We start from the raw sequence: 57,671 nt of genomic DNA on the forward strand, positions 1-57,671 counted from the left end.
CCGGTAGTAATCAGTACATCCGCGTCACGTCTGGAACAAACACCACCTTTGGCAATGTAACGGTTTAAGCGCAATTCTGTTTCCTGTCCCTCGTTTTTCTTGCGAAACTCGATTTGCTTTTTCTTGCTGTATACACTTCTGGATGCCTCCTCGTTATCAAACGATCTCTTGGGACGCTCGGAAAACCGTTCGCGACGATCTCCTCGATCATCCCGATTTCCCTGCTCCCGACGATCATCTCTCCGGTACGCGTCACGATTTCTGTCTTGGAATCGATTTTCTCTGTTTCTATCCTGCTCTTGCGGACGTCTTTCACGACGGTCTTCACGGTCTGAATTACGGTAATTATCACGATACTCTCTTCTCTCACGATTATCTCGGTTATCACGGTCATTGCGATATTCCCGTCTTTCACGATCATCTCGACTATCCCTGTTATCACGATACTCCCGTCTTTCCCGGTTATCACGGTTGTCCCGGCTATCCCGATCAAAAGATCTTCTCGGAGCACGGTTATTGTTATCCCGATTCTCGAAACGATTGCCTTCACGTGTTCCTCTTTCCCGGTTTCCATCCGTCTCCCGACGATAACGATTCCCGTTGTCGGAATCCCCGGATTGTTCTCTTTCTCTTTCCTTGTTCAAATCACGGATACCATTATATCCACGTTCACGGTCAGACCGCTCCGCGTTAAAACGGCTAGGTCTTCTGAATTCTCTTTCTCCACCCTCACGGTTTTCGAAATTCTGTGTTCTGCCCCGACGATTCTCATCACGATTCTCTGTCGGTCTAGTAATTCTAGGTCTTTTAGTTTCCCTACTCATGTTCTAAATCTCAATTTAATTTTTGATTTTATTTCAATCACGCGAGCCGATGCCCATTTCTAATTTTGAAACAGTGATCACCCTATTTATCTTTCATTTTCAATTTTACATTTTCAATTTTCAATTACTTCGGTGCCGCCCTATAAACGAAAAACGCCACCACAGAGAACAGGATATTCGGTATCCATACAGCTAATAACGGATTCATGTTTCCATTGGTTGCAAAAACTGTTGAAAATTGCATGAATAAAATGTACGAGAAACTGATTAATAAACCTAATCCCAAGTGGAATCCCATTCCTCCCCGTATTTTTCGGGAGGCTATACACACGCCGATTAACGTCAATATAAAAGTGGAAAAAGCACCCGAAAACATCTTGTACTTTTCGATCTGGTATTCCACCACGTTACTGCTTCCCCGCAATTTTTGACGGGCTATATACTCGTCCAACTCCGGCAATGTCAGACGTTCCTTGATTTTCTTCGGGTCTTCAGTAAATTCTTTTACACTGAAATTCAGTACGGTATCGATATCTTCTTTCCCGACAGTATAAGTTTCATTCGTCCCGTCAAATTCCCGTAAAACCCAATTTTTGATAGTCCATTTTTCTTTTTTATCATTCCACACGATAGAATTCGCGGACAATTTGCTGACCAGCGTGTCATCCTTGAACACCTCGTACGTGAAATTATCTCCCCGTTTGGCATATATACTGAACCCGCTCATGTAAATAAACTCACCGGGCGCCACCTGCTGGTGAATATCATTCTCCTTGAAATTATAAGGTTTCCAGATATATTTTTCAGAAAAATCAATCCGTTTTTTATTGGCATTGGGTATAATGAACGCGCTCAACAAGAGTGACAGACCGGCAATTACCCCCGCCGAAATCATGTACGGGCGCACCATACGCCGGAAACTGATTCCCGTACTCAGAATAGCGATAATCTCACTGTTGTACGCCATCTTCGAGGTGAAAAAGATCACGGATATAAACGTGAACAAGGCGGAGAACATATTAGCGAAATAAGGCACGAAATTCACGTAATAATCGAAAATAATCGCCTGCACCGGGGCTTCTTTTTCAAGGAATTTCTCCAAACGTTCCGAGAGGTCGAAAACAATCACAATACTCAAGATTAGCACCATCGAGAAAAAGAAGGTACCCAAGAATTTCCGGATAATATAGATGTCTATTTTTTTCATTTTCACATGTACCTCGCGGCACTACAATCTTCTTGTAACTTTTTTAATCGTTCTCGTTTTCCACTCTACAAAATCCCCTGCCTGTATATGTCGGCGTGCTTCCCGCACCAACCACAAATAAAACGACAAATTATGGATCGAGCAAATTTGTAAGCCTAAAATTTCATCCGCTTTTATTAAATGTCGCAAATAAGCTTTCGAGTAATCGGTATCCGCGAAACTCAACCCGGCGGGATCGATAGGACTGAAATCATTCTCCCATTTCTTGTTCTTTATATTGATAACCCCTTCTGTCGTGAACAACATCCCGTTCCTACCGTTACGCGTCGGCATCACGCAATCGAACATATCCACTCCAAGAGAAATCGCTTCCAGAATATTTTCCGGCGTTCCCACGCCCATGAGATAACGGGGCTTATCTTGCGGCAAAATCCGATTGACAACCTGAATTATCTCGTACATGGTTTCCGCCTCTTCCCCGACGGCCAATCCCCCGATAGCGTAACCTTCCCGTCCCAAAGCCACGGCATGCTCCGCAGCACGTTCCCGTAAATCTTTATACACGCAACCCTGCACGATAGGAAAAAGTGACTGGTGATACCCGTACAAGGGTTCCGTCGCGTCAAACTGCCGCACGCATCTTTCCAACCAACGCTGCGTGAGTTCCAACGACTTTTTCGCGTACCCGTAATCACTCTGTCCCGGGGGACATTCGTCAAACGCCATCACGATATCCGCCCCGATCTTTCGCTGGATATCCATCACGTTCTCCGGCGTGAATAAATGCTTCGAACCATCTATATGCGAACGAAATACAACTCCCTCTTCCGTGATTTTCCGGCAATCACCCAAAGAAAATACTTGAAAACCGCCACTATCCGTGAGGATCGGACCATCCCAAGAATTAAACTTGTGCAAGCCGCCGGCAGCTTCCAATATACCCGTGCCCGGACGCAGATACAAGTGATACGTGTTCCCCAGAATAATTTGGGCTTTAATATCTTCCTTCAATTCCCTTGCATGCACGGCCTTCACGGTTCCCACCGTGCCCACGGGCATAAAAATCGGAGTTTCGATATTCCCATGATCCGTGGTCAACACACCGCATCGTGCCTCACTATTCTTGTCTTTCGCTAAAAGGGTATATTTCATCTAATCATGATTTTGAGCCTGCAAAGATAGCACAACTAAACGAGAGTTGCAACACTAACTTTTTCGGTTCAAACGAATCATCTCCTGTAATCGCTTAAAACGGGCACAAACTTTTGACCACGTCCCCGCTTTGTCCCTAAAGCATAAACCGACATTATCCTTTATCGAGAATAGTGTCAGCGTGAAGGGTTGCTCTTTATACATTCGCACCCACACGTCATAAGTCAACATACAACACGCACGACATCTCCAAGCATTTTTACGCGGTTCGCGATAAATCATTTCCACGGCACAAGCATACCTCGAACCATCCGGGAGATCCACGAATAAAGAATCCGTATTGAAAACCGCGTTCGTTTCCACCGTAATCAATAATGTCACGGAATCCCTTGCATCCAAATAAGTATAATCATACAACAAAGACCCGCGACACAATTTCATATTCCCTTTCATCTCCGCCATTTTTTGAGGATACACGAAATAAAGCAATCCATCCGGATGTATTTTCTGCACGTAGAAACCTTTCAGATTCTGGGCTCCCAGCGGCAAAGCCATGAACAACACAAACACCAAAAACAATCTTCTCATAATTATTATATATATAAAAATAATCCGACCAAATTTACACCTAGTCGGATTAATACATGTTTCAATTAAATCTTCCGTTTACTCCCCGTAAACCATCACCTTATAAGTACTGAAAATTCCCAAAATACTCTTTTTCTGGCTGTCCACGTGGCTGATTTTCTTAATTCCGGCAGACTTGGCAGCGGCTTGAATAGAAGCATCTCCAGACAGATACACGCCCAAAATATTGTTCACGGAAGCAGTTCCGACTTTTGAGCCCAGCGGGTTGGATGTCACGTGTTCACCTGTTTGCACATCCATGTAAATAGCTCCCATTCCGGCTTGGCTTGACAAAGACGCACAGCTTGACATACCCGCTGCCACTACCACTAGTAACAATAATCTTTTAATTGATTTCATAGTTTCTATTTTTAAATTTTAAATATAAGGTTCTTGTAACAACGCTCTTTTTAATATTTTTTCAAAAATACAAGAAAATCATAGTTCCCCGTGCAATATAACGATGCGGGAATGACACGATTTTATTGCGAATCTTGCGACTGCATTTTCTCTTTCAACCGCTCGGACAAGTATGAAAAAAAGTCCCGTTTCAAAAGCAGGGAAACCCGAAATAACAGAGTCGTGTCAATACTTTCCTTTTGAAACAAACGATAAACGTTTGAACGGTCGCATGACAACTTACGAGCAAACCAACTAATGCTCCGCTCCTGTTTTTCCAATTCCTCCTTAATTAAATCTCCGATACTTTTCTCCATAATTGCGATTAAATTAAACTTATTCCTCTTCTATCACGGCAAATTCCTTCCATTTATTAGCTGCTTTATAAGCTTCAAGAGAACCTTTAGGCACAATCAATGTACACTCGGACGCATTCGCGAACGGTGAAAGCGATAAAACCAAAGGTTCTGCCCGATTACAACGCACGTACTTTATGTCCGGCATCCCGTAAAAAGCTTGATATCCCAATGAAACCAAGGTACTCGGGAGAATTATCGTATTCCCCATACTTTTACAAGCAAAGGCATAACTCTTTACCGTAGTCACCCCTTCCGGAATAGTCAAATTACCCGTGAAAGCGTCACAATAACTAAAAGCATTTTCCCCTATCACGCGTAACGAAGCAGGCAACACCAAAGCTCCGGACAAGGACTTACAACTCCAAAATGCGTTATCTCCAATCTCTTCCAAACCGGAAGGCAAAGTCAACGCCCCGTTGAATCCCCTGCAATCGGAAAACACAGCAGCCTCAATCACCTTTATACCATTCGGTACAATCAAATTACCCGTGAAACCTGAGCAAGATGAAAACGCCCCTTTCCCGATTCGTGTAAGCGTTGACGGAAGACTCAATTGTCCCGTGAAAGAACAAGCTCTAAAAGCCTCCATTCCAATAGTTTCCAAACCGTAAGGTAAAGTCAACGCTCCCTCGAAAGCACAATCGGCAAACGCCTTGTCACCAATCGATTTCACGTTAGAAGGAACAACCAGATTACCGGCTAATTGAATACAATGATCGAAAGCACTCTCCCCTATCTCTTCCAACGCCGCGGACAAAGTCACCCCGGTAATTTTCTTACAATAATTAAAAGCTTCCTTACCAATTATCCGTACCCCATCAGGAATAATTACATCCCCTGTTAACGATTCGCAACCATTAAAAGCTGACTCTCCAATTTCAACACAAGTGGCAGGCAACACCAATTTCCCGTCAAAATAATTTCCATAAAAAGCCCTACGGCTAATCACCTCTATTCCATCAGGCAAAATCAAATCGCCACGCAAACCGGTGCATTGCGCAAAAGCGTACTCGCCTACTTCCTTCAACCCGTCAGGCAATTCCAGTGTTCCGGTAAAATTATTACAAGACTGGAAAGCCGCGTACCCGATTTTCGTCACGCTTCCCGGAAGTTTCAATTCCCCTTTAAAACCGCAATCATAAAAAGCATTATCCCCAATTTCCTCCAGTCGGGATGGTAACACAATATACCGGAAAGCACTCTTCCCGTGAAAAGCCCGAGCGGGAATACTGGTATCCTCCACCTCTTTCATATCGATACTTGTCAACTTCGTCATGGAATACTTCATGGCATCATAATCATCCTGTCCCAATGTTCCGCTCAACTTCACCCCACAAGTAGTCGTCATACGCTCTTTTTTGACCAACGTCCTCAACATTCCCGGCGTCTTCAAATGGATATAAAGACTATCACCCACACCTTGGTACACGCTAATTACGCGAGATTCTCCTGAATTACGTTTCACGGTAATGAACCCTTTACGATAGCTTCCCGAGGTATTCGCATCAACAGTAAATCGCAAAGAATCTGTTTCCGCAATCGTCATATTCCTTATCCACGAATATTCAGCCGGAATATCCACAACAGAATTCCCTGTAGAAGAAACCTTCACGGAGAAAGCATCATTACCACCATTCACGCAAAACACCTCATCCCCAAGCTCATCTTCATCTCCGCCCAGCGTGAAACCGTACCCCTCCTGCTGGGGGAAAATACCTTCATCCGGAACAAAAGAGTCCCAATTCGGTAACGCCATCACTTCTGTCGGGAACACTCCCGTCAAGCGATTGCCGCACATCGACAGTCCATAGGTCGGATTTCCCAAAACATTATAAGTTGTTTGCAACTTTACCAAATTACCCAACTCTTTAGGTACTTCTCCCATTAGGTCATTATTGTGCATGCTCAGATGAACCAAATTCGACAGACTTCCTAATTCTACAGGAATATTCCCCTCAAAATCATTGTTATGCAAGTACAACAAAATCAATTCCGACAAATTTCCCAATCCTACCGGAAGTTTCCCCGTGAAATAATTGTTATCTAAATAAAGATATGTCAATTTAGTTAATTGCCCAATCTCCGCAGGAATTTCTCCAGTTAAGGTGTTTCTAGTCAAATTCAAAGTATGTAATTCCGTCAAATCACATAATTCTCGAGGAATTTCACCAGAAAGATTATTTCCGCTCAAATTTATCTCCTTTAATTTTTTCAATTTACCGATTTCCGCAGGAATTTCTCCCGTGACACCGCATCCCCAAGCAGATATACATTCCAATTCTGTCAATTCTCCCAATTTCGGTGATAAACATTTCACATTAAAATCACCACTAAAATCCAGTTCTATCACCCTTCCTGCTTCATTACACTTCACTCCTCCCCAAGTATCTATCGGACGGTCCGTACCCCAGTTCGCCGATATCCCTGCCACATGTCTGATATCCATCTCCTTCCAAATATCCATCAACACCTCTCGGTCTGAAACTCCTCCCTCTTGGGTAACCGTAAGAACAACTTTTCTCTCCATTCCCCGCTCTCCGACACTTACCACAATTTCACCCGAACGGGACGCCCCGCTATTGGCAGTTGTCGTCACGGCGAGGGTATTACCGCTAGCCTTAGCGCTACACCACCCGGCAATTTCCGAAGCTACTTTAAATGTCCAAGAATTTTGATTAGTGATTACCAGCACGTCTTGACTCTCGCCACCGCGAGCCATCTGCAATGTATCATGATTCAAAGCCAACGTCATTGCCGGTAATTGAATCACACGTACCTCCTTTTGTAAATTACCGGCTGTAAAATTAATCATACACTCGCGTGACACGGTAGGGTTATCATAAGCCTTCGTGTAAACGATTACCGAATTGGCCTCATCGATTACCTCACACCAACCAGAGCCTCCCGTCACGGTAGCCTCCCACTCGTCGGCATTTGTCGTCACCCGAAGTGTCGTGTATGATTCCGAGGCTTCAACCACAAGTGAATCCGCCGAAACCTCCAATGAAATAGCCGTTCCCAACTGTGCCAGCGAAAGATTGGCGAAAGCATTTCCCGTACCCGACGCAACGGTCAATTCGGATTTCCGGGCATTGCCTCCTGTATTTTTCTTCACGGAAATGACCACCTCGTCACCCTCGACACGAGCCTCGTACCAGTCTACCGACGGCAAATGAAGTTGCCAATCAGGTTGATTCGTCACCACCAAAACCCGACGCTCGCCACCATCCGCGGTCAATGACAACATATTCTCCGACAACAATACCGCAGGAGCTGTACCCAATTGCTCCACGATAACGATTCCGGAAGCCGTCACGTCTGTCTGAGCACTCGCGGAAGTCAAATTTATATATCCTCTTCTGGCATCTTTACCCGTGTTTGCTCCCCGCGGCTTGACACGCAATCTATCTCCTTCCCGGGTTACCTCGAACCAAGCATCATCACCCCCCACCACATTGTACGTCCACTCGTCTTGATTCGTGGTCACCGTCAACTCTTTCTCCCCGGCATTTTTCTGCGCGAAGTTCAAACGTGAATCTGAAATTCTTATCTGGGGTAACATTCCCAGCTGAAACACGGAAACCGTTTTCGTCAACTCCTTGCTTCCCTTTCCCACGGTCACGGATACTGTCGCCGAGCGTTCCCGGTTGAACGGGTTCTCGTCAACCGTGATACACAACGTCATTCCATCCGACGTCACGTGACACCACGTCGCCGCCTCTTCCGGCACATCCACCCGGTAAGTCTTGTAATTCGTCGTCACCATCACCGTGCGACTCTCCGCCTCCGCCTTGAACTCCACGCTGGGATTCGAGAAATCCAACGTGGCAATCGGTCCTACCTCGTCACCCTCCGGGTCAAACTTATCCGGGTAGCAACCCGTTTGCCAAAGCCCCAACCAAAGCAACAAGGCAAACGCTTTAAATATTCTTGCTTTCATCATAATCCTCTCTAAATTTTTAACTTAATACCCCTACCGTTTCTTCTTTTTCTGGAAATTAATCACGAAACCTATACCCGCGGTATAATCACACATGAAATCGTCACCGATCAAGGCGTTAGCCGTCCCCGACAGAACAATATGCCCCAACCGAAAACTCAATCCCAATTCGACCTCCGGACCTTCCTGAAAGTCACTCACGTAACGCTCACCACTCTTGCTCTCCCACTGGCGACCGTATTTACCGAAACCGCCTCCCAAATGAAGAAAACACCAGCGATAAAGCCCCATGCTCACGCCGGCAATATAACTCTCCCGGATATACCCCTTGTCCACCGAGCCTTTCGTGTCATACTCCTCGGTAATCTCCTCAATACGGAATCCCTCCTCTTTCACGTTCGATTTCTTGAAAGAACCGTAAAAACCGAAACGTTTCCCGAAACCTACACGCCCGCCGACAGATGCCGTACCCGAGTACAAATACTCCGCCGTCATACCCCAACGGTAAGGACTCTCGTCGGGAGGGAACACCGTGTAATACAACCGTTGCTTCGGCGACATCACCAACCGCAACTCCTCCCTCACGAAACCCTCGGCAGAGATATACAACGTCCGCTTCATCTCGTCCGTCAAATCAAACACGAAACGATACACGTGCAACCCGTCCTCGTTCAGGCTCTTCTCCGGCTGCTCCCCGAAAGTAGACTTAATATTCAAATCCTCCAGCGGCGAAAGAAACTCGACACAAGCCTTCCCTTCCTCGGGAAAGAACGAGGTTCGTGATTCTTGTTGCTGAATCACCAACTTTTTCTGCGCCTGTAATTGGGCAAACCCGACACAGCAAAACACCAATACCAATAAAAATTTCATACATCTCATATTCATAATTTTAAATCTCTATTTCACTACCATTCATGAAATAAAACGACTGTAACAAGTTCACTTGTCCGACAAAAAGCAAACACCCGCTCACTCCCCGTCATCGAAATCCGAAAGGGAGAAAATCTTATCGGCGGGCAAATCCGTACCGTCCTCGTACTTATCGGGTTGCCACGTGCGCACGTGAATCATCGGGTTCGTTTCATCCTTGAAATCCATCAACAGGAAAACGTACCCCACGTCATGGTAACGGTCGGACGTGAACCCCTGTTTCAACGTCACCCCGTAATAATGCTCCTTGGCGGGATGCTTCACCACCTTGATGTCGTCGAAAATGACACGGATCATCTTATTGCTATTGAACACGTTCCGCAAATTCGCCATATACTCCTGTTTCGTCTGGCGTTTATACTCGATGTCGTGATTCAAACGGAACGGGTTATCGCCGCCCTTCACCGACTTGACCACTTTTCCCGTGATGATCAAAGCATTGTCGCTAAACACCTGATCAAGAAACACAAGGTCTTTCCGGTTGTACGCCGTCCGGAAATTCTCCACGAAATCGAGGATCACCTGCCTGCGGCGCAGATCGGTCACCGTGATATTACTCCGAATCACCTTGCTATAAAGATGCATCCCGATAGCGAAATAAACCCCGGTAATCTCCCCCGAACGGGAGAAATTCACGACAGCCTCCTGATAGGTGTCGTCCCCGTACGCCTCGGGGTCCAAAGGCTCCATCACCAAGGGGATATTGCGCACCTGATAACCGGAAGGCGTCTGCAAACACTTCTCGATCACCTCCGTTTCCGCACACCGAAACGGGCTCGTCTTCCACAACGCCATCACGTCCGACACCGCACCGCCATCCAACCCGCATCCCACCAACTCCGGCTGCCTCCTCTCGAACTGTGCCATATTCACCTCGGTCAACAATTTCGTGAGCGACTGCTGCACCCGCTCTTTCACTACTTCATCCTGCATATCCGTCAGGAAAAAATCCGTACTGTACTGGGCTGAAACATTTCCCCCGAGCATACAGCACGCGCAGAGAAATAACCACCCGAAAAATAGCTTCTTTTTCATAGCATTTATCTGTTTTTTCACACCTTATCAATACAACTGGAACCACACCTTGCCTTGGTTCGGGTAATTCTCGAGTCGGTCGCCCTCCGTGCCTTTTGTCAGGTTGCGCCGGGTAGCCGTTCCCTTGCCCAAGATAGCTGTCACCTCCCCCGAACGGGAGAAAATCACCATGTAACACTGCTCCGGGGTAACCGCGGAACTCAATTTCCCGAACATCAATTTTCCCTTCTCCTTCTGCTCCACGAAATAACGCTGCAACTCCTCGATTTTCCGGAACGTCAATATCTTGTCGAGCATCGGGTTACCCGTACCCCGGGGTGCCTCCTCCTTCACGACCTCGCGCACCACCACCGTGTCACGACGAGTAACCACTACCGTGTCTTTCCGCACAACCGTGACAGTATCCGTCACCCGTTGCACTTCGACCGTCTTCACCGTATCGGGCACCACCTCTTCTTTAGCAACAGCCGTCACGTCCACCCGCTCCTCACTACCGGTTGTATCCTTATCCACGAGAATATCCTTCACCGGAGTGTCCGCCAGAGTATCTTTTTTCACCGGAAGCACCTCTACCGAATCCTTCTTCTCTATCGTCTCCCCGGTAGTTGCTTTTTGTCCCGCGAACTTTTCATTCACGTCCCCTTTATATATATAGGCAAACACCCGCTGCTTGTTCTCCCGCGTCAAAGCGATATGCTGCCACTTCTCCTTGATATGCGGAATAATCTCCTTGCCCACAGACAAATCCGACTGGACACCCAGTATCAGGTTCTGCAAAGCCAACTCCCGCGCATCATTCAGCTTATCCATCGTGACATCCGCATAATAATAATTACCACTCAACTTGATTTCTTTGATTTTCGCTTTCTCCTCTTGATATTGTTCTTGCGCTCCCGCCACGTGCAAGACAAACAAACAGAGGAAAAACAGATACAACCGTTTCATAATAACATATTTAATAATTCAACTTTTTCGCTTTCGATTTATATTCCTCGAACAAATCCAACACGTTGTGCGTGGGAACATACGTGTACAACCATCCCTTCAAGGAATAATCCCCCTTCAAAAATTTCTGCCGGTCGCACTCGTAATACAACACGTGATTGTAACCCAAATCGGAGTTCACCATAATAACGGTACCCGTGACCTTTTCCCGGGCAATCTCCTCCACACCAAAATAAGGCACACACTTTTCACCCTTACAAAAAGCTACCCAACTATTAACGGGCAATTCCAAATGATCGTAACGCTTACCGTAACGCCTATGTTCAACCTCCATAAATACCTCGTGTCTGATCCGCTCCCCTTCCAAAAAAAGATTTGCGAGAGAGGCTTCCGGGCAATCCTTATCAAACAAAAGAGTAACCACACTATCAAGAGCAACACGATAATAACGGTCGGAACACAACGCCGGAATGATATAATGTTCACCCCTCCGCCTGTAATACCCGCACCCGGGGACAGCCGTCAGCACAGACAAAGGGACTTGCTCCACCGCCGGGGTTTCCGGCATATACAGGAACAACTCTTTCTGGAAATCATCCTCCATCTCGATTTTATCCTTTCCCGCGATTAACCCGTACTGTTTCGGGAAGGTCATCTGCAAAGTGCCCGTTCCGGTGTCCCAGCCCACCTTGTAAGCAGTCGTATCGGCAACGAACACGAAATCCGTCCCCAGCTGGATCGCCGCCACGAACGAAACCAACGCCACGGGACTTTTCTCGAAAGGCACCCCGTTCAACACAAGCCCGACCTTATCATCATTCAAAAGCCGAAGAATCTCGTCCGGTTTATCTATCAAGAGTAAACGCAACAAATAACGCTCCACGAAATCATAGACCGGACGCAAATACTCCACCACCACACGTGTATCAAAAAGTTCCAGTCCGATACTCGAGATCAATCCCCCGAACCCCGCTTCCACGCGTACTCTTTTTCCCGGACATATAGCGTCGGCATCATATATTCCCGGCTTAATTGCCGATATACCGCAGGTTTCCAACATTTGTCCTATCTCTTCCAATTGCTTTGTCCGGTAAATCGTTTCCTCTTGCGCATACAAACAATTCACCTCCAAACACATGAACAAACAACAAATATACATCCATCGTTGCTCTATCATATTCCAATTCAAAACCACCTTTTTCACCTTCAACAATATTATTTTCAATCGATTAACGCACGATTAAATTCACAATTCCTCTATCAAAAAACGATCGTTTATTGATAATTCAATCTGCAACGAATGACGATTATCGACAAATTCACAAATACTTGATTATGAATTTCGAAAATAAAATAGCTATCGTTTACTAATAATGAAAAAAGTTTTATATTTGTACATGATTAAACGATCGTTTTATCACGTCACAAAATCAGCCTTACATCCAAAAAGATTTCAACCCTATTTTATAATCATCATTATTTCATCATGTTATTATCGATATATAACACATGTAACATTTTTTATTCAATTACAATTATTTTTCTATTATTCAACTATTAAAATAGACTTTGAATAGGAGTTGAATGGGAGTTGAATAGGAGATGGTACTAATCAAGTATAAATAATATACAAATATAATAACAATAATTTTACTTATTTTACGATTAATTCTTCTCGTTCCAGTCTAAAACATTCCAGCGTACTCCTTTTTTTAATCTTATATTTTTATCTTTGCCCAAATTAAAAATTAAAAATAATTGTCATGAGGATGATTTATAAGTTTATTGTATGTATGTTTATCGTGGGGTTCGCCCTCCCCGGAAGCGCGCAGAATCAGGGCAAAAAATTCACGTTAAATGATTTCTGCCTGAATTACACCTTCAGGACGCAAGGAATCACGGGACTCCGCTCGTTGAATGACGGGGAACATTACACGGTACTGGAAGACCGGGGGAAAAAGCTTGTCATGTACAGTTATAAAACCGGAAAGGCTGTCGAGACTCTTCTCGATTTGAACGACCCGAAATACGGTGACGTGAAAATGATTCAAGATTACGAGTTCAGCCCGGACGAAAGCCATATATTGATTTACACGAATATCCAACCTATCTACCGTCGTTCATTCACTGCCGACTATTACGTTTTTGATTTCAAGAACAGGGAGTTGAAACCTCTTTCAGAGGGCGGCAGCCAACGTCTGGCGACTTTCTCGCCCGTGGGAACAAAGATAGCGTTCGTGCGCGACAACAATATCTTCATTTCCGATCTGCGTTTCGGTTCAGAGATTCAGATTACTTTTGACGGGAAATTCAACGAGATTATCAATGGAGCTCCCGATTGGGTGTATGAAGAAGAGTTCGCTTTCAACAAAGCTTTCGAGTGGGCTCCCGACGGGTCCGCCTTGGCATTCATCAAATTCGACGAATCGAACGTGAAAATATTTCACATGAACATGTTTCAAGGACAATACCCCGCGCTAAAAGAGAATGCGACTTATCCTTCCAACTATTCCTATAAATACCCGAAAGCCGGAGAAGCGAACTCCGTCGTGAGCGTTCATGTATATGACATCAAAGACCGGGTTACCACCCCGATGAACATCGGGGAAGAAACAGACATCTACATTCCCAGAATCAAATGGACGAAAGACCCCAAGAGATTGGCAATCATGAAACTGAACCGTTTCCAGAACCGTCTGGAAATCCTCCTTGCCAACGCCCGCGTGGGAAGCACAACCGTTCTTTATCGCGAGGAAAACAAGTACTATATAGCGGAAGAAAATCTGGATAATCTGGTTTTCACCGAAGACGGGAAAAACTTTATCATGAGCAGCGAGAAAAACGGTTATTCACACCTTTATTTATATACCATGGGGGGCAAGGAAGTACAACCTATCACTTCCGGCAACTACGACGTAGCCGATTTCTACGGTTACGACTCGGTGAAGAAATTATATTATTACTCTTCACACGAGGAATCCCCTCTCGAGAAATACGTTTATTCCATCGACGCGAAGGGCAAGAAGAAGAAATTAACTCCCGCGAAAGGATGGAACGAGGCGGAATTCAGCAAATCGTTTAAATATTTCGTGAACGTGGTTTCCAACGCAGACATGCCTCCCCTATACACGCTTTACACGGCAAACGGGAAAGCCGTTCGCGTGCTAGAGGATAACGCCGCGTTAAAAGAAAAACTCGGGGAATACAATGTAGCCAAAAGGGAATATATCCAAATCCCGGCTGCCGATGGCAAAACCCTGTTGAACGCGTGGATGATGAAACCAACCGATTTTGACGCGTCCAAGGCTTACCCGGTATTAATTATCCAATATAGCGGTCCGAATTCACAACAGGTAAGAAATTCATGGGGCATGGATTGGGCGCAATACCTTGCACAAGAGGGGTATATCGTGACCTGTATCGACCCTCGCGGAACTGCCGCCCGGGGAGAGGAATTTCGCAAATGTACTTACATGCAACTCGGGAAAATCGAGAGTGATGATATGATTGCCGCGGGGAAATGGCTCGCGGAGCAACCGTACATTGATGCCCGCAAAGTAGGTATCTGGGGATGGAGTTACGGTGGGTTCATGTCTTCGCTGTGCCTGATGAAAGGGAACAATGTATTCTCGACCGCTATTGCCGTGGCACCGGTGACGCACTGGGGATTCTACGATTCCATTTACACGGAACGTTTCATGCGTCGCCCGCAAGACAACCCGTCCGGGTATAACGACAACTCCCCTATTAACTGGGTGAAGAACTTGAAAGGAAACTTGTTGTTATGCCACGGAACCGCCGACGACAACGTGCACGTGCAGAATGCGTACGAGTTGGCGGAAGCTCTCGTGCAGGCGAACAAACAATTCGACATGCAGATTTACACCAACCGGAATCACAGTATTTACGGTGGCGTGACCCGACTGCACCTTTACACGAAATTCGTTGACTATTTGAATCAACACTTGAAATAAAAAATGTATAAGTTGCGATTTAAATCGCAACTTATACATTTTTTTTATAACTTGCCAACGATAGAAATAATTCGGATTTCACACTTTCGGTCTTCACGAGAACGGGGTTGGAATCTTAAACCATAAAACTAAAAAATAAAACGTTATGAGTAAATGTATCTGTACGTTAGAACCTCAGGCTATCTGGGAAAACTTTTATAAACTGACTCAAGTTCCGCGTCCTTCCAACCACGAGGAAAAAGCGAGAGAATTCGTGATGAACTGGGCAAAGGAAAACGGAATCCACGCTGAAATGGACGAGGCTTTCAATATATTATTGAGCAAACCGGCTACCCCGGGTATGGAAAACCGTAAAGGAGTGATTCTTCAAGGACACTTGGATATGGTTCCTCAAAAGAATGAAGACAAGCAACATGATTTCACCAAGGACCCGATAGAGGCATACGTTGACGGGGATTGGGTAACGGCTGACGGGACCACGCTCGGCGCGGATAACGGTATCGGCGTTGCCGCCGGAATGGGTATCTTGTTGTCAAAGGACATTCCTCACGGACCGATTGAAGTATTGATTACCGCTACCGAGGAAACCGGTATGGACGGGGCAAACGGTATCCGCCCGAACTGGGTAAAAGGCGATATTTTGTTGAATCTCGATTCTGAAACCGAAGGAGAACTATACGTGGGTTGTGCCGGGGGTATCGACGGGGAAATCGAATTCACTTACACGCCGGAAGCCGTTCCCGCTGGAAGTAAAGCATTCCAATTAACTTTAAAAGGATTAAAGGGCGGACACTCCGGAATGGATATCAATTTAGGCAGAGGAAATGCCAATAAATTGTTCTTCCGCTTCTTGAAAGCTGTCAGCAAAGAGTTAGGACTCCGCCTCGCTTCGGTGTCGGGAGGTAACATGAGAAACGCTATCCCGCGTGAAGCATTCGGTATTGTCACCGTTCCGGCTGCCAATGTTGATAAATTCCTCGCCAAGGTGAAGGAGTACGAGGGTATCTTTAAAGCAGAATTAAGCGCTAAAGAACCGAACCTTATCCTCACGGCAGAAGAAAGCGCTATGCCGCAAAACGTGATGCCGGAACAAACGCAATACAATTTAATCAACGCTATCAAGGCTTGCCCGAACGGCGCGATGCGCATGATTGACTCTATGCCGGACACGGTGGAAACATCCAACAATTTAGCAATCGTGAAGGGCGGTGACGGTAAAATCGAGATTTACATGTTGATGCGTTCATCCGTGGAAACAGCCAAGACATCGCTCGCGCAAGTGGTTGACTCCGTGTTTGAACTCGCCGGAGCTTCCAAGATTAATTTTGTCGGAGAATACCCGGGATGGAAACCGAATCCGGATTCAGCTATCCGCAAAGAAATGGAAGAGGTTTACAATAAACTCTACGGGAAGACACCCGCTATCATGGCTATCCATGCCGGACTGGAATGCGGTATCCTCGGCTCGACTTATCCCAAGTGGGATATGATTTCTTTCGGACCGACCATCAGTTCCCCGCACTCTCCGGACGAGAAAGTAAACATCGAATCCGTTGGTAAATTCTGGGAATTCTTGAAAGCTACATTGGCTGCTATTCCGACGAAATAAAAAATATCATTGAAGAGGGTGTGTTGAAACACACCTCCTTCAATATTTATCCTTCTCTTTAGCTATCAAGAGGAAAGATGTAATTTTATGAAAAGTTAGAACCCGTAAACACCTATATTTTACAATACTTACAAACATTTCCGCTACAACCAATAGTTTACGAAACATGGTTCCTTTAGTTACGACTTCTGCCTCATCTTCAAGTCATTTACTCTATTTTGCAATATTTTAACGACAACGTATTATTTTCTTTATTATCTTTGTAGGGAAAATTCATATTATTAGAACATGACTTTAAAGAAATTGACGTTACCGGAACTCTTGAAAACAAGCTGTTCCAAGTTTTCAAAAAATTTGTCTTTAAATTTTGTCGCAAGCGGAAAAAGAACTTACCAAGATTTATATAACGAAGTTGTATCTATTGCCAATCATTTACTTCATTTGGGCGTAAAGAAAGGTGATAAGGTAGCCATATTAAGCGCGAATATGCCGAACTGGGGAATCACCCAATTTGCAATCGCGAACATCGGGGCTATTGCCGTACCTGTCTTGCCGGGATTCTGCGCCACGGAATTGCAGAATATTCTAGAACACGCGGAAGTAAAGGTAATCTTCGTTTCCCGCCTACTGGCAAAATGTCTTGAAGATGTGAAAACACCTTATCTAGAACATAAAATCCTGATCAATAACTTCGCCACGATGCCGGAAGGATGTTACCAACCGGAAGATTTGGACAAGTTAGTACCGGATATCGATTTGAATAACACGACTCCTCTCCCGGAAATTTCCATCGAGGAGGAAGACATCGCGTCGATCATCTATACTTCAGGAACAACCGGATTCTCGAAAGGTGTAGTACTGACACACAAAAACCTCGTGTGGGACGCACGCCAATGCTGTACTATCCAACACGTGAGTGAAGCCGATCGCTTCTTGAGTATATTGCCGATGGCACATACTTACGAGAACACGCTGGGACTTTTGCTACCGCTTATGTTCGGTGCTCAAGTTTTCTATCTCGACCGTGTACCGACACCGAAATTACTGGTTCCGGCGATGCAGAAAATACGTCCTACCGTTGTTTTGTCCGTGCCGTTGATTATCGAAAAGATATATAAATCGCAAGTTTTACCCAAATTCACGAGTTCAAAACTCATGAGTGCGATTTATAAGTTTGCACCGACTCGTAAACTTTTGAATCGTATGGCGGGCAAGAAACTGATGGAAACATTCGGGGGAGAATTGGTATTTTTCGGAATCGGTGGTTCCAAATTGGACGGTACCGTGGAGCAATTTCTGCGGGAAGCTAAATTCCCCTACGCTATCGGTTACGGTCTGACGGAAACCGCTCCCATGGCTGCCGGTTCGAATCCTTCGCAAACATTCCTGCAAGGAGTGGGTCCTATCATGGAAGGGGTTGACATCCGTATCGACAATCCGGACAAATCCGGACAAGGGGAAATCTGGATTAAAGGTCCCAACGTGATGCAAGGGTACTATAAACGCCCGGAACTCAATGCCGAGGTCTTCACCGAAGACGGTTGGTTTAAAACCGGTGACTTGGGTACATTGGACAAGAAAGGTCGTCTGGCTATCCGGGGAAGAATCAAAACGATGATATTAGGTGCGTCCGGTGAGAATATCTACCCGGAAGAAATAGAATCTATCATCAATAATTTCCGTTTCGTGAACGAGTCTTTGGTCGTTGAAAATAGCGGTAAACTTGTTGCCATGGTTCATTTCAACATGGAAGAACTGGAAAAACAATACCAGAAATTCAAAGATCAAGCCGGAGATTATAAAAAGAAGATCAACGATTATATCGAAGAACAAAAACAAGAACTTCGCGATTACGTGAATGCACGGGTAAATAATTTCTCAAAATTACAACTGGTAATGGTTCAACACGAACCGTTTGAAAAAACCCCGACTCACAAGATCAAGCGTTTTCTTTATAATAAAATGAATTAATCATTCTTTTTTATCTAGAATATTTACAAGAGAAAGAGGTTGCCTAGACAACCTCTTTTTCGATTCTATCCATTTCTTGTATTCATTTTTTCATTAAATCCGCCGTGAAATTTCCATTTAATTTCGGGTCGAAAAGATTAATCAACATATTGATTATCTCAGCATCTGTCTTTAAAATCATTCCGGTAGACACGCTGATTTTAGCGGGAATAATATCTTTCTCTGTATCCATAGGTCCCAATTCGATGGAAATTTGTTTAATTAATAACTTGAAATCCGTCAAATTATTGTTCTGAATCAACTCTTTAATTCCGTCAATCTCTGAAATAAACGGGAAGTCTGCCAAAGGCAAAGATACATCTTTAAGTATGGTGATCGTGTCTGTTCGGGGAATATCCAAACGGAATTCATCTTCTTCGATCTGAATCGTGAAAGAATCCGGTAATTCCAATTTTGTCAGCAGCGGGGAGATTACCCGAATCAAATTACTTTCCTCTCCTCCCTCTTTTTCTATCGTGAAAGAGAGCAGAGCCAACAATTCATTCAAGGTTCCCTCGGGCAATTCCGGTATAAAATCATCCAACGCGATCTCTTTACCGGAAAAATACAAGGCAAGTCCCCAGTTCTGACTCATCCATTCACCGCACCAACGTTCACGGGGGTCCACGTAAGCCGTGGTTTTGAAAGGTTCTCCTTTAACCCATTGCGTGTATTCCTCCCCTCGGACTCCCCGCACTTCCCAATTATAATCCGTTTCACGTTGCAAAGACTCCGTCCCGAACGAGGTACCTTCCAATTCCATGACTTCTCCCTCGTTAAATCTTATTTCATATTTATCGGCGTTTCCTTTCCAAAGTAAAATCGCGCTATTATACGTGTAGCTTGCTACCCTCAAATCCGAGGGGGCAACTAATGCCTCCGGGGTTTCAGTACCGGGATCAGGCACTTCCGGCTCATTCTCGTTATCATCACTACATCCGACAAAAAGAGATGTCAGAAAAAGTATTCCTAATATGTGTATCCATCTAGTCTTCATATCCAATATTTTTAAATTCAAAAGGTGTTCGAGAGGCAAACATCAAGAGTCTTTATACCTCTCGAACAATCTCTATTTCAATCATTCCGTTTTACCGGGAGGAGGAGCCAATATAACCCCATTCTGCTGTTCTCGAATTGACCAGTTAGGGTGACTCTCCATTTTAGACCACAAATTCAGCGGAATTGTCCCTGTCAATCTGTTGCCACTTAAATGTAAAACACTCGTCGAGAGAGAAAAACCACCTTCACTAATTTTCTCCGGAATAGCACCTTCAAAATTATTATCACGTAAATCAAGGTTGTTCAACTTGAAATTAGCAAAATCAACAGAAAGTTCTCCACTTAATTGATTATCTTGCAAATAAAGATCCTTCAAAGTGGTTACCTTAAATAAAGTAGACGGTATCTCTCCCACCAGCCTATTCGAATCCAGACACAAGTATGTCAATTTAGGCAACAACGCTAAAGTACTCGGTATTTCTCCCTCCAACTGATTATTAGTTAATTCTATCCTTGACAATCCCGTCATGTTCTTATTCCAATCCATCGGTATGGTCCCCGACAATGAGTTTCTGGATAATTTAACAGTAGCTAATGCTGTTAATTTGCCCAATGAAGGTATCGTCCCTTCCAAACGATTATCCGATACATCCAATGTTTTCAAGGCATACATATTACCGATCTCCGGGCATAAGCCTATCAATCGATTGTTACTCAAGTCAAGCTTAGTTACTTTTACCAAGTTGCCGACAGAAGAAGGAATAATTCCCGTTAATCGGTTATTTTTCAATTCAATGGAAGTAACTTCCCTCATTCCGCCGATCGTTGCGGGAATATTCCCTGTCAATTGATTGCTATTCAAATTTAACGTGGTAACATTTACCAAGTCCCCGATAGATTCCGGTATCGTCCCACTAATATTATTACCGCTCATGTTCAACGTGATCAATGATTTACATCCACCAATATCTTCCGGTATAAAATTGAAGTTATTTCCAGTGATGGTCAGTGTTTTAAGATTCACCAGACTTCCCAATGAAGTACACAGGTCGGAGAACGAACTATTGGTTATAGACAACGATTCCAAAGCCGTCAAATATCCCACTCCACCGGGAAGAGCACCTTGCACATTCTTGCAATTGGACAAAGAAAGCGTCTTCAACGACACCATGCGTTCGACAGGTTCTACTGACGTGAATCCAGTCGTAGAAAGACTCAGGTATTCCAATTTTATCAATTTTGCCCAGTTCTCCGACATCGGACCGGCAAAACCGGTTGTGATGGTCAATCTTTTCAAATTCTCGAGATCACCTATCACATCTAACGCATCATAGAAAGAGAAATTCAAGGTCAAATCTTCAAGGCTTTCCAAAGCCCCAAATTCTACCGGAAATTCTGTAAAATCACCTCTCAACGATAACTTTTTCAAGTTCGTCAACCTACTGATTTCCGGCGGTATCGGTCCGGAAACCCTACGCCCGGCAACAGAGTAACTACCACCGAAACTCAAGGTTTCCAGATAAGTAAGTTCTCCGATTTTAGGTGAAATCTGTCCGTTTCCATCCGCCGGGAATGTAAGTTCAATCACTTTACCGTCACGTGTTTTCACCCCATACCACTCTTCTATCGGTTTTTCCATAGACCAAGCTTTCTTAAAAACGTCAGGCCAATTCTCGAAATCCAAAGCTAATGCTATTTCATAGATGATTTTCCGCTCGTCAAGATCCGCTTCTATACCTCCGGCCTGAACGACGGTCAATGTATCAACAGTTTCGTGATTATCTATCCCTCGCACAAAAATTTTAGCCATACGCTGCGTTTTATCAATCGGGTTCTCTGTCAATTTGATCCGCATACTTCCCGATGCTAACCCGAAAGTCACGGGAGCAGGCTGAATCCAATTAGCATAGTTGGGAATAACAAGTTCATAACGCCCGTCAATATTATCCGAGATGTTCAACATGTAGGTTGCTTCTTCCCGCGGAGCTGTCAATACTCTGTCTACAACAAATTCGGAATCCTCGATCACAATAATCTCCCGATCTACCTGTAAAACTTTTATTTCCGCGTATAACGAGGGATTATTTCTATCCCTGACGGTAACCACGCAATTTCTGGTTTCTCCATCCATAAATTCATCTACTTGCAGCAACAAACGATCCACTCTGGGCGAACGTTGACGCCCGGGATCCAAACGCAGCCAGTCCACGTCTTGCGGAATCTCCACGTCATATGTTACGTTCGAACGTAAATCAATTTTCAATGTCTGTCCCTCTAGCGGCACAACATATTCTGACCGGGAAAGCACAATAACATCCCGCTGCACTTGATAAACATAAACGGTATCTCTCAACTTCTCGTCCTCGACACTCATAAAAATAATCTCTCCTACCCGGGCACTTTCATCCCGTGTCGCATCAATTTTAAAAGACATGGATTTATGTTCCAACCCACGAGCCAAACCACTACTTCTACCTTCCGGCAAAACCGTGATCCAAGAGGCGGATGCTGCCGGAATCTCTACTCGATAATTGATATTGGTCTGCAAATTGACGGTTATCTCGTCCCCTTCCATCCCGATATCATCGAACTTGTCTTTCGAAAGAATGATAGCATCCTTCTTTTTCTGGTACACGGTCAACGTGTACTTCTTTCCTCCCGCCGAAAGCGTGACATTCACACTACGATCGTCATATTCCGTGTTCGGTTCCAAGGTAAAGTTCACGATTGTCGTTCCGGCTTCCCCGTTTTTCGGTTCGTAAGAACACCAGCCATCTCCGCCTTCCAATGTCCACGGGATATCCGAAGTAATAATCGTTCGTTCGGTAAGCCTTCCCGATGGAATTATCAACTCTAAATCTGATATTTCCACCTTGTCGGAGATAAACTTTTTCAATGATTCTTCCTCATCGCTACAGCTATACCCCATGTAGGTTATCAACAATATTATCAGTAATCTTATCGTTTTCATAATCTTCATTGTTAATTAATTAATCCCTACCTTCTTTCGCGCTACATAGTCCCCAAACGGTACTATCGCCGTTTTTAACGATAAACGTCTGCTTCCCAAAGGCAAGCACTGTCAATCCTTCCGATGTCAGAAACAATGGCTCCAATATTTTCTCGTAAGAAAAACCAAACCAAGAATAATCGGTATTCGTCACCGCCCCGCCAATCTCGTATCTCGGAAATTCAGGTTTCGTGAACACGATACAATCACCGATTCCGTCATCCACAATCGTATGCGGGTATAAAGTTGCATAAGTGGCAATACCGGTTTCCCTACGCATATAGAGTTCCACCCCGGCGTAACCCGCCAGATTCCAGTAGAAACGAAATTCTTCTACTCCTCTATCTTTAGGAACCAACACGTCAAATCCACTTCCACACTCCACCAGATTAAAACCGTCATACTTTTTGGAAGCAGCGACAGCTCCCGGATAACGTACCAGACAATTCTGTTCTTTGTTTTCCGCTCTAAAAAAATGACCTTTCTCGTCTGCATCCACAATACTCATGACACCATTGGCATCAATCGTCACTTCCGAAAAAGTGATACCCGCGAAAGTGACCGGTTCATCAAAACGAATCCCCCGCGGAGTGGAAGACCACGGCAGGCGATACGCTTGTACCGAATTTCCTTCCGGACATACCATGTAAACCATACGCATTTTCTGGCTATACAGGAAGCAAGCCAGCTGATCGCCGATTTGCAAATAATGGTATAACGGCAGTTGCGGGTCAACAGCGAAACGCTGTACCATTTCCCGGTTATGCTCCATGTTATCCCAATCTTCAGCGGCAGCCCATTCCAATATCACTTTCCTTTTCTTTTTCTTCGAGAGAAATTCGATTTTCCGGTCACTGACATTCTGGATCAGGAACTCGTACTCCCCGCCGAAACCGAGTCCCGGTTTACCACCGATAACATCGGGTGTGGGATCCGCCAACTTATGCAATAAGGAATAGGTTCCGAAACTTAATATCGGTCCTTGAGAAGTATTAAAAGAATAGTTACTTTCCGTCACATCTTGATCTCCGTCCCATTGCATCGCTACACGATTGCCGTCATGGAACCTCATCAAAAAGGTAAAAGCCCCGTATTGGCTCGTGTCCGGGTAATATACCAATTTCCAGCCGTGGGGAGCTTCCTGCAACACGGCTTCACATTCTTCTATGTATTTCGTGATCCGGTGAGTTGATATATCATCAAAAACGTAGTCGTTATTTACCTCACACCCTGCGATGAAGGTCAACATCCCGATCAATACGTATATCATTATCTTACTCATAGCTAGTCGTCATTAGATTGTTCTTCTTCATTATCCTGTTTACCTTCCTTCAGAATCTTGGCAATTTCGTCCTGCACCAGTTTACGCAATTGGTGCATATCAATTCCCCAAACATTCTTCATGTACTGTAGCATGATGGTTTCTTTTTCTTTCAATTTTTTTCTTGCTTCCTCGGAATCCGGGTATAAAAACATCCCCTGCCAATTTTCTTCATCCATCATAATAAATTTTGCTACTGTCTCGGCAAAATCCTCGTTAGCATCCGCCGCCGCGTAATTGGACACGAAACCCAATTGATAAGGATCAGAGATTGCAGCCCAATTCGTCGTGTAATCCATCGCGCTGATTTCCTCGAAAGCCGGCGGATATTTTTCCAACTGGTGCAAGATATGCACGTACTCGTGATGGAACGTATTCGTGTTCCGTAACAACATACCTTCCTCGTAAGGATCGGAATTGTTGATCGAATAGACCGTAATCCGGTTACCCTGTTCCGCTTCACCCAAAAGATAAAGACCGTCCTCCAAGTATCCAGCCGAACCCACGAGCATCAACTGTTTCGGGGCTGTTTTATTGAAGAAAGAGATTCCCCCCAATTTAATATACGGCTCCATCCATACCCGACGAATCACATCGAGAAAGGGAATCACTCGGTCTTCAGAAGGCGGAACCAGATTCAGTTCCTGATTGGTCTCAAAGTCGCGCCATTTATAAATTACATCTATGTTATGAGATTGAGTAAAATTCTCCATGATCCAAACATCCGTTTCCGTCAACGGTTCTGGAGTCGTATCCAGAATTGTATCGGAAAAATCGTCATCATCCGAACAAGCTGCCAACAATCCGGTAAACAAGATTGTAAATATCCAATATTTTAAACGATTCATTTTCATAAGGATAAATTTAAGGTTAACGTTCATTGGGTATTACCCCCACCTTCTGTGCTTCCTGCGGGATTTGTAACGCACGCCGCTTATCGTAGCGCTCCAAAGCAATCTCCGTTCCCTCCCAATGCAACGTATGCACCACGGGCAAGTGGAAACGCTTGATATCAAACCAACGCATGCCCTCCTGCATAAATTCCTTGCGGCGCAGGTAGGCAATAGCCATCATCAGGTACAATTTGTTCTTATCGGCATCCAATTCCGCCTTATAGTGAGGTTCCGGACGCTGGTCATCCCATGAAGGTTCTTGGAAATAGGTTATAATTCTCTTCATGTTCAAACCATGCTTTACCGGATCGTAATCCGATGTTCTCATACTCAAGAAGCGATTAATCGTTTGCAAAGCACGTGTCGTATCCCCCAGCATCGTATACGCTTCCGCCCGATTCAACGCGACATCTTCCACCGTGAACATCGGCATATTCACGTAAGTGTTTCCCCAATTAGATGTTTCCGATATATTCTTAAAGTAAGCATAAAACTTTACCATCGATGATACTGAAGTTCCCGTACCTTCCTTCCGGTACACCCAACGCCCGCGTTGAAGATTGTTGGAAGAATTGGGATGAAATAAAGAATAAGCCATCGCCGGACTCAACACGTAACGCGAGTTCTTCGGGGGACAAGTCTGGTACAAATCATTCCAGTAAGTTTCCATACACACGGCAAGCAGGATGTTTGCCAAAGCGGGGTTCGTGTATTCTTTCATGTATTCCATGATAGTCATATTATTCAACACGCTATAATCCCGCATTTCCGTGGCAAAGTTCTCCGGTGCCGCCTGTAAAGTATGGTAAACCACCTTATCCCAATCCGTACCCTTGTAAGTATAGAATCGTGCAGCGAACGCGTGAGCCGCCCGCTTCGTGAAATGGAATTTAGGCATAGTATAACTTTTATCGTCTATCAAAGCCAGACCTCGGCGAAGATCCGATTCTATCATATCGTACACCTCTTCCATTGTATTGCGCGTATATTCTTTGATCGCCACGGTTTCCGGCTCCGTCACGTAAGGAATCCCCGGAGCCGTCGATGCCGTGGCAGGATCGTAATGTTCCGCCCACAAATTAACGAGCAGGAAATGCCCCAAAGCCCGGCATAACAAGGCTTCACCCCGCATTGCGTTATAGTTCTCCTGATCCGGTTTACTGTCAATCACCCGCAAAGCATAATTCGCTGCAGCGATTCCCTCGTACCATCCAGTCCACACGGCAAAAGGAGAATCCGCATCACTATCCGTCCCGTCCTTCCAATGGTACATCTCATCGTCGGTTACCGCGGTCGCACAACTATTGCTGAACCCTCTATCCGCCACGTTATCACTCATCATCTCGCAAATCACAAAATAACTGGAGCGCGGATAAGCATTCACTAATAATTCTTTTATATCACTTGGACTCTCAACTTTTGCCCGATCGTCCGGTTCCTCATTCAGGAAGTCGTCACACCCGCAGAATAGCAGTAGTCCCATCATGATAAATGTCAAATTACTTTTCTTCATAGCAAAATATTTAGTTAGAATCCAAATTTCAATGTAAACGTGTATTGCCTCGGCACGGGAAGCGCAACCCCACCGGAACGCACGAACTCGGGATCTTGCCCTTTCAGTTTTTTATCCGACAATAACAGGGCTACATTAGAAATCGCCGCTCTTACGGATAAATTATTCAGCTTTATTTTCTTCACGATATTCGACGGCACGTTGTAGGTCACGTAAATATCTTTCAAGCGAATGAAATCCCCTTTAGCCACGCGTACGTTAGAATAATTATAAGCATTGTACGCTCTTTCCAGATAAGGGTAATTCTGATTATCGCGCACGGTAGGGATAGCCGGAATATTGGTTATCTCTTCATCTCCGGGCAACATCCAGCGATCAGCAAATTCTCGTCCCATTCCCAACAAATCGGAATACCGGGCACTGAATGAAGGGTAAAGACGCAATTTACTTCCGAACTGGTAGGTGAAGAATATACCTACCTTGAAATTCTTGAAGTTAAACGTGTTGTCAAACCCACCAATCATTTTCGGGTCAACCGGTCCCTCGTAAATCAAGTAATCCGTTTTATTCACCTCTTCAAAATTAACCTCCCCGACAGTAGCCACCCCGTTCTCGTTCATCAACACGGGCATACCTTCACTATTCAATCCGACAAACGGTATGGAATAGAGTCCCCGCACAGGGTAATTCTCCTTCGGGTATCCCTCTACCGGCAACAAGTCTATCACCCGCGGGTTCGAGTACAAGTTGGTAATTTTATTCTTGTTGTAAGAGAAGGTCATATTTGTTTCCCACTTGAAACCACGGGTATTGATATTTTTCGTGTTCAACGTGAACTCAAACCCGTGAGAAGTCATATCCGCGTAGTTGGCAAACTTGAAACTCTTTCCCCCGATACCGGCAGACCGCATCAAACCGATCAAATCGAAACCGGAACGTTTGTACCAGTCAACGGTCAGACTGAAACGGTTATTGAATATACCCAAGTCCATACCGATGTTCAACTCGTATTGCTTTTCCCAAGTAATATCAGAGTTCTCCAGTTCCTCGATATAAATACCGTTCTCCCGGTAATCCACCGGACGATACTGTATCGCGTTTCTATATACCACTGCCGCATTAGTGGCGGGTCCCATGTTAGCCGTCAACCCGTATGTCGCGCGGAATGTCCATCTTGACAACCACTCGGTATGCCGCAGGAACCATTCACTCTTCAAATGCCATGCACCACTGACGTTCCACGTCGGCAGCCAACGGGAAGTTTTCGATTTACCCAATTTGTTGGAACCGTCATAACGTACCGTACCGTTCAACGTGTACCGCTCGTTGAAGGAATACCCCGCCGTGGCAAACAGAGCCACAAACCGATCGGTCATATTTTTGTAATCGAAATAAGAAAGTCCTTGTTCTATCGCTTTTTTCAATATCCTGTAATCCACGAAAGGAACATTTCCCCGGTCATATTGCATCCCGTAACCATAGTTCTCGGAAGCCGTACGTTTGGTACTTTTCAATTCCATTCCCACCAACACGCTCACGTTGTGGAAATCATTCAATAAATCGTTGTAACCCGCCATCCCGCGGAAATAATAGTTCAGCAGGGAGTTATCCGAACGGGTATAGAAACCACCTTTCGGTAACACGGAAACAGGTACCCCGGTAATATTATCCGGGTCCCGGTACAAATTACCGTTATATTCGCGTACCATCGTGTTATAATCCGCCCGGTAAGACTCCGCCATATTGGAATTTTCGTGAATCTGATGTTCCCGGCTACTCTTCACGTAACGCACGGAACCCATCAATTTCACGTTAAGCGGCCTCCACGGTTTCAACTCCACTTCCGCTTGAAACCGCGTATCCAACAACTCGATATCAATCTGGTTATTATCCAACTCGTTCAAGATGCTGAACGGGGCATAATTCATCACGTAATACTCGGGATTCCCATTGTCATCCCTCGGACGCAGCACCCGGCTTGTGTTTAAGGCATAACTGAACGGGTTGATATCAAACGCCCGCGAAATTGTTCCCGCTTGCGCATCCACTGCCCGGGAAAGAGTTCCCGGTGCTTTCTGCAAACGCATGGAGCCGTTTGTCAATATGTTTATATTAATCCACTTGGCAAGATCTATCGTTGTATTGATATTCGCCGTAAAACGCTTCACGTCATCCGTGGGCGACCACCCCGGGTCACCGAAATAACTCAAAGAAGCATAGAATCTAGCCTTTTCCAATCCCGTTGTCATGGACACGGAATGACTTTGCTGTATACTCGGGCGGAAAAGTGCCTTGAACCAATTCGTGTTCAACTTCTCGTATTTTTGCAAGAACTTTGCCCGTCCTTCCCGGGTATTCTCAACTTCAAAACCCGACTCGTCATAATAGTCACTCAAGGCATCGTACATTTTACGATAAACACCACCGTTAGCACCGTTCCGTATCCCCACGTAACTCAGCCAACCTTTACTTTCCAAATCAAGGTACACACCCATCTGTTGCTGGGAATTCATGATGTTGTACTCCCGATAGGAAGGCACTTGCCGCACGGAAAACTCTCCCGAATAATTCAACTTCATCTGTCCTACTTTACCCTTTTTAGTCGTGATTACAATCACGCCGTTCATGGCTCTCGCCCCGTAAAGAGCTGTTGCCGAAGCATCTTTCAATATCTGGAAGGTTTCGATATCATCCCCGTTCAGACCTGCCACGGCGGAACTGATCAAAGTAGTAGCGTCACCCGATGAAAGTTCGTCGGCACTAACCTCTACCACGTCTTCCAACACCACCCCGTCGATTACCCACAAAGGTCGCATTTCTCCGAAAATAGAAGAAGAACCTCGAATTTTCAATTTAGGAGCCGCACCGAAAGTACCCGACACGTTCTGTATGGCAACGCCGGCAGCTTTTCCTTGCAACATACGGGCGATGTCATTCGCCCCGTCCGATTCCAGCTGATCGGCTCTCACCACGGATGCCGCACCGGTAAAGAGTTTACGGTCAATCGTCTGGTAACCGGTCACAACGACCTCGTCAATAGATTGTACATCTTCCTGCAACACGACCTTTCTCAACGCCCTCGTGTCCGTGCTGCTTATTTCCCGGTTCTTGTAACCGACATAAGTAAATATCAAAGTATATTTCCCACCCGGAAGTGTCAATTTAAATTTTCCATCGGCATCCGAAACCGTACCCGCTTGTGTACCTTTAATCTTAATCGTCACACCGGGAAGCGAAGTACTAGCTTCATCAAAAACCTGACCTTGTATAATGACACTGGAATCCTTTTTCACGGTATCCCGCGTGAAAACGTTCCTTGCCGTCATCACGTTACTTATCTCCCGCTCCGCGAACAAATGCCCGTTCCACGCTACAAGAAAAAATAACAGCAAGTATATATTTCGTAATTTATTCTGAATCATATTCATAAACATTCTTTTTAAATCACATCGATTATTCTTTTGTCAACACGATCCAACGTTTGGAGTCTGCCAGATTCACAAAATAATACTGATTATTACCGGCCGGAACAATCGTGAATCCTGCCGGGTCGGTGAAGAACCGCCGAAATGTTTCGTAAGTAATCTGGGATTCCATGTTCGACCAAAATTTATCATTATTACTCATCATCCTTCCCGGAATAAGCGAGAAGCGCAACTGGTCATCACGCAAAACCTCCATCTCCATACCCAAATCCAATGAACAATTCGCTTCGGCAAACCCGTTTTCCGCCCCGAAGAAACTCAGCCACGGACCGACCATCGTGCCATTGTAATTCAACTGCCACACGATTCTAATTTGTTTCAAACCGGCAAGCACCGCCAACGGATACCCGTTTTTCAACTCCTCGCACATAAACGACATATTGGAAAGCATTTTCACGATTTCCGACATAATAGCCATACTGGGTTCAAGTTTACCAATTTTCGCCAAACCAACCAGATCACTACCGCTCTGCATATCCCTCACCGAATTGTAGAATTGGAAAGGCGGTTTATGGCTATATTTCAAACTACCGATAACACCCGGAGTATTCGATTCAAACAAATCCTTTGCCTCGTTATATTTCAATGCGCCCAACACGACCCCGTTTACTTTAATTTTCGGCTGGAAGGCAATTCCTTCTTTCGTCCCGAAAACAGCCGTACGAGCCGTCTTGATTTCTTTCGTTTCATCATCGGCATACGTGTAACTTGCGCTACGGGTATCCGGATCATAAATCAGATTAATAGCCGTCTGGTTCATCATCAATCCCCTGAAAAAAGGTGCGTCTTTCGGTGGTGCCATCCGTTCGATATTCTTACGGGAAGCCTCCATTAACTCGGTCCAATCGGTTTCCTCGGCGGGAGTAAATACAAGTTTATTGCTGTATTTCTTTCCCAGAAACACGATAGAATCCGCCGAAATACTCTGTATCACGAACTCAAATTCTCCCTGTAATCCTTTTCCTTGGGGTTTATTTTTCGGATCTGCCAGATAGTGCAGGCAGGAATAAGTGTCAAAACTCAACACCGGACCTTGGGAAGCGTTAAAACTATAAGTAGAAACCGTAGTTTCCTCCACGAAGTCGGTATACACTCTGACATTTTCCGAGTCCAGAAACTTCATCAACACATTATACCCCCCGTGGGTTTCCGGGTTAGGCACGTAAAGCATCCTCCAGCCGAACTCCGGTTTCACCAATTCTTGGGCACAATTATCAATCACTTTCTGAACCCGTACCACCGCATTCTCGTCAAATACCGTATCATTGTCCACGGTACAGGCAGTGAAGAATAGCCCCAGTATTATCCATGATAAATATATCTTTCTCATAATCTATGCTTTAATAGTTTCCTTGTACAACATCATCTATCGCCGTGTTTACAAGCTCCCGAAGCCTATCGATATCTATTCCCCACGACTCGTCAAGATAAGTTCTCACCATATCCAGCTTTTTCAGGATATTACTTTTCCCCGTTTCGTTCGAGATTTTCCCCAACAAGGCTTCCCACGATTCAGCCGTGTTTGTCACGTACTCCGCTACCACTTCCGCGAAATCCTCCCCCGGTTCTGCCATCGCGTAAGGTGTCACAAATCCCAGAGAACGGGCTTGTTCCACGCTATTCCCCGTCCATGTTGCAGAATAAGAATTCGGTGTAATCTGTTTAAATGCCAGATTATATTCCTTTTTCTGATTCAATATATGCGTAAACTCGTGGTGTAACACCCGGATGTAATGCATGACATTATCCCAATTTTTAGGATCATACTCCTCCAACTCATACAATACCACCTTTTTACCACCCTCGGCGGTACCTTGCGTCTTGGTACCGTCTTCATTCCAACCCGCACTTCCCAATAACAATATCTGCTTCGGAAAAATCGGGTTCATCACTTCCATCCCGCAAAGCTCCAGATAGGTATCAATCCACCCGTGCTTCACCATCCGCAAGAAAGGAACAATCGTGTCTATCTGCGCCGGTATCAAGTTCTTATTGGCTTCTGTTTCGATATCTTTCCAACGATAAAGAACCTCTATATTGTGCGGCTTCACGTAATTTTCAAAAATCCACGTGTCAACTTCGTTCCAGACAGGCTCCTTTATATCGTAGATCGAGTCGTCGAACTTGGCATTTTCACTACATCCCGTCCATAATGCTTGGAAGGAAATCAATATAATAATGCTAAATAAAACTTTTTTCATAATCATCCGATTTATCCATTAACGGGGATTCGGTTCCATCCCATAACTTACCGCTGTTACCGGAACCTGCAACAATCGCCGGGGATCGTCCTTGGTCAGAATATACTTATTCTGTGTTCCGTATTCCTTGTGTGTCACTTCTATATTGAAGCGTTTGACATCAAACCAACGCATACCTTCCGAGCAAAACTCTCTCCGCTTCAGATCGGTGATATATTTCAACACCAGCATCTGGTCTGCATCTATCTGATCTTTATACCATGGTTCCAATTCCACGCCATTCTTCTGTTCCCCGTAAAAACGTTTGATTTTTTCCAACGTCACGGTATGAGAAGTCGGGTTATAACTGGTAATGCGCGTACTCAGAAACAGGTTAATATCCGCCAGAGCCTTGTCATAATCCTTTGTCATCGTGTAGGCTTCCGCCCGGTTCAACGCCACTTCTTCCATCGAGAAAGCCACGCAAAAAACATAGGGACGCCCTGTTGTCGATCCGGGATACGTGTTCTTGAAATACTCGTATGATTTGTACAAAACGTAAGTCGGCGCCGCACCGAAAATCGGATAGATCAATTTCCCGCCGCATACCGGATCGTTATCCGGGAATATTTCGTTCTTCTTGCTCAACGAAAGCCCGTAACGGGAGAAACTCTCCGCCCGCCACCAGATGGAAACCCCGTTGGTCAACAACAATATGGCAGGTTCCCCGTAATTCGTGTACAATTTCATGTACTCGATCACGTTCGAAGACACGGGCAAATAATTCTGCGTGTAATTTCTCAACAAATCTTTGTACCCGGTTCCTTCTCCCAAAACCTCCGTGCAATACGCCTGTACCTTATCCCACGAATCACCGCGATACAGATAATAACGGGCTGCAAACGCCGCCCCGGCAGCCTTCGTGAAATGGTATTTGGCAACATCGTAAGCGTTGTCTCGCAACAGAGGCAAACCTTCCGTCAAGTCACGCTCGATAAACTCGTACACCTCTTTCACCGTGTTACGGGTATAAATCACGAGAGCCTCCTTTTCCGGTTTTTCCACGTAAGCCACGCCTAAATCACTTGCCATCGTCGCCGGGTTATAATGTTTCCCCCAGAAATTGACCAGCATGAAATGAGCGTATGCCCTCGCGACGAGCGCTTCTCCCCTGTACGGCTGAAGTTCCGGGGTATTTCCAAGGTTATCAATGGCTTCCAGCGCGTGATTCGCCGCAGCAATGGCACGATAACAAGCATCCCAGTATTTCGTGGGCGAATCATAATCGTTGGTCGTGTTTTCCTCCCATTTATAAGCCTCTTCCTGCATCTGCGGATACACGGAAACCTGCCACGTACCCTTATCGTCAGCGTTATCACTCATCCACTCGCCTTGCAGCATATAATGTCCCTCCGGGTATGCCGAAACCAACAAGGCCTTGATCGACTCAACGTCCTTCAACTCGGTACGGTCATCGGGCACCTCACTCAAAAATGACTCACAGCCGATAAAAAGAGTCGAAAACAATAATACAATAAAAATATACGATCTCATAAATATCTCGTTATTAATTAAAACCCTAGTTTCACAGCCAAAGTAAATTGCCTTGGTACAGGTAAAGCGACACCGCCGGAACGAGCAAACTCGGGATCCTGACCTTTCAATTTTTTATCGGCATATAGAATACACAAATTCGACGCTGAAACCCTGAAGGAAAGATTCTCGATTTTCCATCCTTTTATCCAATCCTTGGGTATATCATAACTAAGCGTGACCTCTTTCAAGCGGATAAAATCGCCTTTTGCCACACGTTCCGTGCTATAATTATAGGCATTATAAGCTAACTCCAATTCAGGACTATTCTTGTATTGACGATGAGAAATTATAGCCGGTATCTTTGTATATTTTTCGTCTCCGGCAGCCATCCAACGATCGGCAAACTCGTTCGGGATAGCTTCATTATCATAGTAACGATATTTAAAAACAGGATCCAGCCAAATCTTACTCCCGAACTGGTAAGTAAAAAACACGGCTAAACGGAAATCTCCATACTTGAATGAATTATCGAAACCTCCCGTGAACTTCGGATCCGCTGACCCCATGTATTTCAAGAAATCGGTCTTCTGAACTTCTTGCAGGTTCAAATCCGACACCGTAACTTCATGATCCTGATTCAAATAAGTCGGCAATCCCTGACTATTCAAACCTTTAAACGGGATAGCGTACACACCCCTGACAGGCTTTCCCTCCATGGGCGCCCCACTCGGTGATATCAATTGCATCACTTGTGAATTGGAAGCCAGATTCGTGATTTCATTTCTATTGTAAGCAAATGTCAGATTGGTTGTCCACGAGAATTTCGGTCGGATCATATTTTTAGTATTAATCGTCAACTCCACCCCATTGGACTTCATATCCGCATAATTGGCATATTTTAACGACTCCCCGCCAATACCCATCGTGCGCAGGATACCGATCAGATCGAACCCGTTACGGAAATAAACGTCCGTACTCACGCTCACCCGGTTATTCCAAAGACCGAGGTCTGCCCCCAGATTCAACTCGTATTGTTTCTCCCAAGTCAATTCCGAATTTTCCAAAGAGTGAATCACGATCTGATTTTCCTTCTCTGCCTGCGTGGGACGGAAAGAAACATCCCCCATGAACACGGCCTTCGCGTTCGTCGCCGGTCCCATACTTGCCGTCAGACCATACGTGGCACGCAACGTCAGCAAAGAGATATTATCTATATCCTGCATAAAAGACTCTTCCTTCACGTTCCAAGCCCCACTGACATTCCACGTGGGCAACCACCGGGAAGAAGTAGCCTGTCCCATTCTATTCGAACCGTCATAACGCCCGGTTAGGTTTAACGTATACTTTCCCGCCCATGAAAAACTTCCGGTTAAAAACATGGCAACAAAACGATCATACGCGTTCTCCAACCCGAAATACTGATCGTTCCGCTCCAGAATTTGTTTGATAATCCGGTAATCTATAAAAGGAACATTTCCCCGGTCATACTGGATACCGAAACCTTTAGAGTACGTTTCCCGACGATTGGTACTCCGCATTTCCATTCCCGCCATCACATTATACATGTGCCTCTCCGCAATCATTCCCGAATAATTGGTCGTCGCCCGAAAATAATAATTTAACAACCGGTTGTCCGTCCGGTTATAAAATCCCCCCTGCGGCAACACGGAGATAGCCGGCAACCCGGGAGTACTCGGATCATTATACAGGAAATTGTTACTACCGCGCACCGTTGCGTCATAATCAGCGCGATAACATTCCGCCAGATTGGAGCCTTCTTTAATTTTATGCTCCCGCGTGGACTTCACGAACCGTACTGCACCCAGTAACTTGATATCCCACCCGTCCAGCGGGCGAATTTCAAATTCGGCTTGAAATTTCGAATCCAGCATATCAATATCCAGATAATTCAACTTCAACTCCTGTATAATATTAAACGGGGCGTAATTCATCACGTAATATTCCGGGTCCCCGTTCTCGTCATAAGGACGCATCGTGCGACTCGTATTCAGCGCGAAACTAAACGGGTTCAAGTCAAAATTACGCGATATCGAACCGTTCACCGGATCGGTTTCACGTCCTATCGTACCCGGAGCCCTTTGTTTACGATAAGAGTGACTTGTCAGGAAATTGAATTTCAAATATTTATTTATATCAAAGGATGAATTCATATTGGCCGTGTAACGGGAAACGTTATCCCCGATCGTCCATCCCGGATCGTTGAAAAAACTCAAAGAAGCGAAAAAACTGCTTCTCTCCGATCCCACGGAAAAACTAACCGAATGACTCTGTTGTATGGAATTTTTGAACAATATCCCGAACCAATCCGTGTTCACCTTTTCATATTTCGACAAATAACGCATTCTATCCTCAGGCGTATTCTGTAACTCAAACCCGACCTGCGGGTCATAATTATCCAAAGCATCGTACATCTTACGATACACACCTCCTTTAGCCGCACGGGAAACGTCCGCGTAATTCAACCAGCCTTTTTCTTCCAAATCCCGGTAAAACATCATCTGCTGCTGGGAATTCATGATATTATATTCTTGGTACATCGGTTTCACCCGCATCGTGAACTCCCCGGAATAACTCACCCGCATCGAACCTTTACTTCCCCGTTTCGTCGTGATCACGACAACCCCGTTCATGGCACGAGCCCCGTAAAGAGCCGTCGCGGAAGCATCTTTCAAAATCTGTATATTCTCGATATCATCCGAGTTCACCCCCGCGACCGACGAACTGATCAACGTGGCAGCATCTCCCGAAGCCAAGTCATCAGCCGAAACGTCCACGACATCTTCCAGCACGATACCGTCCACCACCCACAGCGGCTTCTGGTCGCCGTAAATGGACGACGCCCCGCGTACCCTCATCTTCGGTGCCGCACCAAAAGAACCCGACACGTTCTGAATCTGTACCCCGGAAGATTTTCCCTGTAACATACGTCCCACGTCATTGGAACCCGCCACCGCCAAATCGGCTGCTTTCACGATGTCGGCAGACCCCGTGAACAGCCGACGGTCAATCTTCTGGTACCCGGTAACTACCACCTCGTCCACCTGCAAGGATTTGTCCTTCATGACAATCGATAAACTCTTTTGTCCCGTGTAAGGAATCTCCTGTGTTTCCATTCCCACGAATGAAAATTGTAAAATCATGCCGGACACCCGGTCAGCCTCGAACTTGAAATTACCGTCAATATCCGTGGCGGCACCGGTTCCCGTACCCTTCACGACGACAGCGACACCCGGAAGTACTTCACCATGTTCATCCTTCACCGTCCCCGTGATCGTGACTTTTTTCGGGGGTTCTTGCTTGGCGACCTCTTTTTTCTTGATCACCACGTTATTCCCGTTCACCGTGTAGGTCAGGTTGGTTGCCTTCAAACATGAATCCAACACCTGCAAGGCCGGACGATTCTTCACGTCCACGTTCAAGTTCACGACAGTCTTCACATCCTGTGCCCCGTACATGAACACGTAAACAGTCTGCTTCTGGATTTCCCAGATCACCTGCTCAAGATTCACTTTCGTCATCTTGAGCGTTACATTTTTATTTTGTGCCAGAACAGGATGCGTGACCAGAATCCCCCCCAACAACAAAATAAACAACTTACCTCTCGCTTTCGAACTTTCTTTTAGTAATTTTTTCGTAAACAAAGAGATACCTCCTTCGTTTTTTTTCATACATTTGTAAGATTAAAGTTCAACATACTTTAATTAATTGTAACAAACAAACACGTGGCGAGCTCCAATTCCCCACGTGTTATTTTTTTATAGACACGTAAACCGTATTATTTTCCAACACAACATTTACCAACTCCGTCCGTCTTAACATATCGAGGATGGGAGCGATATTCTCGTACCGGTTGATACATCCGCCCAATTCTACCCGCTTCGATTCTTCATCCAAGAACTCGAACTTCACCCCGTACCAACGGGCTAAATTACGGGCAACCCGTTCCATTGACGTATCTTTGAACTTGATTTCCGCATGATGCCAAGCCGTGTAAAGGCTCACGTCCACCTCACGCGTGTTCAACAAACCGGAAACCCGTTCGTACACGACCTGTTCCCCGGGTACAATCTCGTGCTCGTGTTCACCGCTTTTCACGGCAACCCGCCCTTTCACCAACGTGGTTTCAAAAGAATTTTCGTCATCATACGCCCGCAAATTAAATTCCGTACCTAACACTCTCACGTCCATCCCTTTCGTTTTCACGATAAAAGGATGCAAAGAATCCTTTGCCACGCAGAAATAACCTTCTCCCTCAAATTCAACCACCCGTTCGCCATGGAACCTGACCGGATAACGCAATTTACTCTCCGCGTTCAAGAACACCCGGGTACCGTCCGCCAGAATCATCATATATTCCATCCCGTTCAACGTATGCATTTCATTGTACACGACTATGGTATCCTCCCCTTCATTGCTCCGCGAGTAGTCCAAATGATTGGATTCCTTGTATATGGTTACACCCCCGCTCTCGTCAATAGCTTGATTCCCGTTCTTATCAATCTTCACGATACGCCCGTCCCCCAATACCAAATGTGCCTCTTTGCTCACGTTTATCTCCTGCCGCGCTATCACCTCTTTCTTTTGTACTGAAGGCTGAAGTACATACGCCAGTGTTATAACCAACAATATCCCGGCAGCTACCGCAGCATAACTCATGTATACCCGCGACCGACGACGCCTTTCCTCCATCCTCTTCCTGTCAACCCGTTTCTCCATCAAGTACCACGCAGACTTCACGTCAGCTTCCGCCATACGCTCCAATTTCCGCCCGACAAATCCCTCCTCCGCGAAACGCCGGAAAAGAGCCTCGTTCTCTTCGGATGCAGCTCGCCACTCCTTCAGCAACAAGTCCTCCTCTTCGGTAGGCACATTTGCCAAGTGAGCCGCGATAGCTTTTATAATTTTTCTTTTTTGTTCTTCAGTTTCCATTACTATAAATACAATTCTAGTTTTATATTCTCACTACAACTTCAATTGCATTTAGGGGTAATGAAAATAGCGTTTTTTTTGAAAAAAAATTACACTTATTATCTAAACAACTGATTTAAAAGGAAAAGAAAAAAGAATAAAAGGATGAATATATCTTTTAACGCTTGTCGCAATTTCTGGTAGGCAATCTTTTTCAAGGTATGCAACGTACCATCGGCAATTCCCATTTCCTCGGCAATCTCCGCATTCCGTTTTCCCGCCATCGAACTCGTGATAATGCGGCGCATTTGCGTCGGGAGCGCGTTCACGGCCTTGTACAACAACAACAAAACCTCATTCTCGATCTCGTCCTCCTCGTAGGATTCCGCTCCCGCTTGAAGCATCTCTTGTATATACCGTTCCTCCACCCGTGATTTTTTCAACAAATTGAAACAACGATTTCGTACCGATACATACAGGAATCCCCGCACCTCCGATAAAGTAAAATACTCCTCCTTTGTTTCCCAGTATTTCAACAGCACATCCTGAGCCACGTCCCGACCGGCATCCGTATCCCGGATATATTTCATGGCGAAAGAATAAAGCACCGGATAGTAATCTTCAAAAAATACCCGGAAAGCTTTTTTATCCCCCATTCTTATATCCGATACTATATCACCAGTCATAAATATATTATTATAACAATACAGAATACCACGAAACGAACCTCTTATCCTCGTTCATTTACAACAAAAGTAATTAATATAAAAGAAAAAACAATAACAAAAAGAATTTCTACCTCTCAAAAATACCAAAGTTATTCCGAATACGACCACATGATATCCCCTCGATATTAATTTCCCCGACAAACCAATGGCCTGCCATCCGTGACTATCCCGAATTAAAATCCATCGTTAAAAACATTTACATGATAAAACAATGCTGTAAAGATAACACCTACCCACCCTCTTCTCCAACTGTTTTTCACAAATACCCGATGTATTTTCACAAACCCCCCAAAAAACGACATGAACAGCATTCAGGCAATAATCCCCATAATCCACTACAATTATCTATCTAAAAATAGTATAATTTCCTTTCTCTAACCTGTCACTCCCGCTTCAATCACGTCCCCGAACGTCTTTGATACGGGAGTGAAACGAAAGTGATTCGTCTTTGATAAGGGAATACATCGAATTCTCCACGGGTTCTCGTCGGAAATCAATTATATATCCCCAATATTACTTTATATGAAAATCCAACAAACAATCTTCACCCAAAAACATCTGAAGGCGATCGCCGATTTTCAATTCTTTTTGCCGGAAAGAATTTCCACAATAGACTAAATCACCTATTTTCAACATACAATATTCAGACATACCGGCAATCAATTTTTCCGGCAGTATAGGAAGGTCGTTCATCTTACCCCGGAAAACTTCCAACTCGTTTACCCGAAAACTATACTCGACATCCCGCAACCCCGAATCGCACTTTTTTAACACGGATACCGCGGCAGCCCCATCAAAACCATAAGCCATGACAGCAGGCAACCCCATGCCCGACAATCTCCGCCCGAAATCATCCGCATAGAATCGGACACCAACGCCGACCTCATCATAATAACGCCCGGCAAAACGCTCCGACACATGCTTACCAATCTTCCCCACCCGTAAAACGACCTGTGGGACACAACTCAATTCCCCAGCAAACGCCGGAATATAGAAATCATCATTATTCCTTAACAAAGCGTTATCCCCGATAACGTCATAAGCCACTTCTCCCGAAGCATTATATTCCGCGCAAAGTAATTTCATAACCGTGAATCCAAAGATTGAACCTCAAAAATGCTCAATCCCCCAATCTTAAATCTTAAATCACTAAATCATCTATTCCTCTTTTGGGTACATGATGCGTCCCGTTCGCCTCCCGCCAATACTTGAAATCCCCGTCTTTCATCGGTTCGATCACCACCGTTTCCTTCGGCTTGCCGAGGGCTATCACGTACATGATCTTCAAATGTTCGGGCAATTGTAATATCTCCCGCAAAGCCTCGTTCTTGAATGCCTTGATAATACACCCGCCATACCCTTCTTCCACTGCTCCCAGCAAAATGGTCTGCGCTTGAATCCCGTCGTCACACAGGCAATTCTCCACGATAGAGGTATCCAACAACTGGATCAGATAAGCCGATGGACGCTCGCCTTCCTCCGGACCGTCCCAATCCTTCAAATATCCCGCCCAAGCTAACGTATGAAACACTCTTCCACACATCGCCGCATCTGAAACCGGCTTATATTTCAACGCTTGCGCATTCCTCCCTGAAGCACAATAACGAGTCAGTTTCACGAATTCGATCAATTCCTCCCGGGAAATCCAAACATCTTGGTAAAACCGACGATAACTCCTGTTTTTCAATAGCAATTCTTTCAACATAAATCCGAACAGATTTTGATATATAAATTGTAAATTTGTTCCGAAACAAAAATAACAATAAAATATGAATTCGTTTCTCCAATTGCTGGCAAAAGATCTGATTCAAAAATACGGGCATGAATTTGACAACCTGACCATTCTGTTCCCGAACAAACGGGCAGGACTCTTTCTTGCCGAAGAATTGGCGCATCTGATCACGAAACCCGTGTGGATGCCCGAAATCCTCACGCTTGGAGAATTTATCGAACGACAAACCGGACTGAAAAAAGCGGAAGAATTACCCCTTATTATAAAACTCTACAAAACGTACCAAGAATATTCCGGCACCACGGAACGATTCGACGATTTCTATTTCTGGGGAAACATGTTACTGGGGGATTTCGACGATATCGACAAATACCTCGTGGACGCCAAAGACCTGTTCTCCAACATCACGGCATTAAAAGAAATCGAGAACGCATTCCCTTACCTCACTCCCGAACAAATAGAATTTATCCAGAGCTTCTGGCGTAGTTTCAATGGCGAAAAATACAGCCGGGAACAACAGGAATTTCTTAACGTATGGGATAAATTATATCCCACCTACAAAAATTTCAAGGCAAAACTAACCGGGGAAAACCTTTGTTACGAGGGTATGGGGCAGCGACTGTTCTGCGAACGGTTATCCCACTACCACACGGACAAACAACTCATTTTCGCCGGGTTCAATGCCTTGAACCAGTGTGAAAAAAGAATATTCTCCCACTTCCGGGACAGCGGGCAAGCATCTTTTTACTGGGATTATGACCTCTATTACTCGGCAAACGAAAATCACGAGGCGGGACACTATATCCGGGAAAACATGAAACTGTTTCCCAACGCCTTGGGACTGGAACATTTCAACAACTTTCGCTACAACAATAAAGAGGTAGAATACATCTCCGTTCCCTCCACCATCGGACAAGCCAAACTACTTCCCGTGCTCGTGGAGCAACTCCATCCCCAACCGCGAAAGACATATACCGACACGGCTATCGTCCTTTGCGACGAAACGCTGCTCACCCCCGTGATTCATTCAATCCCTCACTCGATTGACAAAATCAATATTACCATGGGGTATCCGGCACAAAACACCTCCGTGGCAGCACTAATCGGCATGCTGGGCGACCTAAAACGTTACGCCAAGCAAGTGGACGGCGCCACGCACTATTACTACAAACCGGTCATCGCCCTCCTCAACCATAAACTGATTAAAAGCAGTTGCCCGAATGACATCCCGGAAATCACGAACTACATCAACACGAACAACATCGTGTACGTGGCAGAAAAAAGCCTCCAATTCAGCGACATCACCCGCACCATCTTTTCTTCCTCCACGGAAAGCCTGCCGGACTACCTTCTGAATATCTTGAAAAAAATGATTGCCGCCTTCCGACCGGAAGAACAGGAAGGACTGGCTATCGAGAAAGAATTTCTTTTCACGGTCTTCACCGCCATACAGGGGATACAAAACACGTTCCGGGAAGAAAACATCGTCCCGGAAGACAAATTCTATCTACAGGTCATCAACAAAATCCTGCAAGGAATATCCATTCCTTTCTCCGGCGAACCGCTGGAAGGCATGCAAATCATGGGACTCATGGAAACCCGTATGCTGGATTTCAAAAACTTGATTATCCTCTCCGCCAACGAAGGCGTCCTCCCGAAAAGCGGACACGCCTCGTCCTTTATCCCGTATAACTTGCGTCTGGGATTCGGGCTCCCTACACCGGAACACATGGATGCCCTGTTCGCGTATTATTTCTATCGTTTACTGCAACGGGCAGAACACGTGAAAATCCTTTACACGGATGTTACCAAGGGAATGACCAGCGGGGAAATGAGCCGTTTTCTTTACCAGATGAAATACGAATCGGGCTTACCCATCCGAGAAACCCATTTCCAAAATAATATTTCCGTGCAGGACAATCCTGTTATTTCCATCTCGAAAAACAAGGCCATTCTGGAAAAGCTGCATCGCTACACGCTTCCCGACGAACGAGGAATCTCCCCGTCGGCACTGAACACTTACATGGAATGTCATCTGAAATTCTATTTTAAATATATCGCCGGAATTAAAGAGAAAGAAGAGATAGCCGAGGAACTCGACCAACGGCTGCTGGGTACCATATTCCACCAGAGCACCCAATCCCTCTACCAAACCTTCCCGAATGGCGAAATCACGGAAGAGGGGCTCGACTCCTTGATGCAAAATGACACACTGATAGAGGAACATATTCGCCAGTCCTACCTGCAACTATACGACTCCACGGTATCGCGCATGCTCGAAAGCGGTGCGAACGAACTTGTACTTTCCGTCGTGAAAAAGTACGTGAAAAAAGTCCTTGAATACGATAAAACCCTATGCCCCTTCCGGCTGATTTCCATGGAGAGGAAATACCGGATGTCACTCGAGATTAACACGCTCGAGCACCCGCTTGTCATTCACGTGGAAGGAGATATCGACCGGGTAGACCGGACAGACCGGGGAACACGAGTCATCGACTATAAAACCGGGGCAGACAAGACCGAATTCAAAGACCTCCCTTCTATCTTTGACTCCAACAACAGGCAACGCAACAAAGCAGCTTTCCAAACCCTGTTGTATTGCATGATGTACGAGCACGAGAATCCCGGTACAGACCCTATTTTACCCGGTATATACAGCACCAAACTACTGTTTACCCCGAACTATACCTACTCGCTGAAATGCAACAAGGAACCCATTCACCGTTTCAAACCTTACGAACCGGAATTTCAAGCCCTGCTAACCGAGTTGCTCGAGCAATTATTCTCCCCCGACGTCCCGTTCACCCAAACGGAACTCCCGGAAAAATGCCGCCATTGCTCTTATAACGAGATATGTAAACGAGGATAGCATCGCCCTCCCCACCAATGAGACATTCCTACCGAAGTCCCAACACAATCCTACCCAAGAACTACCCAAATCATCCCCTACATAGCTTGCACCCGTGCTTTTTCCACGACCTTTCTACTATGGAGAATATAGAATATCCACAAATTCATCGCAGCATCAACGAAGCTAGGGTATGATTACGGTATTACTTGGGTAGTTCTTCGGTAGGCTCTCAGTAGGTTTACCCGGGAAAAACTTTACAATCTCTCTTTCGCCATCAAATAAAAAGGAAGCCGGGAGTCGAGATGCTTTTTCACGTGACTCTCCAACTCTTCATCGGAAAGTCCCGCCAACAGGGGACGTGTTGCCCGCTGCTCCCGCAAACGCCCGATAATCACAGGCAAAGACGTATCTAAAAATAACGTGTGTCCCGCCGCATTCATGCGCTCCATGTTATCAAAAAAACACACCGTTCCCCCTCCCGTTGCCAGCACGAAATCATCCCCCCGGGCACAAAACTCTCGCAAGACATCCCGTTCCAACTCGCGAAAATACCCCTCTCCCTTACGAGCAAAAATATCCGGTATACAGCATCCGGCTCTTTCCTCCACGAGGGAGTCCAAATCCCGGAAAGGGATTCCCTTTTCTTCGGCCAATTCCCTCCCGAACGTGGTCTTGCCACTCGCCATATACCCGACAATGAAGAATTTCATAACCGTCAATTACTCGAAGTCCAGCTTCATCTGCGACTCGTCACTCAACATATCGGGATTCGTGATTTCGAAATCGACATCCGTGCCACCTTCTTCCAGCTTCTCCTCTTCCCCGCTATCTAAAGGTTCTATTTCCCGGATCTCCTTCACCTCGTAAGTTGTCAAACGCTTACCTCGTGCCTTATATGACTTTTCCGCAATAAACTCATCCGCAACAATCGCTTCCGCCGGACGATTCTCGTAACGACCGCCAAACACAATCTCGAACCGGGGACGTTTCTCCCCGCTCAAGCATACCAGATAGGAACCTTCACTCTCCCCGATAAACGAGGTAATTCTCACCATATCCTCAAACCGAAAACGCTTCAGGTAATAGTATTGCTGCTCGGCATCAAAGAACACTGCCGACCATACTTTCTCGGAATCAAATTTTTCAAATACAAGATATCCCTCCTCGTAGTGGTTGCTCAAATCATAATCGGAGGTATTATATGTACCGTTTTTATTCGCCACCAGTATCCGGTCATCTCCTTGGAATTCGCCGACATAGCGTCCCCGACCGTCCGTGTTCAAACGCAACACGTCCTCGTCCAGCCATATCTTGCGCCCACCCAAGGTTGAAGCCCCTTTCTGTACCAGCGATATTTTGTGTATATCATTCTTGCTCAACAAATTTCCTTGAGAATCACGTCCCTTGATCGTCAACGTGGCAAAATCATACTCGGAAACCAGTTTCTTCATTCCCGGCTTAGGTTTCAGACATACCTTGATCACTTCCGCCTCCCCATTCGGGTTAGCGCTGAAATACAGTACGCGGGAACCTGCCGCCCCTTTGGTCAGATTATACTGCTTGTCGCGGGTAATCCCCGTCACGCAAAATCGCTTTACGTACGACGGCCCATATTTCCCATCCCGGTAAGCCACGTTATATATCGTGCGCTTGTCGTTCTTCTTGAAAACATTCACGTGCAACACGTCCTTACCCACGAACAGTTTATCCGCCACCTTCGTCACGTAATAGGTACCGTCTTTACGGAAAATAATCACATCGTCAATATCCGAACATTCGCAGATAAACTCGTCTTTCTTCAACGCTGTACCGACAAATCCCTCTTCCCGGTTGATATACAACTTCTCGTTTGCCACTACCACTTTCGTTGCCTCTATATTCTCGAAATTACGAATCTCCGTGAGGCGCTCCCGTCCCTTGCCGTATTTCGCCTTGATTCGCTTGTAATACTCGATCGAGTAAGGAATAATATGCTCTATATCGTGTTTCACCCGGGCAATCTCATCTTCCAATCCCTTGATATAATTCTCAGCCTGCTCGGAATTGAATTTCAAGATACGCTTCATCTTGATTTCCAGCAACTGCTTGATATCATCATCCGTCACGGGACGAATCAAATGCACGATAAACGGTTCCAAACGCTTGCGTACATGCACGACAACTTCCTCTACCGATCCGCTCTCCTCGAATTCCTTGTCTTTATATATTCGCTCCTCGATAAAAATCTTCTCCAAGGAAGAATATTGCCAATCGGTTTCCAACTCTCCCAACTTGATCTTCAACTCCAACAACAACAGGGCAACCGTATCGTCCACCGATTTCCGTAAAATGTCGGACACGGGCATAAAGACAGGCTTGTCGTTCTCTATCACGCACGAGTTCGGTGATATGGAAAGCTCGCAATCCGTGCAGGCGTACAAAGCATCTATCGTCTTGTCCGACGACACGCCCGCCGCCAGATGTACCAGAATCTCCACGTTTGCCGCCGTGTTATCGTCAATCTTCTTGATTTTGATTTTTCCCTTCTCGTTCGCCTTCAGTATTGAATCAATCAATGCCGTGGTTGTACGCCCGAAAGGGATCTCTGTAATACGCAATAACTTATTTCCCGCGTCTTTCTCGATACGGGCACGAATCTTCACGCTTCCACCCCGCAGACCGTCATTATACTTCGACACGTCAACCATACCTCCCGTCGGGAAATCCGGGTACAACACGAACTCCTCCCCGCGCAGGTAAGCCACGCAAGCATCTATCAACTCGTTGAAATTATGCGGCAAAATCTTGGAGGCCAACCCCACGGCGATACCTTCCACTCCCTGCGCCAACAGCAACGGGAACTTGATCGGCAACGTGACCGGTTCTCTCTTGCGACCGTCATACGACAATTTCCAATTCGTGGTCTTCGGGTTAAAAGCCACTTCCAACGCGAATTTCGACAAACGAGCCTCGATATAACGTCCCGCGGCGGCATCGTCCCCGGTGAGAATATTTCCCCAGTTTCCCTGACAGTCCACCAACAGATTCTTCTGTCCCAACTGCACCAAAGCATCCTTGATAGAAGCATCCCCGTGCGGGTGATACGACATCGTGCTCCCCACGATATTCGCCACCTTATTATAACGCCCGTCGTCCATCTCCCGCATGGCATGCAATATACGACGCTGCACGGGCTTCAACCCGTCGTTCACGTAAGGCACGGCACGTTCCAGAATCACGTAGGAAGCATAATCCAGAAACCACCTCTCGAACATGCCAGACAAATGCTTTATCGACCGCACCCGCCCGTTCTCCTCGTGATGTTCCGGTTCTTGAGGCACCACATCCTCTACTTCCTCGTTATTTATCTCTTCGCTCATACAAATTGAAAATTGAAAATTGAAAATGAATCACATCATCCCAATTCCTAAATCTAAAATTTAAAATCTAAAATTATTAAATTTCATCCTTCTCCACGTACAAGTTATCAATAATAAAATCTTGTCGTTCATTCGTGTTTTTACCCATGTAATAAGACAAAATCGTCCCTATCGGGTCTTGCTTGGTCATGCGTACCGGTTCCAAACGAATATCTTTCCCGATAAACCCGCCGAACTCGTCCGGTGAAATCTCTCCCAAACCTTTAAAGCGCGTGATCTCCGGCTTCGGTCCCAGCTGTTTGATCGCTTTCTCCCGCTCTGCGTCCGAGTAACAATAACGAGTCTCTTTTTTGTTACGCACCCGAAATAATGGGGTCTGCAAAATATAAAGATGCCCGGAACGCACCACGTCCGGAAAAAACTGTAAAAAGAACGTCAACAACAGCAACCGGATATGCATACCGTCCACATCGGCATCCGTCGCGACAATGATATTATTATATCGTAACTCCTCTATTCCATTCTCGATATTCAAAGCCGCCTGCAAAAGATTGAACTCCTCGTTCTCGTACACGATTTTTTTAGTCAAACCAAACGAGTTTAACGGCTTCCCGCGCAAACTGAACACGGCTTGCGTGTTCACGTCCCGCGACTTCGTGATCGACCCGCTCGCGGAATCTCCCTCGGTGATAAATATCGACGATTCCGTCTTCCGCTCGTGGTTCGAATTAAAATGTACCCGACAATCCCTCAATTTCCGGTTGTGCAGGCTCACCTGTTTTGCCCGCTCCCGCGCAATCTTCTGTATACCGGACATCGCCTTGCGCTCCTTCTCGGTTTCCACGATCTTGCGCAGCAACAACTCCGCCGTATCCGGATTCCGATGCAAGTAGTTATCCAACTCCTTTGTCACGAAATCCATAATAAAATTACGTACAGAGGGTCCTTCCGGGGCAATATCTTTTGACCCCAGTTTAGTTTTCGTCTGTGACTCAAACATCGGTTCCTGTACCTTTATACTGATTGCCGCAATAATCGACGTGCGAATATCGGCTAAATCAAAATCTTTCTTGTAAAAATCACGAATGGTCTTCACCACGGCTTCCCGGAACGCGATCAGATGCGTACCGCCCTGCGTCGTGTGCTGACCGTTCACGAAAGAATAATATTCCTCCCCATACTGCCGCCCGTGCGTCATTGCCATCTCGATATCCGTCCCTTTCAAGTGAATAATGGGGTAAATCCCCTCACCACTCATGTTCTCGGACAACAAATCATAAAGTCCCCGTTTCGAATGAAACTTCTGACCGTTAAAAACAATCGTGAGCCCGGAATTCAAGAACACGTAATTCTTGAACATCGATTCCAGATAATCCGAAATGAAGTGATAATTCCCGAATAACTCCTTATCGGCAATAAAAGTCACCAACGTACCGTTCGGCTCATTCGTCGGTTCAATCTCCCGTTCCTCCACGATCAGCGCCTTGCTATAACACACTCGCTTCGTTTCCCCGTCCCGGAATGATTGTATAATAAAACTCTCGGAAAGCGCATTCACCGCTTTTATCCCGACACCATTCAACCCCACGGATTTCTTGAAAGCCTCGGAATCATACTTCGCCCCCGTGTTCATCTTCGACGACACGTCAATCAGCTTGCCGAGAGGTATCCCGCGCCCGAAGTCCCGTACCGAAACCGTACGTTCCTCCACCGTGATAATAATCTCGCTTCCCGCACCCATCGCGAACTCGTCGATACTATTATCCACTACCTCTTTAACCAGTATATATATTCCGTCGTCCATCGCTGCACCATCGCCCAACTTCCCTATATACATACCGGGACGCAAACGTATATGCTCCCTCCAGTCCAGCGTACGAATAGAATCTTCCGAATAATTCTCTACCATATGTCCTCCATGTTTTGCACAAAAATAATCAAAACTCCGCAATTTAAAATCTAAAATTTAAAATTTAAAATCATAAATCGTAAATCTAAAACAGATACGTGATTTCCTTAAACCCGTAAACCCGTTCCATCCCCCCCGTATCCTTCAAAACAAGCTGCCCGTATTCGTTTATCCCCGTGACAGACGCCTTGAATCTTCCGTTCTCGTCCTCCCAATCGAACACCCCCGAACGCCGATACATCACTTGCAGGAAATCCCGTTCCAAAGCCGCATAATCATACACCTGTCCGTACCGCTTCCCGATACACTCCAACAGCTCCTCCAACGCCCGTTCCACTGGAATCTCCTTACCAATAAGTTGAAATAAAGACACCGGATTCGGTGCATCCGACAGGAAGCCGGACTGGTTAATATTCACCCCGATTCCACACAACGAGCCCCCCACGTACGGTCCCATGATAACGTGTTCTATCAAAATACCCGATATTTTCTTATCCCCCACGTAAATATCATTCGGCCATTTCACGGTACATCCTTCCGTGTACCGGGAAATAAAATCGCAAGCCCCCAAGGCAATCACCATCGAAACGGCAAACTGCTCCACCGCCGACAACTCCTCCGGTCGCAATACCACTGTCATCGAAATATTTTTCCCCGGTTCACTCTCCCAATGGTTCCCGACTTGCCCCCGTCCCCGCATCTGCCTGTGTGTCACCACCACCATTTTATCCTCCAACACATTCCATCCCAACTTCTCCGCCTGATTATTCGTCGAATCCAACTCCTCGTACTCCAATACCCGAAATCCACTTACTTGATATTCACGCATAATTTCACTTTACATTTAAATATAACAATCACCACTTCTGCCTTTCAAGCCAGATTTTAAGAATCGGATCTGCTATAAAATATCCCTCCTGACGAAACTCAACTAATTCTTTTTCTACCATCGACTTACGCAATCTACTTATATTTGAACTCGATCCTAGATTGTATTCCGAAAGAACGGTAGCTATTCCGAACTCCTTATGAATCCCAGCCAAAATAGCCCGAAGGAAATTCATTTGATAAGTCGTCAACAATTCGGTTTGTTGCGTGAAAAGAGGCGTATTCTCGTCCAACAACTCGTTCAAAGCCCGAGCTACCCCTTCCCGTGTTGCCACTTTTTCCGTCTCCAAAAGAGTAAGCCAAGCCAGCTGTTGCACATAGGACGAATGATTTTCTACAATTCGACAAATCTCAGCAGCCAACTCTTCTGATATCACCCTATCAACTTTTTTGAATTGTTTACATATATAAGGAACCCAAACCTCTGTCGGAATCAATTTTAGATTAATTATATCCCCGAACTTGTAAAAAGGCAAACTCCTCTTCTGGAACAATTCATCCATCAAATGTTTTCTACTTCCCAAAAGACAATAAGACACCCTCGAATTATGCTGCCACGCCGAACGCATTTTCTTCTGAACAATCACAGAATCGGGAAACTCTCCGATCTGTTGAAACTCATCGATACAAATCACAATCTGTATACCCTTTTTTTGAGCAATGCGCTCCGGCAACTGCAAAACTTCCTCTGCCGAATGTGTTTTTGACGTAATACCTAAAGAAACAGAATAATCCGAATCCGGTCCCACGCTAAACGCGAATTTCGGTGTTAATCTTGAAATAAACTCGTAAGCAATATCTTTCCACTCGTCAAAACGAAATGAAGTCTGTTTCAAAACAGCCTCGGCAAACATATTATAAAAGTCATATTCGCTCCGGCAAGGAAATATATCAACATAAATCACGCGCAATTTATCCGATTCCACTATCGCTTTCACTTTCTTTATCAAAGATGTTTTTCCCCAACGCCTCGGGGAAGAGAGGATCGTGTTTATCCCATTCTTAAAATTAGAGGAAAGACAGTGTATCTCTTTTTCTCGTCCGATGAAATTCTCCCCGCTTACCGCAACTCCAAATATGAATTCTTTTGCCATAATTACTCTATTAATAGCTATATTTACAACAAAGATAGAATTTTTCCTGAACTTACACAAGTTTGTGTAACACAAACTTGTGTAAGTTCATTTTTCGTTTGAAATCACATATACTCCCGGCTAAATTATCCCGAACGAGAAAGCAATATCCTTGGGAAAACCAATGGTATTCCCAAGGATACACTACCCTTCTGCCGTAGCCCTGCCAAAGCTTCTACAGAGCACAAATATGCCGGGATAGGGTTGCTATATTTGAGCAACGAAGAGGCTATGAAAGAGAGAGATTACAATCCTAGTAACAGGATAGGAATACGGATGATTTAAGATATGAATCTACACGGGTAACTCAACAAATTTCTTGTCCGGACTTCTCCGCATTTCATTCAGACGTTTCGCTATTTTCTTCCAATTGAAACAAGCCTTCCCTGTCATTTTTATTGGCTCTTCAAAGTTAATATCCTCAAAATACGTCAAGGCTTTAATGGGAATAAGTAAATTCATTTTATATTTTCTCTCGTAAGCATTTAACATCTCGTTCAAAGATAAACACTTACACGATGCCCCAATTGTAAAGCCAAAGAGGTTCCACCGACTAATACAAAATCTTTTAAAGCCGCATCTCTCATCAGACACTTTAGCAACTCAAATGTTGAGGACGTAACCGTTTCCGTGAATAACATTTTAACTCTTCTTTTTTTATATCAAAAACAGCACAGACAAATGACATATCTTTAGCGTTCATCACGGGTATCTCCTTGATACTTTCTCGAACCCCCTCTTCCCCATACATGTTCAACATGGCGTAGAAATCATCCACACGACCTCGCTCCACTACTCTCTGTACGACGATATTCTTCATCGTCTGCCAATCAAAACGAGATAAATCGTACTCCCATAAAAGACTTTCTCGAATTTTCGCTTCTCTATGTTGTTTATATTTATCGAAAAACATATACCATTATGATTTATGCAAATATACGCATTTTTTGTCAGATATCCTACATTACAGACTATAAACAACAATGCCCCGGGCTTTCCCGAGGCATACTTACAATCACTAGCCATAAGCAAAAAAGTCTCTGTCGTATTCAGCAACTCTCTATTTAAATAAATACCCCTTACGACTCAATCTTATCATAAGTCCGATGTTATTCTTTAATAAACTACCGAAATCACCATAAACACCTGTTTCTATTGTGAATGGCATTTTTTTGAATGGCAAAGAAACCTCCAATGCTCCAGAGAATTGCAGTGGCTTATTAATTAATGGAATATCATAAATACCATAATTTTTTGAATATGTCAATAAAAACTTATATGGTGTCGTTCTGAATGCAACACCTCTGATACCCAAGTGATGCGCTATAATACGATTATTAACAATAATCAAAACATGATTAAAAAATCCGGGTGTCATGAGTGGACAACCTATTGTTCTCCCATAAGAAGTCCAACCATTTCGATATTCTCCATGATTAAAATAATCATCTCGTCCACCTAAAATTTTCCGCCCATAAAAAGGACCATTCGGATCTTGTTTCTCCATTTCTTTCGGTGTTGCAGGCCGATCATGTAAAGCTCCAGATTGGTATTTCGTATAATAAAATTCATAGATTACATCCGAAACCCAGTTCTCCTTGTTTTTTGCTCCATAATAAAAACAATATGTTCCATCTGGGAAAGAACGAAAGTCTGTTCCAGACCCGTCTTCAAAAGGAATATCATGATAAAAAGACAATATGAAATTATCTGTTTTATAATTAATTCGCAAATGCTCTTTCCCTAAATGATTCCCTAAAGCATTGAGAGAATCACTCCTTGTGGCTCCAACACCACCCGATTCAGCACATACAATACGAGTATAATCTTTAAAAGAAGAAGGTTGTTTTCCTCCAATAGGCGTTGTCCCTGCCCATTGTGCCCAATGTTCCAAACCGACAATGATCTCCCACTTCGCATGGGGAGTGATTTTCACATATAATGATTTATTATGTAACCGGACATCCTTAGCGTAACTATCGTCAATCATTAAATAATCTCCCCAATTAAATTTAAAAGATAAATAGCCTTTTGTAAAGGGTACATTAATGTAATTACTCCTCAAATTATATCCGGGAAATGTCCTCGAATTACCGGACCGTACAAAATCTCCATTAGTAGAAGACACCCCATTATACTTTTCTTCCGGATGAATCATCCCCAGATCCAATCGCAAATTACGCCATTTTCCACTAACAAACAACTGATCCAACATAATCTTATTCTTTGTTCCTGAAAAAGCTCCTGCGGCAGAAATACCATACGCAAACTGGAAAGCATGTTTTGTCATAAAATCAGAAAATACTTCCATTTTCAAAAGTCCTCCTCTACTGTCCGGAACCAATCCATGGTTATTGCTAACAGCCCAAAAAGGTAATGTTTGCTGAGTTGCAATAAATCCTGACAAGGAAACATTGTACTCAAGATCCCGTTTCTGTCCTTGCGCAGACAAAACGAGTAGAAACATAATTAGAAATAATACGTTTTTCATGAATCAAAATATCAACACCTCATCTCTTCTTCACAATACACCCTATCGTTAAAAAAATAATTTTAAAATACTCTTTAATAGACTGACGATCTATATACTTCATATTATAACGTATCTTGTTTGGAAGAATTTGCTTAACGTATATCTCATCCGGATTCAAAGCCTCTCCTAGGATTTTATTTTCATCAACATATTCTATCGAAGCATAATCAGTTATCCCCGGAACAACAGATAACACTTTACGTTGTTCTTCTGAATACATATCAACATATTTACGGACTTCCGGTCGAGGACCGACCAAACTCATCTCCCCTTTTAACACGTTGATCAACTGAGGAAGTTCATCTAATTTATATTTCCGCAAATAATAACCGACCCGAGTAACTCGACTATCTTTTGCACCCACGGTTATCAATCCTTTTTTTTCAGAATCAACCTTCATTGTCCTGAATTTAATTAATTTAAAATCCACTCCATGTAGACCAACGCGAGTCTGACAATAAAAAACACCTCCTTTACTATCTAATAATATTAAGATACTGATTACCAAAATGAAAGGAAGAAAAAAAAGAAAACCTAAAAAAGAAAGAAAGAAATCTGAAAAACGTATCATATTCAATCACGCACAATATTACTATGACAATTCTGTCAATCTGCTATTTTTAAAACCATTTCAACAGACTCTACAACCGCCTTGATAACTATATCTACTAAATCTGCTGATAATCCATACCACACGGGTAAAGAAATCTCTCGACTATAATTATCATACGCTACCGGATAATTTTCTATTCGATATCCTTTATTTTTGAACGCACTCAACAGAGGTAACGGTTGAAAATGTACGTTCACGGAAACATCCTTATCAAAAATTCGTTGGATAATATCATCACGTTGTTGCTCGGTAATACCCTTTATTCTTAAACAATACACATGATAAGAACTCTTGCGATCGCTTGCCTCATAAAGTGGCAACTCAGCCCAAGCATATCGAGAAAAAGCTTTCGTATATTGTTCATATATACATTTCCTATAATGTAATGTATCTTCCTCGTAACGCTCTAATTCCACTAAACCAATTGATGCCATAATATCCGTCATATTCCCCTTAAAGCCAGAAACCAGCACGTCATAACGCCAAGCCCCTTTCTTTGTTTTTGCCAATGCATCCTTATTCTGACCATGTAAAGTATATGTACACAAGTAGCGATATACCTCATCATTATCAAAAGGTGTTGGCAAATTCAACATTATCGCACCACCTTCTGCTGTCGTCAAATTTTTCACCGCATGAAAAGAGAACACAGAAATATCCGCCAAAGCACCAGCTTTCATCCCCTTATATTCTGCACCTATAGAATGAGCTGAATCGGATAACACGAGAATCCGTCCCAATCTTTTTTGTTCATCTGTCCTAGGATGAAATAACCTTTGCACTTTGTCTGATCGCACCAGCTCGAACAACTCATCATACACACAAGGCATTCCCCCCAAATCCACAGGCATAATCACTTTCGTTCGATCTGTTATTGCACCCCGTACCTTCTCCAAACAAATATTAAAATCATCTACATTCACATCAACCATCACAGGCGTTGCCCCACAATGTACAATTACATTAGCCGTAGCACAATACGTGTACACGGGCACGATCACCTCATCCCCCTCTTGCACACCAAACCAACGTAAAACAACTTCCAACCCGACCGTATTCGAATTCACCGCCAAGGTTGCCTTGTTCCCGCAATAAGCCGTCAAACGTCGCTCAAATTCTTTCGTTTTTGGCCCTGTTGTAATCCAACCGGATTTCAACGTATCAACAACTTCATCTATGATCTTTTGATCAATCCGTGGGGGAGAAAATGGTATCATCATACATTACAAAATTAAAAGAGTATTATATCATACTCCATCTGTTTACAAAATATCATCATTAACATGATAAAAAAAACATTCATTATCTATAAGATATCAATTGAAGAATCGCTTAATCATCTTGTACATTTCACGATGAGGATAAGCTACAAATTGATAGTAAATATCAAATCCATTTTTTTTATAAAAATGAATCACAGCATCATTATTCTGCACGTCTGTCGTTAAGACAACCTCTCTCACTTGGTTTAGCAATAAATTATCCTCAAAACTATGTAATAAACAACTCCCAACCCCTTTTGAAGCAACACTTGGTAATACTGCAATAGACAACAATTCTGCTTGTTGACCATCATCAGGGATCGATAGTAACTTTGATTTTTTTTCCAAATTATTTATTAATCGAAGAACGGACTTCGGCCTCGTTAAAACAAGGATGCAAAAACATCCAAAAAAATTAATAAAATTCTTTCTCAACAAATCTTTATGAAATCCTTTCGAAATAACAGACCCAACACAAAAACCCACCAAACGCTCTTGATCATAGCTACCAATGCAAACAGCTCTCGGATGACGAATAACAGCTTTATAATAAGTTTGCAGAAAAAATGAACCCAAAGAAGACAAAAAAAAATCTTGGAAAGCAACCAAGTGTACTCTTGCAATCTCTTTTACATCTTTAACTTCTAATACACGATACCTCAACACGACCTAATATATTTAAATATTTTCAATATCAAACTTTGCTTATTTACATTATTACAATTAAAAAAACATGTACCTACAATATTAAAAAGAGAGTTTTACTAACTTTTCATTCCAATATAAACCATTAGCCCTGCCATTCTTTTATCAATTGTTCTGATGCCCTCTTACAAATCAGCAATCGTCCATCTTCTTCAACAACAATAAAATCATCCAATCCTTGAATAATCACTTTTTCACGACTAGAAATACGAATCATGCTTCCCGAACAATCCACCACTTTTATATTATTACCTACAGAAGCATTCCCATCCATATCTTTCTCCAAATAATGATATAAAGCCCCCCATGTACCTAAATCACTCCAACCTATATCTGTCGGGTAAACAAATACATTTTCAGACTTTTCCATGATCGCAAAATCAATAGAGATATTTTGACACAATGGAAACTCGTGATCTATCACCTCTTGTTCCATATCAGTATAAAATGATTCCGAGATGCGATCAAACTGTAAAGCTTGATCGGGTAAGAAAAGCTTAAATTCAGAAATAATTGTATTCACATTCCAAATAAATATACCGGAATTCCAATAATAATCACCTGATTTTAAATACTCCTTAGCTACATCCAAACAAGGCTTTTCTGTAAATTTCTTCACTTTCTTAATACAGTTACGAAACTTTCCATCAATAAATTCATCTCCTTTAATATAACCGTAACCGGTTTCTGGCTTGTTTGGGGGTATTCCAAGAGTCAAAATGGAATTTGAATCTTGTATAAATTCTAAACCATTTAAAATTACATCCTGAAACAAATCTTTATTCCAAATTATATGATCTGCCGGAGAAAAAACAATATTTGCCTTGGGGTTTTTACATCTAATCTTCCAAGCAACATAAGCGATGCACGGGGCTGTATTTCTCATACAAGGTTCTAATAATATCTGCTCGGGCTCAATAACACCATTTAGCTGTTCAACAACAATCTCTTTGTATTTATTAGATGTTACAATCCAAATATTCTTTTCTAAAATAACACCGAAAAACCGCTCTACAGTCATCTGTAACAAACTTTTCCCTATACCTAAAACATCTATAAATTGTTTAGGTTTTTCAGAAGT

General features: G+C 44.4%; 41 protein-coding genes (2 of these 41 cut by a window edge). 4 read left to right on the forward strand and 37 right to left on the reverse strand.

Features of this window, described 5'->3' with window-relative positions:
* The 11 genes from ACK8P8_RS09825 to ACK8P8_RS09875 all read right to left on the reverse strand — a co-directional run.
* A protein-coding gene (locus tag ACK8P8_RS09825; RefSeq protein WP_369858830.1) for a pseudouridine synthase crosses the window boundary here: on the reverse strand, window positions 1–824 show its 5' portion. 625 nt of this gene lie to the left of the window's left edge; only the first 824 of its 1,449 coding nucleotides appear in the window; its start codon is at window positions 822–824; its stop codon lies beyond the left edge, outside the window.
* A 124-nt stretch (window positions 825–948) separates the two neighbouring features.
* Complete coding sequence (locus tag ACK8P8_RS09830; protein WP_099293635.1) at window positions 949–2,031, reverse strand: LptF/LptG family permease; 1,083 nt, start codon at window positions 2,029–2,031, stop codon at window positions 949–951.
* 21 nt (window positions 2,032–2,052) lie between these two features.
* Window positions 2,053–3,183 carry a tRNA guanosine(34) transglycosylase Tgt gene (tgt, locus tag ACK8P8_RS09835; RefSeq protein WP_369858831.1) on the reverse strand — a complete coding sequence of 377 codons (1,131 nt, stop codon included), beginning with the start codon at window positions 3,181–3,183 and terminating at the stop codon, window positions 2,053–2,055.
* A 54-nt stretch (window positions 3,184–3,237) separates the two neighbouring features.
* Window positions 3,238–3,771, reverse strand: a complete 534-nt coding sequence (locus ACK8P8_RS09840; RefSeq protein WP_369858832.1) for a hypothetical protein — start codon at window positions 3,769–3,771, stop codon at window positions 3,238–3,240.
* Between the two features lie 78 nt (window positions 3,772–3,849).
* Complete coding sequence (locus tag ACK8P8_RS09845; protein WP_227215890.1) at window positions 3,850–4,170, reverse strand: TRL-like family protein; 321 nt, start codon at window positions 4,168–4,170, stop codon at window positions 3,850–3,852.
* Between the two features lie 122 nt (window positions 4,171–4,292).
* Entirely contained in the window at window positions 4,293–4,526 is a 234-nt protein-coding gene (locus ACK8P8_RS09850) for a hypothetical protein (protein WP_099293641.1), read from the reverse strand.
* A gap of 19 nt (window positions 4,527–4,545) precedes the next feature.
* Entirely contained in the window at window positions 4,546–8,511 is a 3,966-nt protein-coding gene (locus tag ACK8P8_RS09855) for a leucine-rich repeat protein (protein WP_369858833.1), read from the reverse strand.
* Window positions 8,512–8,541: 30 nt separating this feature from the next.
* Entirely contained in the window at window positions 8,542–9,378 is an 837-nt protein-coding gene (locus ACK8P8_RS09860) for a hypothetical protein (RefSeq protein ID WP_369858834.1), read from the reverse strand.
* A 99-nt stretch (window positions 9,379–9,477) separates the two neighbouring features.
* Window positions 9,478–10,473, reverse strand: a complete 996-nt coding sequence (locus ACK8P8_RS09865; protein WP_099293647.1) for a hypothetical protein — start codon at window positions 10,471–10,473, stop codon at window positions 9,478–9,480.
* 27 nt (window positions 10,474–10,500) lie between these two features.
* Window positions 10,501–11,418 (reverse strand): hypothetical protein, encoded by a 918-nt coding sequence (locus ACK8P8_RS09870; protein WP_369858835.1) that lies wholly within the window; start codon window positions 11,416–11,418, stop codon window positions 10,501–10,503.
* 10 nt (window positions 11,419–11,428) lie between these two features.
* Window positions 11,429–12,622: a hypothetical protein gene (locus tag ACK8P8_RS09875; RefSeq protein WP_410025822.1), complete on the reverse strand. Its 1,194-nt coding sequence runs from the start codon at window positions 12,620–12,622 to the stop codon at window positions 11,429–11,431.
* A 559-nt stretch (window positions 12,623–13,181) separates the two neighbouring features.
* Between ACK8P8_RS09875 and ACK8P8_RS09880 the strand changes: the two genes are divergently transcribed.
* From ACK8P8_RS09880 to ACK8P8_RS09890, 3 genes are all read left to right on the forward strand, one after another.
* A complete protein-coding gene (locus tag ACK8P8_RS09880; RefSeq protein WP_369858837.1) occupies window positions 13,182–15,392 on the forward strand; it encodes a S9 family peptidase in 2,211 nt (736 codons plus the stop codon).
* Between the two features lie 145 nt (window positions 15,393–15,537).
* Entirely contained in the window at window positions 15,538–17,001 is a 1,464-nt protein-coding gene (locus ACK8P8_RS09885) for an aminoacyl-histidine dipeptidase (protein ID WP_227215897.1), read from the forward strand.
* Window positions 17,002–17,289: 288 nt separating this feature from the next.
* The gene (locus ACK8P8_RS09890; RefSeq protein WP_099293656.1) at window positions 17,290–18,972 is read left to right on the forward strand and encodes an AMP-binding protein; all 1,683 of its coding nucleotides are present in this window, start codon (window positions 17,290–17,292) and stop codon (window positions 18,970–18,972) included.
* An 82-nt stretch (window positions 18,973–19,054) separates the two neighbouring features.
* On the opposite strand, the gene ACK8P8_RS09895 is transcribed toward ACK8P8_RS09890, so the two are convergent.
* The 14 genes from ACK8P8_RS09895 to ACK8P8_RS09960 all read right to left on the reverse strand — a co-directional run bounded on the left by ACK8P8_RS09895 (window position 19,055) and on the right by ACK8P8_RS09960 (window position 41,310).
* Complete coding sequence (locus tag ACK8P8_RS09895) at window positions 19,055–20,008, reverse strand: hypothetical protein (protein WP_369858838.1); 954 nt, start codon at window positions 20,006–20,008, stop codon at window positions 19,055–19,057.
* A gap of 81 nt (window positions 20,009–20,089) precedes the next feature.
* The gene (locus tag ACK8P8_RS09900; protein WP_369858839.1) at window positions 20,090–22,981 is read right to left on the reverse strand and encodes a BACON domain-containing protein; all 2,892 of its coding nucleotides are present in this window, start codon (window positions 22,979–22,981) and stop codon (window positions 20,090–20,092) included.
* Window positions 22,982–23,000: 19 nt separating this feature from the next.
* Window positions 23,001–24,302: a DUF4302 domain-containing protein gene (locus ACK8P8_RS09905; protein WP_369858840.1), complete on the reverse strand. Its 1,302-nt coding sequence runs from the start codon at window positions 24,300–24,302 to the stop codon at window positions 23,001–23,003.
* 2 nt (window positions 24,303–24,304) lie between these two features.
* Entirely contained in the window at window positions 24,305–25,195 is an 891-nt protein-coding gene (locus ACK8P8_RS09910; RefSeq protein WP_186976308.1) for a substrate import-associated zinc metallohydrolase lipoprotein, read from the reverse strand.
* Between the two features lie 16 nt (window positions 25,196–25,211).
* A complete protein-coding gene (locus ACK8P8_RS09915) occupies window positions 25,212–26,747 on the reverse strand; it encodes a RagB/SusD family nutrient uptake outer membrane protein (RefSeq protein ID WP_369858841.1) in 1,536 nt (511 codons plus the stop codon).
* Between the two features lie 14 nt (window positions 26,748–26,761).
* Window positions 26,762–30,175, reverse strand: coding sequence for a SusC/RagA family TonB-linked outer membrane protein (locus ACK8P8_RS09920; protein ID WP_369858842.1), 3,414 nt, complete (start codon window positions 30,173–30,175; stop codon window positions 26,762–26,764).
* Window positions 30,176–30,200: 25 nt separating this feature from the next.
* Window positions 30,201–31,562 carry a DUF4302 domain-containing protein gene (locus ACK8P8_RS09925; protein ID WP_369858843.1) on the reverse strand — a complete coding sequence of 454 codons (1,362 nt, stop codon included), beginning with the start codon at window positions 31,560–31,562 and terminating at the stop codon, window positions 30,201–30,203.
* A gap of 10 nt (window positions 31,563–31,572) precedes the next feature.
* Window positions 31,573–32,433, reverse strand: a complete 861-nt coding sequence (locus ACK8P8_RS09930; RefSeq protein ID WP_227215905.1) for a zinc-binding metallopeptidase — start codon at window positions 32,431–32,433, stop codon at window positions 31,573–31,575.
* A gap of 18 nt (window positions 32,434–32,451) precedes the next feature.
* Complete coding sequence (locus tag ACK8P8_RS09935) at window positions 32,452–33,966, reverse strand: RagB/SusD family nutrient uptake outer membrane protein (protein ID WP_369858844.1); 1,515 nt, start codon at window positions 33,964–33,966, stop codon at window positions 32,452–32,454.
* A gap of 17 nt (window positions 33,967–33,983) precedes the next feature.
* Window positions 33,984–37,637, reverse strand: coding sequence for a SusC/RagA family TonB-linked outer membrane protein (locus tag ACK8P8_RS09940; protein WP_099293669.1), 3,654 nt, complete (start codon window positions 37,635–37,637; stop codon window positions 33,984–33,986).
* Window positions 37,638–37,716: 79 nt separating this feature from the next.
* Window positions 37,717–38,898: a FecR family protein gene (locus ACK8P8_RS09945; RefSeq protein ID WP_099293671.1), complete on the reverse strand. Its 1,182-nt coding sequence runs from the start codon at window positions 38,896–38,898 to the stop codon at window positions 37,717–37,719.
* 98 nt (window positions 38,899–38,996) lie between these two features.
* Window positions 38,997–39,563, reverse strand: a complete 567-nt coding sequence (locus ACK8P8_RS09950) for a sigma-70 family RNA polymerase sigma factor (RefSeq protein WP_227215908.1) — start codon at window positions 39,561–39,563, stop codon at window positions 38,997–38,999.
* Between the two features lie 555 nt (window positions 39,564–40,118).
* On the reverse strand, window positions 40,119–40,691 hold the full coding sequence (locus ACK8P8_RS09955) for a fumarylacetoacetate hydrolase family protein (protein ID WP_099293673.1): 573 nt from the start codon (window positions 40,689–40,691) through the stop codon (window positions 40,119–40,121).
* A 55-nt stretch (window positions 40,692–40,746) separates the two neighbouring features.
* Window positions 40,747–41,310, reverse strand: a complete 564-nt coding sequence (locus ACK8P8_RS09960) for a nitroreductase family protein (protein WP_099293675.1) — start codon at window positions 41,308–41,310, stop codon at window positions 40,747–40,749.
* Window positions 41,311–41,374: 64 nt separating this feature from the next.
* Here ACK8P8_RS09960 and ACK8P8_RS09965 point away from each other — a divergent pair, with 64 nt between their 5' ends.
* The gene (locus ACK8P8_RS09965; protein ID WP_369858846.1) at window positions 41,375–44,206 is read left to right on the forward strand and encodes a PD-(D/E)XK nuclease family protein; all 2,832 of its coding nucleotides are present in this window, start codon (window positions 41,375–41,377) and stop codon (window positions 44,204–44,206) included.
* Window positions 44,207–44,442: 236 nt separating this feature from the next.
* Here ACK8P8_RS09965 and ACK8P8_RS09970 read toward each other — a convergent pair whose 3' ends face one another.
* The 12 genes from ACK8P8_RS09970 to ACK8P8_RS10025 form a co-directional block, all read right to left on the reverse strand.
* Window positions 44,443–44,898, reverse strand: a complete 456-nt coding sequence (locus ACK8P8_RS09970; RefSeq protein ID WP_227215911.1) for a shikimate kinase — start codon at window positions 44,896–44,898, stop codon at window positions 44,443–44,445.
* Window positions 44,899–44,907: 9 nt separating this feature from the next.
* Window positions 44,908–47,547, reverse strand: a complete 2,640-nt coding sequence (locus ACK8P8_RS09975; protein ID WP_369858847.1) for a DNA gyrase/topoisomerase IV subunit A — start codon at window positions 47,545–47,547, stop codon at window positions 44,908–44,910.
* A 76-nt stretch (window positions 47,548–47,623) separates the two neighbouring features.
* Window positions 47,624–49,456 carry a DNA topoisomerase IV subunit B gene (locus ACK8P8_RS09980; protein WP_099293681.1) on the reverse strand — a complete coding sequence of 611 codons (1,833 nt, stop codon included), beginning with the start codon at window positions 49,454–49,456 and terminating at the stop codon, window positions 47,624–47,626.
* 85 nt (window positions 49,457–49,541) lie between these two features.
* Window positions 49,542–50,285 carry a biotin--[acetyl-CoA-carboxylase] ligase gene (locus ACK8P8_RS09985; protein WP_410025826.1) on the reverse strand — a complete coding sequence of 248 codons (744 nt, stop codon included), beginning with the start codon at window positions 50,283–50,285 and terminating at the stop codon, window positions 49,542–49,544.
* A 28-nt stretch (window positions 50,286–50,313) separates the two neighbouring features.
* On the reverse strand, window positions 50,314–51,438 hold the full coding sequence (locus tag ACK8P8_RS09990; protein WP_369858848.1) for an AAA family ATPase: 1,125 nt from the start codon (window positions 51,436–51,438) through the stop codon (window positions 50,314–50,316).
* 333 nt (window positions 51,439–51,771) lie between these two features.
* Window positions 51,772–51,978 (reverse strand): hypothetical protein, encoded by a 207-nt coding sequence (locus ACK8P8_RS09995; RefSeq protein WP_369858849.1) that lies wholly within the window; start codon window positions 51,976–51,978, stop codon window positions 51,772–51,774.
* 94 nt (window positions 51,979–52,072) lie between these two features.
* The gene (locus ACK8P8_RS10000) at window positions 52,073–52,390 is read right to left on the reverse strand and encodes a DUF6922 domain-containing protein (protein WP_227215918.1); all 318 of its coding nucleotides are present in this window, start codon (window positions 52,388–52,390) and stop codon (window positions 52,073–52,075) included.
* Window positions 52,391–52,537: 147 nt separating this feature from the next.
* Window positions 52,538–53,968 carry a capsule assembly Wzi family protein gene (locus ACK8P8_RS10005; RefSeq protein WP_369858850.1) on the reverse strand — a complete coding sequence of 477 codons (1,431 nt, stop codon included), beginning with the start codon at window positions 53,966–53,968 and terminating at the stop codon, window positions 52,538–52,540.
* A gap of 19 nt (window positions 53,969–53,987) precedes the next feature.
* Window positions 53,988–54,581, reverse strand: a complete 594-nt coding sequence (locus tag ACK8P8_RS10010) for a sugar transferase (protein ID WP_369859075.1) — start codon at window positions 54,579–54,581, stop codon at window positions 53,988–53,990.
* A 35-nt stretch (window positions 54,582–54,616) separates the two neighbouring features.
* The gene (locus ACK8P8_RS10015; protein WP_369858851.1) at window positions 54,617–55,843 is read right to left on the reverse strand and encodes a DegT/DnrJ/EryC1/StrS family aminotransferase; all 1,227 of its coding nucleotides are present in this window, start codon (window positions 55,841–55,843) and stop codon (window positions 54,617–54,619) included.
* 96 nt (window positions 55,844–55,939) lie between these two features.
* Window positions 55,940–56,551 (reverse strand): GNAT family N-acetyltransferase, encoded by a 612-nt coding sequence (locus ACK8P8_RS10020; protein WP_369858852.1) that lies wholly within the window; start codon window positions 56,549–56,551, stop codon window positions 55,940–55,942.
* Window positions 56,552–56,675: 124 nt separating this feature from the next.
* A protein-coding gene (locus ACK8P8_RS10025; RefSeq protein WP_369859076.1) for a mannose-1-phosphate guanylyltransferase crosses the window boundary here: on the reverse strand, window positions 56,676–57,671 show its 3' portion. It continues 69 nt past the right edge of the window; 996 of the gene's 1,065 nt are visible here — the last part of the coding sequence; the start codon falls outside the window, past its right edge; its stop codon occupies window positions 56,676–56,678.

The sequence above is a fragment of the Butyricimonas muris genome, assembly GCF_046365375.1.
GTDB lineage: Bacteria > Bacteroidota > Bacteroidia > Bacteroidales > Marinifilaceae > Butyricimonas > Butyricimonas muris.

Coding starts and splice junctions, on each gene's coding strand:
- ACK8P8_RS09970 (WP_227215911.1), bottom strand. CDS start 44,898: ATGAAATTCTTCATTGTCGGGTATATGGCGAGTGGCAAGACCACGTTC.
- ACK8P8_RS09965 (WP_369858846.1), top strand. CDS start 41,375: ATGAATTCGTTTCTCCAATTGCTGGCAAAAGATCTGATTCAAAAATAC.
- ACK8P8_RS09855 (WP_369858833.1), bottom strand. CDS start 8,511: ATGATGAAAGCAAGAATATTTAAAGCGTTTGCCTTGTTGCTTTGGTTG.
- ACK8P8_RS09950 (WP_227215908.1), bottom strand. CDS start 39,563: ATGACTGGTGATATAGTATCGGATATAAGAATGGGGGATAAAAAAGCT.
- ACK8P8_RS09890 (WP_099293656.1), top strand. CDS start 17,290: ATGACTTTAAAGAAATTGACGTTACCGGAACTCTTGAAAACAAGCTGT.
- ACK8P8_RS10005 (WP_369858850.1), bottom strand. CDS start 53,968: ATGAAAAACGTATTATTTCTAATTATGTTTCTACTCGTTTTGTCTGCG.
- ACK8P8_RS09850 (WP_099293641.1), bottom strand. CDS start 4,526: ATGGAGAAAAGTATCGGAGATTTAATTAAGGAGGAATTGGAAAAACAG.
- ACK8P8_RS09920 (WP_369858842.1), bottom strand. CDS start 30,175: ATGAATATGATTCAGAATAAATTACGAAATATATACTTGCTGTTATTT.
- ACK8P8_RS10010 (WP_369859075.1), bottom strand. CDS start 54,581: ATGATACGTTTTTCAGATTTCTTTCTTTCTTTTTTAGGTTTTCTTTTT.
- ACK8P8_RS09930 (WP_227215905.1), bottom strand. CDS start 32,433: ATGAAAAAAGTTTTATTTAGCATTATTATATTGATTTCCTTCCAAGCA.
- ACK8P8_RS09880 (WP_369858837.1), top strand. CDS start 13,182: ATGAGGATGATTTATAAGTTTATTGTATGTATGTTTATCGTGGGGTTC.
- ACK8P8_RS09960 (WP_099293675.1), bottom strand. CDS start 41,310: ATGTTGAAAGAATTGCTATTGAAAAACAGGAGTTATCGTCGGTTTTAC.
- ACK8P8_RS09980 (WP_099293681.1), bottom strand. CDS start 49,456: ATGGTAGAGAATTATTCGGAAGATTCTATTCGTACGCTGGACTGGAGG.
- ACK8P8_RS09840 (WP_369858832.1), bottom strand. CDS start 3,771: ATGAGAAGATTGTTTTTGGTGTTTGTGTTGTTCATGGCTTTGCCGCTG.
- ACK8P8_RS09860 (WP_369858834.1), bottom strand. CDS start 9,378: ATGAAATTTTTATTGGTATTGGTGTTTTGCTGTGTCGGGTTTGCCCAA.
- ACK8P8_RS09990 (WP_369858848.1), bottom strand. CDS start 51,438: ATGGCAAAAGAATTCATATTTGGAGTTGCGGTAAGCGGGGAGAATTTC.
- ACK8P8_RS09905 (WP_369858840.1), bottom strand. CDS start 24,302: ATGAGTAAGATAATGATATACGTATTGATCGGGATGTTGACCTTCATC.
- ACK8P8_RS09830 (WP_099293635.1), bottom strand. CDS start 2,031: ATGAAAAAAATAGACATCTATATTATCCGGAAATTCTTGGGTACCTTC.
- ACK8P8_RS09975 (WP_369858847.1), bottom strand. CDS start 47,547: ATGAGCGAAGAGATAAATAACGAGGAAGTAGAGGATGTGGTGCCTCAA.
- ACK8P8_RS09885 (WP_227215897.1), top strand. CDS start 15,538: ATGAGTAAATGTATCTGTACGTTAGAACCTCAGGCTATCTGGGAAAAC.
- ACK8P8_RS09940 (WP_099293669.1), bottom strand. CDS start 37,637: ATGAAAAAAAACGAAGGAGGTATCTCTTTGTTTACGAAAAAATTACTA.
- ACK8P8_RS10000 (WP_227215918.1), bottom strand. CDS start 52,390: ATGTTTTTCGATAAATATAAACAACATAGAGAAGCGAAAATTCGAGAA.
- ACK8P8_RS09910 (WP_186976308.1), bottom strand. CDS start 25,195: ATGAAAATGAATCGTTTAAAATATTGGATATTTACAATCTTGTTTACC.
- ACK8P8_RS09900 (WP_369858839.1), bottom strand. CDS start 22,981: ATGAAAACGATAAGATTACTGATAATATTGTTGATAACCTACATGGGG.
- ACK8P8_RS09955 (WP_099293673.1), bottom strand. CDS start 40,691: ATGAAATTACTTTGCGCGGAATATAATGCTTCGGGAGAAGTGGCTTAT.
- ACK8P8_RS09845 (WP_227215890.1), bottom strand. CDS start 4,170: ATGAAATCAATTAAAAGATTATTGTTACTAGTGGTAGTGGCAGCGGGT.
- ACK8P8_RS09915 (WP_369858841.1), bottom strand. CDS start 26,747: ATGAAGAAAAGTAATTTGACATTTATCATGATGGGACTACTGCTATTC.
- ACK8P8_RS09935 (WP_369858844.1), bottom strand. CDS start 33,966: ATGAGATCGTATATTTTTATTGTATTATTGTTTTCGACTCTTTTTATC.
- ACK8P8_RS10015 (WP_369858851.1), bottom strand. CDS start 55,843: ATGATGATACCATTTTCTCCCCCACGGATTGATCAAAAGATCATAGAT.
- ACK8P8_RS09945 (WP_099293671.1), bottom strand. CDS start 38,898: ATGGAAACTGAAGAACAAAAAAGAAAAATTATAAAAGCTATCGCGGCT.
- ACK8P8_RS09925 (WP_369858843.1), bottom strand. CDS start 31,562: ATGAGAAAGATATATTTATCATGGATAATACTGGGGCTATTCTTCACT.
- ACK8P8_RS09895 (WP_369858838.1), bottom strand. CDS start 20,008: ATGAAGACTAGATGGATACACATATTAGGAATACTTTTTCTGACATCT.
- ACK8P8_RS09985 (WP_410025826.1), bottom strand. CDS start 50,285: ATGCGTGAATATCAAGTAAGTGGATTTCGGGTATTGGAGTACGAGGAG.
- tgt (WP_369858831.1), bottom strand. CDS start 3,183: ATGAAATATACCCTTTTAGCGAAAGACAAGAATAGTGAGGCACGATGC.
- ACK8P8_RS09870 (WP_369858835.1), bottom strand. CDS start 11,418: ATGAAACGGTTGTATCTGTTTTTCCTCTGTTTGTTTGTCTTGCACGTG.
- ACK8P8_RS09865 (WP_099293647.1), bottom strand. CDS start 10,473: ATGAAAAAGAAGCTATTTTTCGGGTGGTTATTTCTCTGCGCGTGCTGT.